Origin of the sequence: Gemmatimonas sp., assembly GCF_044344655.1 — a bacterium.
Lineage (GTDB): Bacteria > Gemmatimonadota > Gemmatimonadetes > Gemmatimonadales > Gemmatimonadaceae > Gemmatimonas.
In genome coordinates this window covers 1-49,904 of the sequence record NZ_JBIJCN010000022.1, presented here as the reverse complement: position 1 = coordinate 49,904, position 49,904 = coordinate 1, and the positions used below count along the sequence as shown (strand labels likewise).

At 67.7% G+C, this 49,904-nt stretch carries 38 protein-coding genes and 2 tRNA genes; 22 read left to right on the top strand and 18 right to left on the bottom strand.

Annotation, left to right across the window (positions count from 1 at the left end):
• The coding region (locus ACIQ51_RS07900) for a TonB-dependent receptor plug domain-containing protein (RefSeq protein ID WP_396204489.1) at positions 1–312 on the top strand (312 nt) is incomplete at its 5' end.
• 17 nt (positions 313–329) lie between these two features.
• On the opposite strand, the gene ACIQ51_RS07895 is transcribed toward ACIQ51_RS07900, so the two are convergent.
• Complete coding sequence (locus ACIQ51_RS07895; RefSeq protein ID WP_396204488.1) at positions 330–1,577, bottom strand: diguanylate cyclase; 1,248 nt, start codon at positions 1,575–1,577, stop codon at positions 330–332.
• Positions 1,574–3,568 (bottom strand): threonine--tRNA ligase, encoded by a 1,995-nt coding sequence (thrS, locus tag ACIQ51_RS07890; protein WP_396204487.1) that lies wholly within the window; start codon positions 3,566–3,568, stop codon positions 1,574–1,576. Before thrS ends, ACIQ51_RS07895 begins: the two co-directional genes overlap by 4 nt.
• A 208-nt stretch (positions 3,569–3,776) precedes the next feature.
• Between thrS and ACIQ51_RS07885 the strand changes: the two genes are divergently transcribed.
• From ACIQ51_RS07885 to purH, 6 genes are all read left to right on the top strand, one after another.
• Entirely contained in the window at positions 3,777–4,337 is a 561-nt protein-coding gene (locus tag ACIQ51_RS07885; protein ID WP_396204486.1) for a hypothetical protein, read from the top strand.
• A 42-nt stretch (positions 4,338–4,379) separates the two neighbouring features.
• A complete protein-coding gene (locus ACIQ51_RS07880; protein WP_396204485.1) occupies positions 4,380–7,136 on the top strand; it encodes a valine--tRNA ligase in 2,757 nt (918 codons plus the stop codon).
• Positions 7,137–7,144: 8 nt separating this feature from the next.
• Positions 7,145–8,599, top strand: coding sequence for an Ig-like domain-containing protein (locus ACIQ51_RS07875; protein ID WP_396204484.1), 1,455 nt, complete (start codon positions 7,145–7,147; stop codon positions 8,597–8,599).
• Entirely contained in the window at positions 8,596–9,171 is a 576-nt protein-coding gene (locus tag ACIQ51_RS07870; protein WP_396204483.1) for a D-glycero-alpha-D-manno-heptose-1,7-bisphosphate 7-phosphatase, read from the top strand. The genes ACIQ51_RS07875 and ACIQ51_RS07870 overlap by 4 nt, the downstream gene beginning before the upstream one ends.
• Positions 9,172–9,204: 33 nt before the next feature.
• The gene (purN, locus tag ACIQ51_RS07865; protein ID WP_396204482.1) at positions 9,205–9,948 is read left to right on the top strand and encodes a phosphoribosylglycinamide formyltransferase; all 744 of its coding nucleotides are present in this window, start codon (positions 9,205–9,207) and stop codon (positions 9,946–9,948) included.
• 66 nt (positions 9,949–10,014) lie between these two features.
• Entirely contained in the window at positions 10,015–11,544 is a 1,530-nt protein-coding gene (gene purH, locus ACIQ51_RS07860) for a bifunctional phosphoribosylaminoimidazolecarboxamide formyltransferase/IMP cyclohydrolase (RefSeq protein ID WP_396204481.1), read from the top strand.
• Between the two features lie 36 nt (positions 11,545–11,580).
• Here purH and ACIQ51_RS07855 read toward each other — a convergent pair whose 3' ends face one another.
• A complete protein-coding gene (locus tag ACIQ51_RS07855) occupies positions 11,581–12,834 on the bottom strand; it encodes an aminotransferase class V-fold PLP-dependent enzyme (protein WP_396204480.1) in 1,254 nt (417 codons plus the stop codon).
• 271 nt (positions 12,835–13,105) lie between these two features.
• Here ACIQ51_RS07855 and ACIQ51_RS07850 point away from each other — a divergent pair, with 271 nt between their 5' ends.
• The 4 genes from ACIQ51_RS07850 (at position 13,106) to ACIQ51_RS07835 (ending at position 20,318) form a co-directional block, all read left to right on the top strand.
• Entirely contained in the window at positions 13,106–15,439 is a 2,334-nt protein-coding gene (locus ACIQ51_RS07850; protein ID WP_396204478.1) for a DUF2723 domain-containing protein, read from the top strand.
• Positions 15,440–15,545: 106 nt separating this feature from the next.
• Positions 15,546–17,849, top strand: coding sequence for a carboxypeptidase-like regulatory domain-containing protein (locus tag ACIQ51_RS07845; RefSeq protein WP_396204477.1), 2,304 nt, complete (start codon positions 15,546–15,548; stop codon positions 17,847–17,849).
• A complete protein-coding gene (locus ACIQ51_RS07840) occupies positions 17,843–19,018 on the top strand; it encodes a DUF4249 family protein (RefSeq protein WP_396204476.1) in 1,176 nt (391 codons plus the stop codon). The genes ACIQ51_RS07845 and ACIQ51_RS07840 overlap by 7 nt, the downstream gene beginning before the upstream one ends.
• A 94-nt stretch (positions 19,019–19,112) precedes the next feature.
• The gene (locus ACIQ51_RS07835; protein WP_396204475.1) at positions 19,113–20,318 is read left to right on the top strand and encodes an amidohydrolase family protein; all 1,206 of its coding nucleotides are present in this window, start codon (positions 19,113–19,115) and stop codon (positions 20,316–20,318) included.
• Positions 20,319–20,390: 72 nt separating this feature from the next.
• On the opposite strand, the gene ACIQ51_RS07830 is transcribed toward ACIQ51_RS07835, so the two are convergent.
• The gene (locus ACIQ51_RS07830) at positions 20,391–21,140 is read right to left on the bottom strand and encodes a Bax inhibitor-1/YccA family protein (protein WP_396204474.1); all 750 of its coding nucleotides are present in this window, start codon (positions 21,138–21,140) and stop codon (positions 20,391–20,393) included.
• 44 nt (positions 21,141–21,184) lie between these two features.
• Positions 21,185–22,201, bottom strand: a complete 1,017-nt coding sequence (locus ACIQ51_RS07825; protein ID WP_396204473.1) for a DUF1611 domain-containing protein — start codon at positions 22,199–22,201, stop codon at positions 21,185–21,187.
• 171 nt (positions 22,202–22,372) lie between these two features.
• Between ACIQ51_RS07825 and ACIQ51_RS07820 the strand changes: the two genes are divergently transcribed.
• From ACIQ51_RS07820 to gltX, 4 genes are all read left to right on the top strand, one after another.
• A tRNA-Ser gene (locus ACIQ51_RS07820) sits at positions 22,373–22,459 on the top strand.
• A gap of 2 nt (positions 22,460–22,461) precedes the next feature.
• The gene (locus ACIQ51_RS07815) at positions 22,462–23,520 is read left to right on the top strand and encodes a WD40/YVTN/BNR-like repeat-containing protein (protein ID WP_396204472.1); all 1,059 of its coding nucleotides are present in this window, start codon (positions 22,462–22,464) and stop codon (positions 23,518–23,520) included.
• Positions 23,521–23,763: 243 nt separating this feature from the next.
• A tRNA-Ser gene (locus tag ACIQ51_RS07810) sits at positions 23,764–23,853 on the top strand.
• Between the two features lie 99 nt (positions 23,854–23,952).
• On the top strand, positions 23,953–25,410 hold the full coding sequence (gene gltX, locus ACIQ51_RS07805) for a glutamate--tRNA ligase (RefSeq protein ID WP_396204471.1): 1,458 nt from the start codon (positions 23,953–23,955) through the stop codon (positions 25,408–25,410).
• A gap of 19 nt (positions 25,411–25,429) precedes the next feature.
• Here gltX and ACIQ51_RS07800 read toward each other — a convergent pair whose 3' ends face one another.
• The 9 genes from ACIQ51_RS07800 to trxA form a co-directional block, all read right to left on the bottom strand.
• On the bottom strand, positions 25,430–26,464 hold the full coding sequence (locus ACIQ51_RS07800) for a hypothetical protein (RefSeq protein ID WP_396204470.1): 1,035 nt from the start codon (positions 26,462–26,464) through the stop codon (positions 25,430–25,432).
• Positions 26,465–26,529: 65 nt separating this feature from the next.
• A complete protein-coding gene (locus tag ACIQ51_RS07795) occupies positions 26,530–27,147 on the bottom strand; it encodes a fumarylacetoacetate hydrolase family protein (protein ID WP_396204469.1) in 618 nt (205 codons plus the stop codon).
• 79 nt (positions 27,148–27,226) lie between these two features.
• Positions 27,227–29,785, bottom strand: coding sequence for a helicase C-terminal domain-containing protein (locus tag ACIQ51_RS07790; protein ID WP_396204468.1), 2,559 nt, complete (start codon positions 29,783–29,785; stop codon positions 27,227–27,229).
• Positions 29,786–29,803: 18 nt separating this feature from the next.
• Complete coding sequence (locus ACIQ51_RS07785; protein WP_396204467.1) at positions 29,804–31,069, bottom strand: asparagine synthetase B; 1,266 nt, start codon at positions 31,067–31,069, stop codon at positions 29,804–29,806.
• A gap of 26 nt (positions 31,070–31,095) precedes the next feature.
• Positions 31,096–32,868 (bottom strand): hypothetical protein, encoded by a 1,773-nt coding sequence (locus ACIQ51_RS07780; RefSeq protein ID WP_396204466.1) that lies wholly within the window; start codon positions 32,866–32,868, stop codon positions 31,096–31,098.
• Positions 32,849–36,541, bottom strand: a complete 3,693-nt coding sequence (locus ACIQ51_RS07775) for a hypothetical protein (RefSeq protein ID WP_396204465.1) — start codon at positions 36,539–36,541, stop codon at positions 32,849–32,851. Before ACIQ51_RS07775 ends, ACIQ51_RS07780 begins: the two co-directional genes overlap by 20 nt.
• A gap of 7 nt (positions 36,542–36,548) precedes the next feature.
• Entirely contained in the window at positions 36,549–37,229 is a 681-nt protein-coding gene (locus ACIQ51_RS07770) for a DUF4159 domain-containing protein (RefSeq protein WP_396204464.1), read from the bottom strand.
• A gap of 59 nt (positions 37,230–37,288) precedes the next feature.
• A complete protein-coding gene (gene rsmI / locus ACIQ51_RS07765) occupies positions 37,289–38,089 on the bottom strand; it encodes a 16S rRNA (cytidine(1402)-2'-O)-methyltransferase (RefSeq protein WP_396204463.1) in 801 nt (266 codons plus the stop codon).
• Between the two features lie 104 nt (positions 38,090–38,193).
• Positions 38,194–38,538: a thioredoxin gene (gene trxA / locus ACIQ51_RS07760; RefSeq protein WP_396204462.1), complete on the bottom strand. Its 345-nt coding sequence runs from the start codon at positions 38,536–38,538 to the stop codon at positions 38,194–38,196.
• An 81-nt stretch (positions 38,539–38,619) separates the two neighbouring features.
• Here trxA and mce point away from each other — a divergent pair, with 81 nt between their 5' ends.
• The gene (gene mce, locus ACIQ51_RS07755) at positions 38,620–39,030 is read left to right on the top strand and encodes a methylmalonyl-CoA epimerase (protein ID WP_396204461.1); all 411 of its coding nucleotides are present in this window, start codon (positions 38,620–38,622) and stop codon (positions 39,028–39,030) included.
• Between the two features lie 52 nt (positions 39,031–39,082).
• Here the strand turns inward: mce and ACIQ51_RS07750 are convergent, their stop codons facing one another.
• A complete protein-coding gene (locus ACIQ51_RS07750) occupies positions 39,083–39,574 on the bottom strand; it encodes a hypothetical protein (protein ID WP_396204460.1) in 492 nt (163 codons plus the stop codon).
• A gap of 139 nt (positions 39,575–39,713) precedes the next feature.
• Here ACIQ51_RS07750 and ACIQ51_RS07745 point away from each other — a divergent pair, with 139 nt between their 5' ends.
• The 4 genes from ACIQ51_RS07745 to ispE all read left to right on the top strand — a co-directional run bounded on the left by ACIQ51_RS07745 (position 39,714) and on the right by ispE (position 43,565).
• Positions 39,714–40,454 (top strand): pyridoxine 5'-phosphate synthase, encoded by a 741-nt coding sequence (locus ACIQ51_RS07745; RefSeq protein WP_396204459.1) that lies wholly within the window; start codon positions 39,714–39,716, stop codon positions 40,452–40,454.
• A gap of 53 nt (positions 40,455–40,507) precedes the next feature.
• On the top strand, positions 40,508–41,533 hold the full coding sequence (locus tag ACIQ51_RS07740; protein ID WP_396204458.1) for a hypothetical protein: 1,026 nt from the start codon (positions 40,508–40,510) through the stop codon (positions 41,531–41,533).
• A gap of 55 nt (positions 41,534–41,588) precedes the next feature.
• Positions 41,589–42,593: a lysylphosphatidylglycerol synthase transmembrane domain-containing protein gene (locus ACIQ51_RS07735; RefSeq protein ID WP_396204457.1), complete on the top strand. Its 1,005-nt coding sequence runs from the start codon at positions 41,589–41,591 to the stop codon at positions 42,591–42,593.
• 66 nt (positions 42,594–42,659) lie between these two features.
• A complete protein-coding gene (gene ispE / locus ACIQ51_RS07730) occupies positions 42,660–43,565 on the top strand; it encodes a 4-(cytidine 5'-diphospho)-2-C-methyl-D-erythritol kinase (protein ID WP_396204456.1) in 906 nt (301 codons plus the stop codon).
• A gap of 46 nt (positions 43,566–43,611) precedes the next feature.
• Here the strand turns inward: ispE and ACIQ51_RS07725 are convergent, their stop codons facing one another.
• From ACIQ51_RS07725 to ACIQ51_RS07715, 3 genes are all read right to left on the bottom strand, one after another.
• Positions 43,612–44,496 carry a cyanophycinase gene (locus tag ACIQ51_RS07725; protein ID WP_396204455.1) on the bottom strand — a complete coding sequence of 295 codons (885 nt, stop codon included), beginning with the start codon at positions 44,494–44,496 and terminating at the stop codon, positions 43,612–43,614.
• Positions 44,497–44,625: 129 nt separating this feature from the next.
• Positions 44,626–45,072 carry an Hsp20/alpha crystallin family protein gene (locus ACIQ51_RS07720; RefSeq protein ID WP_396204454.1) on the bottom strand — a complete coding sequence of 149 codons (447 nt, stop codon included), beginning with the start codon at positions 45,070–45,072 and terminating at the stop codon, positions 44,626–44,628.
• A 166-nt stretch (positions 45,073–45,238) separates the two neighbouring features.
• Positions 45,239–47,449 (bottom strand): DUF5916 domain-containing protein, encoded by a 2,211-nt coding sequence (locus ACIQ51_RS07715; protein WP_396204453.1) that lies wholly within the window; start codon positions 47,447–47,449, stop codon positions 45,239–45,241.
• A gap of 83 nt (positions 47,450–47,532) precedes the next feature.
• On the opposite strand from ACIQ51_RS07715, the gene ACIQ51_RS07710 reads away from it, so the two are divergent.
• Positions 47,533–48,525: a threonine/serine dehydratase gene (locus ACIQ51_RS07710; RefSeq protein ID WP_396204452.1), complete on the top strand. Its 993-nt coding sequence runs from the start codon at positions 47,533–47,535 to the stop codon at positions 48,523–48,525.
• Positions 48,526–48,718: 193 nt separating this feature from the next.
• Positions 48,719–49,904 (top strand): TldD/PmbA family protein (locus ACIQ51_RS07705; protein ID WP_396204451.1); only part of this gene is annotated, 1,186 nt, incomplete at its 3' end.

Below are 49,904 nucleotides of genomic sequence, written 5' to 3'. Positions count from 1 at the left end.
ACCAAGCGCAATCCCATTTTCACGGCGGATTTATTGCGTGGCACACCCGGTGTCACGATTCAGCCAGGGGCCGCGGGCGGCCGTGATCGGGTGCTGATGCGTGGCGCCGCCGGCGGCGGCAGTTGCATCCCGGCCCTCTTCGTGAACGGCATGCTCACGCCAACGCCGGACGGCATTCTCGAAAACATCGTCACCGCCAACGACGTGCGCGCCGTGGAGGTATACTCGCGCATGAGCTCCACGCCGCCAGAGTACCAGAGCCGCAACGGCTGCGGCAGCATCGTGATCTGGACCGGCGCGCGGCGGCGCTAAGCGGCAATGATCGCCGATCAGTCGTCGTAGCCGACGACGAGATTCATTCCCGCCTGCCGGGCGCGTTCCACCGCCTGTTGCGCGGCGTCGAACAGTCCGTCCACCGTCGTGACAGCGTCGCTCACTTCGGCCACACCCACGGAGACCGTGCCGCGCATGCCGGCGACATCGCCGGCGAAGACATGGCGCGCCATGCGCTCGCGAATGCGTTCGGCCAGCACCAGCCCACCGGCACGTTCGGTGCTCGGGAGGAGCACCCCGAACGCCTCACCAGCAATGCGCCCCACCATATCGGTGGTGCGCGACTCCTGTCGGCAGAGCCACGCCGTTGCCCGGAGCCACTCATTGGCGACGGGCTCGCCGTATGCGCTCACCCGTTCGCGGAAGCGATCGGGAGCCACGAGCAGCATGGTGAGCGGCTGGCCGTACCGGCATGCGCGCGCCACCTCGCTCTGCGCCAGCTCGAAGAACGCGCGGTGCGTCGACACGCCCGTGAGGTAGTCGGTAACGCTCGACGCGCCGTCGCGCAGCCGCTCGTCGAGCGTTCGGCGCGCCGACCCGTCGTGCGACACCACCGAGTACCCGGTCGTGCCGCCGCCGCCGTCGCGCAACGCGGTCACGACGGTGGTCGCCCAGAAGGTGGTGCCGTCTCGCCGCTGACGGTATCCCTCCTCCTCGCACCAGCCATTGCGAACAGCCAGGGCCAGCGTGTCAGGCAGAGAGGACGGGCCGCCGTGGTCCGGGGGGAGTAGCCGAGCCATGGGCTGGCCCATGATGGACGCGCTGTCCCACTGATGCACGCGTTCGGCCGCGGCGCTCCAACTGTTCACCAGACCGTCGGCATCGAGCGTGAAGATGGCGTAGTCACGCACCGCACCATCGATGGCGGTATGCCGCTGTTCGAGGTTCGAGAGGAGCGCCCGCGCACTGGCGAGTGCGGAGGCGTCGGTGGCGACCGCCACGACGCGGCCATTCGCCACCTTCACGAGAGAGAGCAACACCCCGTGGTGCTGGCTGGGGGCGAGCACCTCGAGATTGTCCACCACAAGTCCACGCGGCCCGTCGAAGCCACGCACCCGCGCCGGCAAGTCCGGCACGTACGCGCTCAAGCTGTCAAAGAGGTTCTCCAGTGCGCCGGTGCTGGTGAACGGCGCGAGAAGACGGCGCGCTGCGAGGTTTGCCACGTCCACTCGGCCCGACTCGTCAACCTCGACGAGCCCGACCGGCGACAGCAGGAACAGCTCGCGTAGCGCCTCTGGAGTCACGCCTCCGCCTCGACCTCGGCAGCGGCAGCCTTCTCCGGCTGCAGGGTGAGTGCACGCGTGCGGATCTCGTGCTGGAGCCGCTCAACCAGCGCATCCTGCGACAGCACCTCCTGCTTCTTTCCGGCCCCACGTGCCCGGAGCGCCACCGTGGACTCCTCGGCTTCACGGCGGCCGATCACGCACATGTACGGGATCTTCTCCACCTCGCCCTCGCGGACGCGATAGTTGAGCGTTTCGTTGCGCGCATCGAGGGTGGCCCGGATACCGAGCGCCTTCATGCGGTCCACGAGCGCCTGAGCGTGCTCGTTGTAATCGATCGCAATGGGGATCACCCGGACCTGCTCGGGCGCGAGCCAGACCGGGAACGCGCCGCCGAAGTGCTCGATGAGGATCGCGATGAAGCGCTCGAAGGAGCCACTGACGGCGCGATGAATCACCACCGGACGGTGGGGCGCGTTGTCTTCGCCGGTGTAGGTGAGATCGAATCGTTCCGGCGCGTTGTAGTCGAGCTGAATGGTGCCCAGCTGCCAGGCGCGGCCGATGCTGTCCATCACGTCGAAGTCGATCTTGGGGCCATAGAATGCCCCGTCGCCTTCCTTCATCTCATACGGGCGACCGGTGCTCTCGAGCGCCGCGCGCAGGGCGCCCTCGGCGCGGTCCCACAGCTCATCACTGCCAATCCGCTGCTCGGGGCGTGTGGCGAACTTCAGCTTGGCCTGTAACCCGAACGTGTCATAGTAGGAGAGGATGAAGTCCATGAGGAACTTCACCTCGCTCTCGATCTGATCCTCGCGGAGATACACGTGGCAGTCGTCCTGCGAGAACTGCCGCACCCGCGTGAGCCCCGAAAGGGCACCCGAGAGTTCGTTGCGGTGCAGCACATCGAAGGTCACGAAGCGCACGGGCAGTTCGCGGTACGAGTGCTTCTCCGAGGCGTACAGCACATGGTGCGAGGGGCAGTTCATGGGCTTGAGCGACATGTCGTGCTCCCCGGTCTCGTTGTCGAGCACGAGGAACATGTTCTCCTTGTATTTGCCCCAGTGCCCCGACTGCTCCCACAGCTTTTTGTTGTACAGCAGGGGCGTTTTGATTTCCTGGAAGGCCTCCCTCTGTCGCTCACGCACGAAGCCTTCGAGCGTGTTGTAGAGCGTGGTCCCCTTGGGCGTCCAGAACGCTGCGCCGGGGGCCTGCGGGAAGATTTGGAACAGCCCGAGGGATTTGCCCAGCACACGGTGGTCGCGCTTCTTCGCCTCCTCGAGGTTATGCAGATGCGTCTCGAGTTCGTCTTTCTTGAAGAAGGCCGTGGCGTAGATGCGCTGCAGCATCTGGCGCTTCACGTCACCGCGCCAGTAGGCGCCCGCGGTGTGCAGCAGCTTGAAGTGCTTGAGGTGCGACGTATCGGGCACATGCGGCCCGCGGCACAGGTCGATGAAGGGCCCGTCGGTATAGGTGCTGATCACCTCGTCGGTGCCTTCGAAGTCGGCGAGGCGCTCGAGCTTGAGCGGATCGTCCGTGAAGCGGACCTTCGCCTCGTCGAGCGAGACCTCCTCGCGCACGAACGGATACTTCTCCGCCACGACCTTCTTCATTTCCGCCTCGAACGCCGCGAGATCCTCTGGCGTGAAGGGCGTCTCGACCTCGAAATCGTAATAGAAGCCGTCGTCGATGGCGGGGCCGAAGCCGATCTTCGCGTCGGGGCGCAGGCGGCGTACCGCCGTGGCGAGGATGTGCGCGCCCGAGTGGCGCAACACGTCGAGCGCACGCGGGTCCTTGTCGGTGATCACCACGAAGGCGCCAGACTTGCGCAGCGGCGTCACGAGGTCCTGCACCTCGCCGTCCACCGCCACTGCCAACGCGGCCTGCAGCAACCGCGCGCCGATCGAACCGACGACGTCACGAGCCAGGGTCCCCGGCGCGACTTCGCGCGTGTTGCCATCGGGGAGCGTGAGAACGATCGAACCTTCACCAGCGGCGGGCGTACCGGCGATCATCGGACAGGACAGCAAAAGGACGCGAGCGAGATCTGCTCTTCGCGGCACAGCTCGGGCACGCAATGAGCACGAGGATGCACGGCTACGGTCCGTGGCAGTCGACCTCGCTCGACAAGAGTGTGCAAGTTATCCTTGCTAGGAGAGGTACGCCAAGACAGGCGGCCACGAATAGCCGAGGCTGTCACAATGCGGACACCGTGAGGAATGCATGGCACGATCACGTCGTACCAGTCGCGGGATCGGCGAGCAGATCCTGATGGTAGCGTTGGGCGCCGTGGCCGGGCTGGCGATCGGCATGGCCCTCGCCGATCGTGTCGGCGGGCTACGGCGCCGCCAGGACAACCCGCGGCAGCGCCGGCGCCGCGACAACGGCGGGCGCGACGAGGCGGGCCGGTCGCCGTCGTGGGACGAAAACGACGACGAGCCGGAACTGGCCCCCGAGGCGATCTCGCACCTGCACCTCCGCGGACGCTCCCCGACATCGGCACGCCCCGCCGTGCCGCCGCCGGGGGCCGCCCCGGTGGAGGCCATGCCCGGGATCGTACGGCAGGTGGAGCTCGAGGAGCGGGTCCTCGACGTGTTCCGCACTGATCCGCTGATGGCGGACCGCCCCATAGACATTGGTGCGGTCGACGCCCACACCATCGAACTCGCCGGCTGGGTCTACGGGGAGTCCGAGATCGCCTACGCCGTCACCCTCGCCAGCGGGGTCCCGGGGGTGAAGGCGGTCGAAAGTCTGCTGGCCCTGCGGCCGCGCGGGGCGGGCTGACCCGCCACCGCGGCCTCCCGGTCCGGGTTATCTTCTCGGGCTATGACTGCGCCAGACTCTTCGCTGCCCCCGATCTACGACGCCGCCGCCACCGAGGCCGCCTGGTACCCCCGTTGGACCGAACATGGCGTGTTCACGGCCGACCCGGCTCGCGCCACGGGCCCCGGCGGCCGCGAACCGTTCGTGATCGTCATTCCGCCGCCCAACGTGACGGCCGTCCTGCACATGGGCCATGGGCTCAACAACACCGTGCAGGACGTGCTGATCCGGTGGCGCCGCATGGCGGGCGACGAAGCACTCTGGGTGCCTGGCACCGACCACGCCGGTATCGCCACCCAAAACGTGGTGGAGAAGCAGCTCGCGGCCGAGGGCAAGTCGCGCTTCGATCTCGGACGCGAGCCGTTCGTGCAGCGCGTGGCGGAGTTCGTCGACAAGACCGGCGGCGAGATCCTCAATCAGCTGAAATCGATCGGCGCCAGCGCCGACTGGACACGCACCGCGTACACCTTTTCGCCCGAGCTCTCACGCGCGGTGCGCGAAACGTTCGTGCGCCTGTACGAGGACGGCCTCGTCTACCGGGGTCATCGTGTGATCCACTGGTGCCCGCGCTGCGGCACCAGCTTGTCGGATGAAGAGGCGGAATTCACCGATACGAACGGCAAGCTGTATCACCTCCGCTACCCGCTCGCAGACGATCCGTCGCAGGGCATCACCGTCGCCACCACGCGCCCCGAAACGATGCTGGGCGACGTGGCCGTGGCGGTGAACCCCGACGACGAACGCTATCAGGCGATGATCGGCAAGGAGGTGATCCTGCCGCTCAACGGCGTGCGGATCCCGATCGTGGGCGACAGCTACACCGATCCCACCTTCGGCTCCGGCGCCGTAAAGATCACCCCCGCCCACGACGCGAACGACTTCGAGGTGGCCAAGCGCCACTCCCTCGCCATGCCGGTCGTGATCGATGCCGAAGGGATCGTGCGGGAAGCCGACGGCGCTGCCGGCCGCGTGCCCGCGTCGCTCGCGGGGCTCGACCGCTTCGAGGCGCGCAAGGCGATCGTCAACCTGCTCGACGAAGCGGGCGCGCTCGTGAAGGTCGAGCACCACGCCCACAGCGTGCGCCACTGCTACCGGTGCGACACGGTGGTCGAGCCGCGCCTCAGCGATCAGTGGTTCGTGAAGATGCAGCCGCTCGCCGACAAGGCGCTCGCCGTGCTGCGTTCGGGCGAACTGCGCATCCTCCCCGACCGCTGGGAAGCGGTGTACGTGAACTGGCTCGAGGGGATCCGCGACTGGAACATCTCCCGCCAGATCTGGTGGGGGCATCGCGTGCCCGTGTGGTACTGCACTGCGTCCTGCGGCCATGCGCAGATCGTCTCGCGCACCGACGTGACCGCGTGCCCGGGCTGTGGTGGCACGGTGCGGCAGGACAACGACGTCCTTGACACCTGGTTCTCCAGCTGGCTCTGGCCGTTCTCCACGCTCGGCTGGCCCGACAAGACACCGGACCTCAAGGCGTTCTACCCCGGCGACCTCCTCGTCACCGCGCCCGAGATCCTGTTCTTCTGGGTCGCCCGCATGGTAATGAGCGGCTGCTGGTTCCTCGACAAGGCGCCGTTCCACACGGTGTACCTGCACGGGACTGTGCGCGACATGCAGCATCGCAAAATGTCCAAGTCGCTCGGCAACGGGATCGATCCGCTCGACGTCGTGAAGCTCTACGGCGCCGATGCGCTGCGCTGGACGATGGTGGCGGGGCTTGGGCTCGGTGTGGACGTGATGCTCGACCCCACCGATCTGGAGAAGTCGTTCGCCCCGGGGCGCAACTTCTGTACGAAGTTGTGGAACATCGGCCGCTTCCTGCTCTCACGCGTGGGGACCGATCCGGTGGCGCCGCTCTCGCAGCTCGACCGCGATCAGCTCGCACCGGCCGATCGGTGGATTCTCGAACGGCTCGATCAGGCGATCGCCGACTGTGATGCGGCGCTGGGCCCTGCCCGTCCGTCCACCCTCGCGCATTGGAGTGACCTCGAGCGCGGCCGCGGCCTCCGGTTGTCGGAGTACGCGGAGGCGGCGCGCCGCTTCGTATGGAACGAACTGGCCGACTGGTATCTCGAAAGCATCAAGCCGCGCCTCGCGGCCGACGGCACCGCCGATCGCGAAGTGGCGCGCGCCGTGCTGGCGCATGCCTTCGACGGCGCGCTGCGCCTGCTGCATCCAGTCGTGCCGTTCATCACGGAAGAGCTGTGGCAGAAGCTGCCGCAGACGCCGCCCGGTGCGTTCCTGGCGCAGGCGGCGTGGCCGGTGGCTGGCGGCGAGTATGCCGGTGGCGGTGCGGCCTTCGACCTGGTGCGCGAGTCGGTCCAGGCGATCCGACAGGTCCGTGCGGAGTACAACGTGAGTCCGGGCGCGTGGGTGGACGCCGTATTGGTGGCCACGAACGACGCGGAGGCGCTGCTGGGACCGCAGGCCGACACGGTCGGGGCACTTGCGCGTGCCAAGGTCCGCGTGGGTGCGGTCAATCCGGGTGGCGCCGCGGCGCAGGTGTTGCTCTCCGGCGGCGTCGAACTCGTCGTGCCGCTCGCTGGCATGATCGATCTCGACAAGGAGAAGCAGCGCTTGGACACGGAAATCGTGCAGCTCGACAAACAACTCACGGCGCTGCAGGGCCGGCTCTCCAACGACGGCTTCGTGGCCAAAGCACCGGCCGCGGTCGTGGAAACCGAGCGGGCCAAGGCTGCCGACTGGTCGTCGCGCCTTGCGCAATTGCGCGACAAGCGCGCGGCGCTGGGCGCGTGAGCCCGGCGATGCGAGCTGCGGTGCGCCGCGTCGTGGTGTTCGGCGCGGCACTCGTCGCAGGGGCCGCCTGCGCCAATCAGGCGCTGCCGCCTGGCGGTCCCCCTGATAACGCCCCACCACTCGTGCTCTCGGTTACCCCGACATCGCGATCCGTGGTGGGCCGCCCATCGACCGTGGAGATCCGTTTCGACGAGGTGGTCAGCGAGACCCCGAAAGCCGGGGGGCGTGACCTGAAGGATCTCGTGTTCATCAGTCCCCGCAGTGGTGAACCGCGCGTGGCCTGGAACCGTAAGTCGATCCAGATCCGTCCCTCGAAGGGATGGCGACCCAATACGGTGTATACCGTGCAGCTCCGGGCCGGCGTTCAGGACTTGGCCAACAATGGCCTCGATTCCGCCATCCGTGTGGTCTTCTCCACCGGCGGCCCCATCCCCGACACCCGTATCAGCGGTGTGGCATTCGACTGGGCAGCAGCGAAGCCGCAGAACGGTGCGGTCATCGAAGCGGTGTCCTCCGACACGACGCTGGTATTCCAGACGGTCGCCGACAGCGTGGGGCGTTTCGAACTGACGAACATTCCCGTCGGGGCATACTTGCTGCGGGCATACAACGACCGCAACACGAACAAGCAGCTGGAGCCGCTCGAGCAGTGGGACTCCACGCGTATCCAGGTCGCCACGGTAGCACGCGCCGAGTTCTATCTCTTCGCCCGGGACACCGTGGGGTTGCGTATCCAGAGCATCGAACCGGTCGACAGCAACCGCGTGCTGAAGGTGACCTTCGACAAGCCGTACGCGCTCGACCAATTCTTTGTCCCCGAAGGCACGCTGCTGTCACGCTTGCCGGACTCCACGCGTTTTCGCGTGAAGCTTGTGCAGACCGCCGGGCAGAAGGCCCTGCTCGACTCGGCGCTCGCCAAGCGCAAGGCGGACTCGGTTAAGGCGGAAGAAGCCAAGAAGGACACGGTGCTCACGGCAGCCCAACGCGCCCGTCGCGACTCCGTCGCTGAGGTGCGCCGTGCGGACAGTGTCGCCGCCGCCGACCGAGAGCGCCGCGAAGCTGCACGGCAGGCCGCTCGAGCACGCGGTGGCCGAGCGCTGCCGCTCGACACCACCCCTCCGCCCACGATGTCCCGGCCGCGCGTGTACACCGAGGCGTTCGTAACGCTCGACTCGGCGCTCCCGCCCGGAGCGACCTATCGGCTTCAGTTGACCGGCGTGAAGAGCCTCAATGCCATCACCAAGGCTCCGGCGCGCACCTTCACGATCCCTCGGCCCCCGAAGAAGGAGACCGACGCGAAACGCGACACCACCGCGAAACGCGACACCACGGCGAAGCGCGACACTACGGCGAAGCGCGATACCACGGCGAAGCGCGACACCGCACGGGTGCGCTCCGATACGGCGCGAACGGTCCGCCGCACAAGTCTGCTTCCGCTCACCACACGCCGAGGCCGTCGTTGAGCGAGGGATTGCGCCCCGCGCTGTTCATCGACCGCGACGGCACCCTCATCGCCGACGCGCACTATCTGGCCGATGCCTCGCGTGTGGTGCTGCTCCCGGAGGCGGGGCGGGCGGTGGCTTTGGCGAATGCCGCCAACGTGCCCGTCGTGATCGTGACGAACCAGTCGGGGATCGCACGCGGTCTGATCACCCCCGAGCAGTACCACGCCACCCGGGCGCGCACCGAGCAGCTGATTGCCAAGGCGGGAGGTACCGTCCTGGACACCTATCACTGCCCGCATCTGCCGAGTGATGCCTGTCGCTGCCGCAAGCCGGGCACGGCGCTATATGAGCGGGCAGCCACCGAGCATCGGTTGGATCTCGCGACCAGCGCGTACATCGGTGACCGCTGGCGGGATGCACAGCCGGCGCTCGCCACCGGCGGGGTCGGCATGCTTGTCCCGGGGATCGAATCGCCGGCCGACGACGTGGAAATGGCCCGGTCGTCCGCCTCCCCGCGAATCCATGTGGTGGAGTCGCTGATCAGCGCCGTGCAGTTGGCGCTGCAGACCCTTGGCGTAGCGCTGCCCTGACGCCCCCTTCCTGCTCTCCGCCTGTCCGCGCCCATGAGCTCTGATCACTCCGTGCACCGTCGCTCCCGCATCGCCGTCCTCGCCTCCGGTGGCGGTTCCAACCTGCAGGTCCTCATCGACCATTTCGCCGGTCCGGCGCAGTCGATGGGGGAGATCGTGTGGGTGGGATCCGACCGCGCCGACGCCGGCGCGCTCACACGGGCGCAGCAGGCGGGCATCGCCACTGGGGTGATCGACGCTCCGCGCGACAGTGAGGCGCTCGTGGCCACCCTGCGCGCGGCGGGTGCGGACCTGCTGGTGCTGGCTGGCTACCTCAAGCTGGTCCCCGAGGGGGTGGTGCGGGCCTTTCACGGGCGGCTGCTCAACATCCATCCCGCGCTGCTCCCAGCCTTCGGGGGGCCGGGGATGTACGGCCTGCGCATCCACACCGCGGTGCTCGACCATGGCGCCACCATCACGGGTGTCACTGTGCACTTCGTGGATGAGCAGTTCGACCGCGGGCCGATCGTGGCGCAGTGGCCGGTGCCGGTGCTTCCCGGCGACACGCCGGCGCTGCTGGCCGCGCGGGTCCTTCGGGCCGAGCACCGGCTCTTCCCGCTGTGCGTGGCCGCCGTGGCCAGCGGTGCCATCGTCCTTGGCGATGATCGCCGGGTACACGGACATCTCGACATCCTTGTTGACGTGGCGGCTCCGGAATGGCGGTTCGGACTCGAACCGGACACAACCGGCGACCTTCAGGCGTTTGCTCAGGATGCGGCCAGGTTGTTCCCCCGCTAACGCTCATTCCGTGGACGCCCCTGCCGGGGCCCCGCGCCCGCGTTCCTTCGACTTCGCACGACTGCCATGCGCGCCCTTCTCTCCGTTTCCGATAAGTCCGGCCTCGTGCCGTTTGCTCAGGGCCTGGCGGCCAAGGGCGTAGAACTCGTGTCCACCGGCGGGACCGCGCGCGCGCTGCGCGACGCCGGACTGTCCGTGAAGGACATCAGCGACATCACCGGCTTTCCCGAGATGCTCGATGGTCGCGTGAAGACACTGCACCCCGTGGTGCACGGTGGGCTGCTCGCCCGCCGCGACCTGCCCGAGCACATGGCGGCGATCGAGGCCCACCACATCGGCCTCATCGACCTCGTGGTGGTGAACCTCTATCCCTTCCGCGAAACCGCCGCGAAGCCGGGCGTTCATCCGGAAGAGGTGATCGAGAACATTGATATCGGCGGCCCCTCGATGCTGCGCTCCGCCGCCAAGAATTTCGAGAGCGTGTGGGTGATTGTGGACCCGTCGGATTACGCGCGCGTGCTGGAGCACGTGAGCGCCGGGACCGACGACGCCGCCCTGCGCCGCCTGCTCGCCGAAAAAGTCTATGCGCATACGAGTGCCTACGACGCGGCGATCGCGCAGTGGTTTGCGCAGCAGCGTGGGGAGCCCTTCCCGGACCGCTACCCGCTCGCCTTCGAGAAGCAGCAGTCGCTCCGCTACGGCGAGAATCCGCAGCAGCGGGCGGCGTTCTACGTGGAGAAGCCGGGCGCCGGGTTGGGTGCGCTCGTGCAGAAGGGGGGCAAGGAACTCTCGTTCAACAACCTGCTCGACCTCGAAGGGGCACTGCTGGCGATCGAGCCATTCGGCGTGCAGCCGGCGTGTGCGATCATCAAGCACACCACACCATGCGGTCTTGCCACCGGCCACGATGCACTCGACGCCTACCGGAAGGCCCTCGCCTGCGACCCGGTGAGCGCGTTTGGCAGTGTGATCGCCTTTTCGGTGGCGGTGGATGCGGCGGCCGCTGAGGCCATCTCGAGCCTCTTCGTAGAGTGCATCGTGGCCCCCGCGTTCGCCGAAGAAGCCGTCGAGATTCTTGGGCGCAAGAAGAACCTGCGCGTGCTCGAGGGAAGAGCCCTCTGGCCGGCCAACACGATGGATCTCAAGCGGGTACGCGGCGGCCTGCTGGTCCAGGACCGTGCGCCGGCACCGACGGATCCGCAACAGTGGACGGTGGTCTCCAGCCGTCAACCCACCGCCGAGGAACAGCGGGACCTGCTCTTCGCGTGGAAGAGCGTGGCGAGCGTGAAGAGCAATGCGATCGTGCTCGCACGCAACGGGGCCACGATCGGCATCGGCGCCGGTCAGATGAGCCGCGTCGACGCGAGCTTCGTGGCGGTACACAAGGCCACCACGCTCGGTCACGACACCAAGGGCGCGGCCCTTGGCTCGGATGCGTTCTTCCCGTTCCGTGACGGCATCGATCAAGCGGCGGCAGCGGGCGTGACCTGCATCGTGCAGCCCGGTGGTTCTGTACGCGACGAAGAGGTGATCGCTGCGGCCAACGAGCACGGCATCGCCATGGTCTTCACGGGCGAGCGGTTGTTCCGACACTGAGTCATCCGGAAGCATTGGTCCCGGCACGCCGTCAGGTCAGTGCCGGGCCAGCTCCGTGATGGCGCGCACCAGCGCGTCGAGCTCCGCGGTGGTGGTGAACAGCTGCGGCGTCACCCGCACCCCCGTCACGCCCGCGGTATCGATGGCGACGGTGAATATCCGGTAGCGGTCCATGAGCACGGTGGCGAGTTCGCCCGGCGGCATCCCCTCGATGCCCACGTTTGCGATGGCGCCGGTACGCGCCGGATCGCTCGGGGTGAACAGTTGCACGCGCGGCGTGCCGCGTACCTTCGTCGTCCAGTACTGCTGCAACCAGCGCAACCGTTCCTGCTTGCGCCGGATCCCGATCGCCTCGTGAACGGCGATGGCATCCTCGATCGCGAGATCGGTGTGCACCGGGTGGGTGCCGGTGTGATTGAGCTTGCGGATGTCGTCCTTCGCAAACCCCTCGTCACCATAGAGGGGCCACAGCTGCTCCACGCGCCCCGGCTTCACATACAGGATGCCGGCCCCGAGCGGAGTGCCCAGCCATTTGTGCAACGAGGCGCCGTAGAAGTCGCAGTCGAGCTCCGGAATGCGGAAGTCAAGCTGGGCGAAGGCGTGCGCGCCGTCCACCATCACCGGCACGCCGTGCGCATGCGCCATGTCACAGATCTTGCGCACCGGGAGCACCTGCCCGGTGATGTTGATCTGGTGGCACACCATCAGCAGCTTCGTCCGCGGCGTGATCGCGTTCGCGTACACCTGCACGACCTCGTCATCGCTCCTCGGATCGATGGGCACCGTCACACGCCGGTTCAGGATGCCCCACCGGCGCCCCATGAGCGCGAATTGGTCGAGCATGGCGCCATAGTCGTGCACCGACATCACCGCCTCATCCCCAGGCTTCCAGTCGAATCCCGAGATGACCGTATCGAGCGATTCGGTGGTGTTGCGCGTGATGATCAGGTCATTGGAGGTACACCCCGCGAGCGCGGCAAGCCGTGCCTGCACCCGGGCCTTGTTGGGCGCCTGCACGGTGCGCATGTAACGCGAGCTGAGCGCATTCACGGCCCGGATATGGCCCACGTAGCGCTCCAGGACCGGCTGCGACTGCATCGAGTAGTAGCCGTGCTCGAGGTGGATGAACTCGGTAGGCACCACATAGGTGGCGCGGAGTTCGCTCCAGAAGTCTTCGCGGGCCGCCAACTCGGCGGGCGACCAGCGGGACAGGGCCGCGACCTGCCCCGGCGTGAAGAACAGCCCGAGGGAGGCGGTGCCGACGGCTCGCAGGAACTCGCGTTTGTGCATGGGGGAAGGGCTGGGGCTGGATCGGGGGGGCGTTCGCGCCGGGCGCCGGGCGCCGAGCGGTCGGGGGGCAACGCCCGGGCCGTGCAGGCGAAAGTATATGGTGCGCGGGCCGCGCGTGCCCTGGGGTTCGACGGCTCCGGGGCCCCGGGCGGTTGTGCCCTCCGCCGCCCGGGGCGAACTTTCGGGATTCCGGCGTACCCGAATCACTGCGCTCTTCCCGTTGGACTGCCCCGCCCCCTCCGGGCCGGGCCGCACACCCTCCGATCAGTCCATGACCGTCGCAGCAACTGCTTCCGCGACCACGGCCGCCTCCGGTGCCACACGCGCCGCGTCCGCTGACCTCGACTACCGACCGTCCTACCTCGCCGCGGCGATCGCGGCGGTGGTGACCTTCGTGCTGTACGTGGTCACCCTCGCTCCCACGACGTCCATGTGGGACACCAGCGAGTACATCGCGGCCGCGTACGTGCTCGGCATTCCGCACCCGCCAGGCAACCCGTTCTTCGTGCTCATCGGACGGGTCTTCGCCATCCTCCCCATCGCCCCCAGCGTGGCCATGCGCATCAACGTGCTGGCCGCGTTGTCGAGCGCGGTATCGGCGATGTTCTGGTTCCTCGTGACCGAGCGCGTGCTGGTGCAGTGGATGCCGCGTCGCTGGCAGCGCATCGTGGGCGGCTCGCTCGCGGTCCTGATCGGTGCCACCGCCTTCACGGTGTGGAACCAGTCGGTGGTGAACGAGAAGGTCTACACGGTTTCACTCGTGGGGCTCGCCATCATCTGCTGGCTCACGGTGCGCTGGTGCGACGATCCCGAGGGCCCGCTGGCTGACCGCTTGCTCGTGCTGGTCGCCTATTTGCTGGGCCTTGGCTACACGAACCACATGGCCGGCATGCTCGCCGCGCCCGCGGTCGGAATGGCGGTGCTCATTCGCCGCCCGCAGACGCTCCTCCGCTGGAAGCTGCTGGTAGCCTGTGCCGCCGCGCTGGTGTTCGGCCTTACGCCCTTCGCCACGCAGCCCATCCGCGCCGCGCATTTCCCCGCCATCAACGAGGGGGAACCGACTGGCTGCGTGACGGAACTCAAGGCCGATTGCACCTTCAGCCAGCTCACGTACGACCGCTTCATGTACAACTTCAACCGCGGCCAATACGGCAAGCCGGAGCTCAGCGAGCGCCAGGCGCCGTTTACCGCCCAGCTGGGGATGTACTGGCTGTACTTCAAGTGGCAGTGGCTGCGCGACGCGTACAACGAGAACCCGGGGCTCCAGAACGGGCTCGCGGTCTTCTACTTCATCCTCGTCATTCTTGGCGGATGGATGCACTTCAAGAAGGACCGACGAAGTTTCTGGTTCTTCGGCCCACTCGTGTTCACCATGACGTTGGGGCTGATCTTCTACCTCAACTTCAAGTACGGGCACTCGCAGGCGCCCGATCTGGGTGACAGCGTGCCCCGTGAGGTGCGCGACCGAGACTACTTCTACCTCTGGAGCTTCTCGGCGCTGTCGGTCTGGGCCGCGCTCGGGCTGTTCTATCTCTGGGAGACGGTGGCCACGCTGTTCGGCGCCGATGAAGTGAAGCTGGGCAAGGAGACGGTGCTTGAGCCGCGTACGCGCAGCTTCGCCATGGCGTCGCCGCTGCTGGCCGTGGCGTTCATCCCGCTTTTCGGCAACTGGACGCAGGCCTCGCGCGCCGGCCAGACCGACACCACGGATTTCGCCCGCGACCTGCTCAACTCCGTGGAGCCTTACGGCATTCTCATCACCGTGGGCGACAACGACACCTTCCCGCTCTGGTATGCGCAGGAAGTGGAGGGCATTCGCAAGGACGTGGTGATCGCCAACACGTCGCTGCTTAACACCGACTGGTACGTGCGTCAGCTCATTCGCCGTCCGGTGTACGAGTACGACGCGGCAGCGGGCCCCGAGATCTACCGCAGCGGACAGTGGAAGAAGCCGAGTGGCTCGCCGATTCGGATGACCTTCGACGAAGCCGACGCGCTGCCGCTGGCGATTGCCACGCCGGAAAATGCGGCGTTCCAGAAGGACGCGATCGTGGCGCAGCCGCGTCTTCCACAGCTCATGAAGGCCGATCAGCTCGTGTACTTCATGCTGCGCGATGCCTTCCCGGAGCGCGGGATCTTCTTCAGCCGCACGGCCGGCGGCTACCCGTACGAGCTGGGGCTCGAGCGCTACACGGTCACGCACGGCATGACCAAGAAGCTCCTGACGCAGCAGGTGGTGCCGGGCGGCGACATCGCGCTCATTCCGGGCGAGGGCGCGGTGGATGTGCGCCGCTCGTACGAACTCTGGAGCAAGGTGTTCACTGCCACCAAGTCACTCGCGGCACGCGACGGCTGGGTGGACGACGCCTCCGTGGGCATCCCTGACCTCTACGTGATCAGCGGGGTCACGCTCGCCGAAGCGCTGGCCCAGAGTGGCGCCATGGAGCAGTCCAAGGCGGTGTACGAGCAGTCCAAGTCCATTGCGGCGGCCATGCGACGCACGCAGATGTTCGGCTTCGACCGTCAGCCGCAGCTGCCGATCGCCCCGGGCGCCGACACGGCGGCACAGCAGCTCCAGCTGCCGGCGGACACCACCAGGAAATAGGCGCGACCGCTCGTGGGACCACTGGGGGACGGCGTCCGACACGCCGTCCCCTTTTCGTTGTGGCCCATGGGGAACGCGCTCCGTCCGTTCCTCATTCGCTTTGCTGATGCTCACCACCGTTCTTGCGGCGTTGCTGCTCGTGCAGCCGCCTGCCTCCGCTGCTATGTCACCCGCTGATTCGCTGGCCGACGTGCGTGGCCGTGTGATCGATATCGCCACCAGCGCGCCGGTTGCCGCAGCGGCGGTGGTGGTGCGGGGCACGCGCACCGGCGTACTGACCGACGACAACGGGCGCTTTCAGCTGCGGGTACCCAAGGGACGCATGGCGCTCGTGGCGTCGCGGGTGGGGTACGCCCCCGACACACAAACCGTGGACGTACGTAGCGCCACCACGATCGTGATCGACTTCAGACTCCGCCCCAGCAGCACGCAGCTCAGCACCGTGCGGGTCGCCACCGACGCCGCCGAACGGTCCCTCTTCAGGCGCTCGCCGGACGCGGGGGTGATCACCATGCGCGGCGAGGCGGTGAAGCGTGTTCCCGTGATCGGCGAACCTGATGTGCTGCGCGTGGTGCAGCTGCTTCCGGGCGTTGTCGCGACCAACGACTTCACCGCTGGTTACAACGTGCGTGGAGGCGAGAGTGACCAAAATCTGGTCCTGCTCGACGGCTACCCGATCTACAATCCGTTTCACCTCGGTGGCCTGTTCGGCACCTTCATCGACGAGACCGTCGGAGCCTTTGAGCTCATCCCGGGGGCGTTTCCGGCGCGCCACGGGTCGCGTCTCTCGAGTGTGCTGAACGTGACCCCCAAGGAGGAGGAACGTGCCGGCCTCCACGGCGCCACCAGCGTCTCGCTGCTGGCCAGCACGCTATCGCTCGGCGGCACGGTGCGTGGCACTACCAGCTGGAGCGTGGCGGCGCGCCGGACCTACGCCGACCGGTTTGTGGCCCTGTTCACCGACAATCAGCTGCCGTACTGGTTCACCGATATGCAGGCGCACGTGCGGCACCGTTTCGGGCATGGTGGTACGCTGTCGGCCACAGCCTACCGGGGCAGCGACATCATCAAGGCCTCGCTGGCCATCTTCGGGGACTCGTCCTCGGCGGGCGGTGGTGGGCTGGCGTTCGACTGGGGGAATTCGCTCGTCGGTATTGCCTACGAGCAGCCGCTGGGCGCCGCAGGCCGGGGTCTGCTGCGCGCCGATTCGGCGCGCGTGATGCAGCGGGGGTCCTTGACCGGGTTCGGGACCACGCTTGATCTCGGCAACGGCTCGCTGCGGTTCACCAATTCGCTAGGCGACCGTCGCCTGTGGGGCGAGGTATCGAGGTGGCGGGGGCAGCACGAAACCCTCGTGGGATACGAGTGGTCGAGCTACCGGGTGCGATTCGATGCCCAATCGAGCGCCGCCAGCAGTGCCCCACTGCTGGCCGTGGCCGACGGGCCGTCTGCGGGCGCGGTGTACGTGGATCACACGGTACGTGCCTCGCGGCTGCTCACCCGAGTCGGGGTGCGCGGCGAGACGGTCACCGGTACCGGCTGGCAGGGGGTCTCACCCCGCATCTCGATGAAGTGGTTTGCCGGTAAAGATCTGGCATTCACCGCCGGGGTAGCGCGCACCACGCAGTGGACCCCGGCGCTGCGTAACGAGCAAGCGCCCGTGCGGGTCTTCGATTTCTGGCTGGTAGCCAATCGCTCCACCCCGGTGGCGTCGGCATGGCAGGGGACCGTCGGCGCCGAGCGCTGGTTCGACCGAACGCGCTTCGTTCGCGTGGAGACGTGGGCCAAGGATTACGACCGCCTGCCCGTCTCGAACTTCTTCAATGATCCCGGCGTCCTTGGCGACGAGTTCACGGCCACCGAGGGGCGCTCCTACGGGGCGGATGTGCTGGTGCGGCAGCTCGAATCACGAACGCTATCGGGATGGCTGGCCTACTCGTACGCGGTGAACTGGCGCGAAGGACCAGAGGGGCGCTTTGCGCCTATCCAGGATCGTCGGCACAACGTGAACCTCGTGACGTCGTATCGGCCGGGTGGGCGATTCACGTACGGCGCGCGGCTCGGCGTGGGGACGGGCACACCCTTCACCGATGTGACGGGGCAATTGGTGCGGCGCCGCTACGATCCCCTCACCAACACCTTCTCCACGCAGAACCTGCCGGTGCAACGCGAACCGATCGGGGGGCGCCGCAACGGTGCCCGGTTCCCGCTTGTGCAGCGCCTCGACCTGAGCGTGACCTGGAACCGCCCCGGCAAGCGCACGTGGGCGCCGTATCTGTCGCTGATCAATGCGTACAACGCGCGCAACGTGTTCACCTACATCTTCGACTATACCGCCAATCCGCCTACCCGCGCGGCGTTCTCACAATTTCCGCTGCTGCCCACCTTCGGTGTGACGGTTTCATGGTGATGCGCCCGCGGTCTGCGCGCTGGTCTCTCGTTGCGGCGCTCGCCGCCGGGATGTTGGCGGCGACGGGTTGTGAGATCGCCGAGGTCACCGTGGCACCACCGGCGCCTGCGGTCGTGGTCCACGCGGTGCTCAATCCCGACGCCCTCGAGCAGGTCATTCTCGTGGAGGCGTCGCTGACGGGACGCGTGGCGATCAACGACAATCGCGACTTCAATCCGCTCGATCCAATTCGCACGGCCGGCGGCGACCCGATCGCCAATGCCGACGTCCGGCTGCTAACGGGAAGTGATACGGCGGGGGTACGCGCGACCGAGACGCGCATTGGTACGCGTGGAACCGGTCGCTACGTGGTACCGCGCGCGATGCTCGCCGTGCAACCGGGGCAGTCATATCGCCTGCGCATCCGCACCTCGGCCGGGCAGCTCGTGACCGGCGCAACGCGCGTGCCCGGTGCACCGCCCGGGTGGCGTGCCGGCGCCCTCGCCGTGCGCACGTCGACCTTTCTGCGCGACCGCGACACACTGCGCCTCGAATGGCCCGCCGTGGAGGCAGCCCGCACGTACGCCGTGCGTGTGGAGAGCCCGTACGGGCCATGGGCGCTATTCTCCGACAGTACCCGATTCGCCCTCGACGGGCGTCTCCGCAACTTCCTCGCGCCGGGGCTGCCCAGCGTCTTCCTACCGGGGTTCCGGCAAACGGGGAGCATCGTGGCCGTCGATCGCAACTTCTACGACTACAACCGCTCGGGGAACGATCCGTTCGGTGGCACCGGGTTGATCAGCAGTGTGCAAGGCGGGATCGGTCTGTTTGCGAGCGTGCTCGAACTGCAGCGCTTCGAGCTGTCCGTGCTGCAGCAGGACCGTGCCCCGATCGATGCGGGGTGGCGCGGCGTGACCACCACCGGCACCGACGTCCTCTTCGATCTCTGGCTCGAAACTCCCGGGCCCCGCTTCTCGGCGCTCAGCGGCCGCCGCCGCACCCCGGAGCAGTTCATCGTCGGCACGCTTGCCGACGACGGGACCGTACGCCTCGCCACGCTGCGTGGGACCTCGAGCGCCGACACCGCGGGGTTCTTCACAGGCAGGGTGCTCGGTGACTCGATCGTAGGCAGTTGGTCCACCCGCTTCGACCCGACGGGACCGCGCATCTTCCGCCGAACGAGTCGCTGATCGGACGGCACGGCGCCGGAGCATGGTCCCCGGGCACACGGGGCGCGTAGATTTCATGGTCCCGGTTGCATTTCCCACCGACGGAGTTTCCCGCATGTTCGTACGTCGCGTTGCCCATTCGGCGGCTGTCGTGCTCTCGCTCACCCTCCCCGGCGTCACCCTGGCGCAGGGATTCCGTGGCGGTACCCAGATCAAGCCCGGCGAGGAGTGCCCCAAGGGCACCACCGAAATCCGCCCGCGCACCTGCCTCGCGCCGCAGGGCGACGTACCCAGCATCGTGGATTACCGCCCCAAGAGCACGCTCAAGGTGCCGGCCACGATGCGTATGAAGGCCAAGTTTCCGGTGGTGGACTTCCATGGCCATCCGTCGGGGCAGCTTGGCAGCGTGGATGCGATCGAGCGCATGGGCAGACAGCTCGACTCCATCAACGTGCGCCTCATGCTCGTCGCCAACAACGTGAGCGGCGACCAGTTGGTGAAGGGCGTGGAGCTGGTCCGGAGCACGCCCACGATGAAGGACCGCGTGCGCTTCCTGACCGGCATCAACTTCAGCGGCGTCGGCGCGCCGGGGTGGGCCGCCAAGGCGGTGGCGCAGATGGACGCCGACGCCAAGGCAGGTGCCGTGGGCATCGGCGAAGTGGGCAAGGGCTTCGGACTCTCCACCAAGAAGGCCGACGGCACGCGCCTCAAGCTCAACGACCCGGAGCTCAAGCCCGTGTGGGAAGCGGCCGCGCGCCTCAAGCTGCCGGTGTTCATCCACACGGCAGACCCACAGGAATTCTTCCGCGCGGTGGACTACACGAACGAGCGCTGGCTCGAGCAGTCGCTCTTCCCGGAGCGCAGCTATCCGCAGGATCGCTACCCGAGCTTCGAGCAGCTTATGGCCGAACGCGACAGCCTGTTCCGCGCGAACCCCAAGACCACCTTCGTGACCGCGCATCTGGGCTGGCACGCCAACGACCTCGGTCGCCTCGGCAAGATGTTCGACGAGATGCCCAACGTCCTCGGCGAAATGGGGGCGGTACTCTACGACATTGGCCGTCAGCCCCGCGCGGCGCACGACTTCTTCATCAAGTATCAGGACCGCATTCTCTTCGGGAAGGACAGCTACCAGCCCGAGGAGTACCCGTACTACTGGCGCGTGCTCGAAACACGCGACGACTACTTCGACTATTACCGTGACTACCACGCCTTCTGGAAGCTGTACGGCATCGATCTCCCCGATGCGGTACTCAAGAAGGTGTACTACCAGAATGCCCTGCGCATCACCGGCATCCCCATGACGGGCTGGCCAAAGTAAATAGACGCAACGAGGGCCGGTCGCGAATGCGATCGGCCCTCGTTTGCTTTGGCGACAGCAAACCCTACCGCGTCAGTTCCGACGCCCCTGCAGGCGCGAGAGGAGATGCAGCAACTCTAGATACAGCCAAATCAGCGTGACCATCAGGCCGAACGCCGCGAACCACTCCATGGCCTTGGGGGCACCCATGCGCGCGCCTTCCTCGATCCGGTCGAAATCGAGCACGAGGTTGAGCGCGGCCACGCCGGCGATGGCCACGTTGATGCCAATCGCGAGCCAACCGTTCGACGTGAAGTAGCCGATCTGTACGCCGAAGAGCGAAAGCAGGAACGAGCCGAGGTAGAAGAGCCCGATGCCGATCATCGCGCCGACGAGCATGCGCTTGAACCCTTCCGTCGCGCGGAGCACACGCACGCGGTAGAGCACCAGCACACCGGCCGCCACCCCGAAGGTGAGCAGCACCGCCTGCTGCGGCAGCCCCGCGAAGCGGAGGTTGTACAGCGCCGAGAGCGCACCGAGGAAGATCCCTTCCAGCGACGCGTAGATGGGCGCGGTGACAGGCGCCCACTGTGGACGGAAGCTCGTGGCAAGCGCGAACACAAAGCCGCCCAGCCCACCCACGAGCATAGCCGGCATGACCAGGTCCGTACGACCACCTGCCACCTGACTCCAGGTCAGGAACGCCGAAAAGGCGACAACCGCCAGCAGCAGGCTCGCCTTACCGGCGGTTCCAGCCACGGTCATGCCACCCGTTCGCGACACGCCGAACGTCTCGCGTGCGGTGTCGGTGAATTTGGAGAGAACCGGATTATTGGTACGCATGGGAGTTGGTCAGTAGGAGAACGGACCTGCGAAGGTCGCAACAACTACAGGGATTCTACACCAAGCACCTGCGAAACGATCGGATCGAGACCGCCACGCAGAGGATCGCACACCGGAACGCCAAGCTCCACCTGCACCTGTGTCCGGTATTCGGCCCACGCCGCGTCGTCCAGCGATGACGAATTGATCGATACGCCGGCGAGCCGCACGCCGCGATTGGTGATTCGGGCCGCGGCCAGGTACTGCGCCACCGCGTCACGCAGCGGCGGGATGGGGAAGTCGGGGCGATACTCGATCGTGGTGCGTGTGGGATCGTGACAGAGTACGATCCAGTCGGGTTGAGAGCCGTGCAGCAGCCCGAGTGTCACGCCCGCGTAGGCCGGATGGAAGAGTGAGCCCTGCCCTTCGATCACATCATAGTGATCGGGGTCGTTGGCGGGCGACAGCACTTCGGCGGCGCCGGCAATGAAGTCGGCGACAACGGCATCGATGGCGATGCCGCTGCCGGCGATCATGATCCCCGTCTGCCCGGTAGCGCGGAAGGTGGCTTTCGCGCCGTGGGCACGGAGCGCGTTGGTAAGCGCCAGCGCCGTATACTTCTTGCCGAGGGCGCAGTCGGTGCCAACGGTGGCGATGCGCATGCCGCTGCGCTTGGTCCCCTCCCCTGCCGGAAATCTCTGGTCGGTGTGCCGCACGTCCATGAGCCGCACCCCCCGGGTGCGGGCCGCCTCCACCAACACCGGGAAACTGGTGAGGCGTGTATGCATGCCGCTCACGATGTCGAGGCCGTGGGCGATGGCATCGAGCAGGTCGGGGACCCAGCTATCGGGGAGCTTCCCCCCCACCGACGCGATCCCGATCACGAGGCTGCCAGCGCTCTTCGCGGCCGCATCGGCGGGGGAGAGACGCGGCAGCCCCACACTCACGGTCGCCGTTGGGAGGCTCCACTCGCCCACAACATCGGTTGGGCACCAGTCGCGAAGACCACAGGCTGTCTTGGCGTCGGTGGCGTACTGGGCGTCGCCCAGATAGAGGAGGTAGGGTTTGCGCAGTTCAGGCATGCCATGAAGCTGTCGCCGAAGACCGTAACCCGCTACGCCGCTACGCCGATGCGCCGCTGAGTCGTCGCCTCGGCGCCGTCCGCCGCGGCGGCATCCGCCCATGAACTTGGACGTTTCCTACGTCGCCCGTTAACTTGCCGTTGCCCCGCGCAGCTACAGAGCGCGGTGTCAGGGGGGATGGTCGAGTGGTTTAAGGCTCCGGTCTTGAAAACCGGCGTACCGGCAACGGTACCGTGGGTTCGAATCCCACTCCCCCCGCTATGCGTATCCGAGGGAAGAGCTCAGCCGTCGCAATCGCCGCCGTCGTCACGGCGGCGATTGCCGTTTCCGCCGGTGCCCAGAGCGTGCCGCGCATCACCGAGTGGCCGACCGGCGTGACCACGCTCCTGCAGGCGGTGCACGCGGTAAACAGCGAAGTCGTGTGGGCCGCCGGGCACCGCGGCACCGTGCTGCGAAGCCGTGATGGTGGCCGCACCTGGGAGCGCGTGGAAACGCCGGCCGGCGACACCCTCGAATACCGCGACGTGCACGCCGTCAGCGTCGACACCGCCTGGATTCTGAGTGCAGGAGACGGCTCGAAGTCGCGCATTTACCGCACCACCGACGGTGGCGCCACCTGGCGCCTGCAGTTCATCAATCCCGATCCCTCGGCGTTCTACGACTGCCTGTCATTCGGCACGACCCTGCAGGGGGTGGCGTACGGCGACGCCTCGCATCAACGCACGAACCTCCTGCGTACCGACGATGCCGGCGCGACGTGGACGCTGCTCGCGCCGGCCGCCGTCCCCTCCCCGCTGCCCGGAGAGGGCGCCTTCGCCGCGAGTGGGCGCTGTGTGGTGCACGGCAATGCCACCACGGTGTACGTGGCCACCGGCGCCCCCGGGGCCCGTCTCTTTCGCAGCCGCGACGCGGGGCGTACATGGGCCGTGGAAAACACCCCCTTCACCCGCGGCACCGCCGCCGGACTCACGGGCCTCTCGTTCGTCGATGGCACGCGCGGCATCGCCGTCGCCGCCGACATCAACAGGCTCCGCACTGATGTCTCACAAGCGGTGGTGGGGGTGACGACCGATGGCGGCCGCACCTGGCAGTTGCGTACGCGACCGCCATTGCCGGGCGCACTCGCCGGCGTGACCTGGGTGCCCGACGCCGGCCCCGGCGTGGCCGTCGCCGTGGGCTTCGGCGGGGCCTTTTACTCCCTGGACGAAGGACGCAGCTGGACCACCATCACCGATCAGGTCACCACCGGTGTGGACGCATTCGGCCGCGCCGTGTGGATCGGCGGCGCCAACGGCAAGCTCTGGCGCCTCGACTTCTAGGCTGATCCCCCAGTGTCATCGTCGACAGCAACCGCTTCCCTGATGTCGGCGCGAGCGGCGCTATCGGGTTCTCACTGATAGGCCCTGCTGCGATCGCCGATCTTCCGCATTCCGTGCCGTTGCCATTGCTTCCCCGCGCCGCTCCCGACTACATTTCCGCTCCGTCGTGGTTCTCAGGAGCTCTGGCGGCGCGAGACGCGCAACGTGTTCGGCAAGAACGGGTTGGCCGTGTCCGTGAGGTGAGGAGAGATGGCCGAGAGGCTGAAGGCACCGGTTTGCTAAACCGGCATAGGGGGTCAACCCCTATCGCGGGTTCGAATCCCGCTCTCTCCGTCCCGCGGGTCCGCTGGCTTGCCGGCGGGCCCGCGTTTTTTTATCCCGGTGGTTGTCCCTCTGGTTTCGTCGTTTCGACCTTCTCCGGTCTGTGGCACTATGACGGCAGCGTCCCCCGCGAAGCGTCCACGCGTTCGCTTTGCCCCCTCCCCCACGGGTTTCCTGCACGTGGGCGGTGCGCGTACCGCGCTCTTCAACTGGTTGTACGCCAAGAAGTACGACGGCGACTTCCTCCTCCGCATTGAAGACACGGACCGCCAGCGGAGCACCGACGAAAGCACGCGTGCCATCTTCGACGGCATGCAGTGGCTGGGCCTCACGTGGGATGAGGACGTAGTCTATCAGGGCGCCAATGTGGCGCGCCATTATGCCGACGCGCACGCGCTGCTCGACAGCGGTGCGGCGTATCGCGACTTCACGCCGCCCTCGGAGTTGGAGCGCCTGCGCGCGGAAGCCGAGGCGCGCGGCGACGCGTTCAAGTTCGACCGTACCTTGGCCGACCTGAGTGCGAGCGACCTCGCGCAGAAGCTCGCGAACAACGAGCCGTACGCCATTCGTTTCAGGGTCCCCGAGGGGACCACCGAATGGCCCGACCTTGTACATGGGCGCATCGCGTTCCCCAACAAGGACATCGAGGACTTCATCATCCTCCGCTCCGACGGCACGCCTGTGTACAACATGGCCGTGGTGTCTGACGACATCGCCATGGGGATCACGCTCGTGATGCGTGGCGACGACCACATCTCCAACACGCCCAAGCAGATTCTGCTCTATCGTGCGCTCGGCGCCGAGGTGCCGCAGTTCGGGCATGTGCCGATGATCCACGGCACCGACGGCAAGAAGCTCTCGAAGCGCCATGGGGCCACGGCGGTCGGCGACTACCAGCATCAGGGCTTGCTGCCGCAGGCGATGCTCAACTTCCTCGCCCTCCTCGGTTGGTCGTCTGGCGACGATACCGAAGTGATGACGCTCCCGCAGCTGATCGAGCGTTTCAGTGTGCAGGGGCTGCACGCGAAGGCTGCCGTATTCGACACGAAGAAGCTCGAGTGGATGAACGGCCAGCACCTCGCGCACATGCCGATCGACGAGTTGGCCGCAATCGTGGCGCCGATGATTGAGCACGCTGGGCTGTCGACCGTTGCAGAGCTGACAGCCAATCACGCCTGGTTCTGCGGTGTGCTCGAACTGCTGCGCATCCGCGCGCGCCTCACCGACGAGATCGTGGCGCAGGCGCCGCCGTTCTTCACCGACGGCGTGGAGTATGATCCGGAGGCGGTTGCCAAGCAGTGGCGCGATGCCGCCGCAACGGCCGACATTCTCGAAGCCACGCACGATCGGCTGGCATCGCTGGGCGACTGGGAGCCGGCGCCCATGGAAGAAGCGCTGCGGACGTTGGCGGAGGAGCGCGCCATCTCCGGCGGCAAGATCTTCCAGCCGCTACGCGTGGCCCTCACGGGGCTGACCGTGAGCCCGGGGATCTTTGATGTGCTGCTGTACGTGGGGCGTGAACGTTCGCTCACGCGCTTGAGCCGCGCGGTGGCGTTCCTGCGGGGCTGAGCAGCGCGACGAACAGCCGTTACTTGTCGCTGCTCTTGGGCTCGATCGATTTGACCGGAGCCGCGACACTCGCGCTGGGTGCCCGCAGCCGCTCGCGCCGCTCGGCGTCGCGGCGCTTGTCCATCTCTTTGACGATCCGCTTGAACTCGGCCTCACCCATGCCGCGTTCCGACATGCGCTGAATATCGGCGCGGCCGGCCGCGAGCCGCGCCTCTCGGGCCATGGCGGTGGGGTTCGCGGACATGCTGGCAGCGGTTGCCGCGTTGAGCGGCAGCAGCCCGAGCAGGGCGTTGGGGATCATGACCTTGCCGAGGCGGATGCCTTGCTGGTCCCAACCCCACTTGTTGCCGCTCTTGTCGGTCTTGGTCCAATCACCGGGCGCGCGGCCATAGCGCCCGGAGGCACGGGCGAGCGAATCCAGCGAGTCGGCCGCTGCCGTGAGGACGCCGGCCATGATGCTATCGAGCTTGTCGGCGCGATCCCCTGACGCCACGCCGGTCCCGCCGCCGCCACTTCCCACGGGGCCGCGCCACACGCGCTCGTCGTTGTAGTTGGGGCGCACCCCGCGCACGTTGGGGTCGATCGCCCCCACGCCGTTGTTGCCCGACGGCACGCCGCTCCCGGTGTCACGGGGCGTGGCGACCGGCGCCGGCGGCAGTGGCTGCGCCGACAATGGACCAGCCGCCGGTGCCGCCGGTGCGGCCGTCATGGCCGGCGGCACCTCGGCGCGGGAGCGCGGGACGACGGGGGCCGGCGCCTCCGGGGCGACATACGTGAGGCGTTCCTCGACGGCGGCTGCCTGGCCACCGAAATCGAGCCACGCCGGAATGCCGTGGCCGAAGGTCAGCGCCTGAATGAGCACGGCGCCCACCGCCACATGCAGGGCGACCGCCACGGCCATGGCCCGCGTCGAGCGCCTGTCCCCCCGGGGGAGCCCGGAGAGCCTCGTGCTCAAGGCCCGACGCGGCGACGCCCCATGTGAACGCGCGCCCTCCGCTCCGGCAGTGCCGGAGTCGTTGCCGTCCGGCGGCACGAGGGGGGGCGTGGAGGACATACGAGAAATCTACTCGGCTTTCTTGATGGGAGGGGGGACGGGGCGCCTCGGCGCCCCCTCGGGCGTCAGGCGCCAGCCACCACCGGGTTTGACACCCGGCTGAGCCCGACCAGTTCCACCTCGACGACATCACCGGGGTTGATGGGGCTCACACCGGCCGGCGTTCCGGTGGCCACGATATCCCCGGGCTCGAGCGTCAGGTACTGCGAGATGTACTTGAGGAGGAAGGGGATCTTGAACACCATGTCGGCACCGGTGGCATGCTGCACCACCTTGCCGTTCAGCCGGGTGATCAGCTCGACCTTGTCGAAATCGGCCGGCGGCGGCACCGGCACCCCCACCGGGCAAAAGGTGTCGAGGCCCTTGGCCCGCGCCCACTGCCCGTCGTTCTTCTGCAGGTCGCGCGCGGTCACGTCGTTGAGGGCCACGATGCCGCTGATCGCCGCCACGGCCTCGTCTTCGCTCTGCGCCTTGCACAGGCGAGATCCCACCACCACGGCGATCTCCCCCTCGTACTCGATATGCGTCGAGACCGGGTGCAGCACGATCGCGTCTCCCTCGCGGATGATCGACGAGGTCGGCTTGAGGAACAGCAACGGCTCTTTGGGCACGTCGTTGCCCATTTCCTTGGCGTGTGCCACGTAGTTGCGGCCGACGCAGACGATCTTCGAGGGGAGAGACATGGTAGAAGCGGAAGGAGACACGGCGACAGGTGAAACGAGACCGGTAGACTGATAATTGGCACCGATGACCGGCGAAACGCTATCGCCGCCGCCGGTGATAGAACTTGGACACCTCACCACGGATCTCTCCCCAAGGCCCCACGAGGCGCTCGGCGGGGGGAAGTCCGTCAAGGAGTTCGCGTCCATAGCGTTTGGTCACCACGCGGGGATCGCTGAGCACCACGACCCCGGCGTCTGTCCCTGTTCGGATGAGGCGCCCGAATCCCTGTTTAAGGCGTAACGAGGCGTGGGGCAGCATGAACTCGCCGAACGGATTACCGCCGCGCGCCTCAATGGCCTCGCACTGAGCGGCCACCATGGGTTCGGTCGGGACGCGAAAGGGCAGCTTGGCGATCAGCAGGCCACGCAGCGCATCGCCTGGCACATCCACGCCCTCCCAAAAAGTGGCGGTGCCCAGCAGCACGGCCCGCCCACTGTCGCGGAAGCGCTGCAACAGCACGTCGCGCGGCTCCTCACCGTGCACGAGCAGCGGCCACCCTGCCCCCTCACCGGCACCACGCAGCCATTCGGCCATCTCCCGGACATCGCGATGGCTGGTGAAGAGGGCAAACAGGCCGCCGTCGCTCGCCGCCATGAGATCACGCAGATGCCGTGAGACGGCGGCAAAGTGCGCGCGCGCATCCTCGTTGGGCGCGGGCAGATCGGTGGGAACCACGAGCATTGCCTGCGACGGATAGTCGAACGGTGACGGGAACACGGCCGTCCGCTTCGTGCGCTTCGCGTCATCGATGCCGAGCCGCTGCTCGAGGAAGGCAAAGCCACCGTGCGTGGACAGCGTGGCACTGGTAATCACCGCGGTTTCCACGCGCTCGAAGAGATCTTCGCGCAGCACCGGTGCGAGATCGAGCGGCACGCAGTGCACCGCCACGTTGCGATCGGATCCGGTGGGCTTCCCCTGGAACTCCATCCATCGCACCACCGGGGGGCCATCGGCTGGCGTCATCAGCGCCTTGGCCAGTGCATCGCCCGCACTCTGCAACCGTCGCATGACGGCGCGCACTTCATTGAGCAGCGGCGCCATCTCCTCGGCGCGCTTCTCGTCGGTCTCCAGCCGATCCCGTACCGTCTTGAGCCCCACGCCGAGCGCATCGATCTCGGTGAGCAGCTCCTTGAGCGTGCCCTCGATCCCGTTGCGCCACAGGTCGTGCTGCTGAAACTCGGCCGTGAGTCGCATAACCGGCGTGCCCTGCATCTCCAGCACCGCCGTCAGCAACTCGAACAACAGGTGCACACGATCGCGCGCCGTGACGGCACTCGAAAACAGGCGTTCCTTCACCAGGTCGTGACTGGCCACGCTCAGGAGGTCGTTCTTGCCGGCCAACCGGGCCGCGAGTGCCGGCAGCAATCCTTTGCCCCGCCGTTCGAGCCGGCCGAACAGGCGTGACAGGGCGCGGCGCGTGATGGAGCTGCCCAGGTGGGCGGCCGCAGCATCCTCCAGATGATGGCCTTCGTCCACCACGAGCCGCTTGTAGGCGGGCAGCACCGCGGCATCATCCCAGTTCTGTGCTTGACGCCGCACCGCCACGTCGGACATGAGCAGGTGGTGATTCACCACCACCACATCGGCATCGGCCGCCTCACGACGCGCCTTGAACAGGAAGCACTTGTCGTAATACGCGCACTTCAGACGCCCGCACAGGTCGGGCTCGGCCGAGACCTCGTCCCACACGTCGGAGCGGGGCGGCGTAGGCAGATCGGCGAGCGACCCGTCCTGCGTGCGCTGCGACCACTCCACGAGCTGCTCCACTTCCCCCGAGAGATTGTCCTCGAACAGCGCCGCCCCCGCGCCCGACGCCTGTTCAAGCCGCATCAGACAGAGATAGTTGCGCCACCCCTTCAGCAGTGCGAATCGCACGGGCTGGTCGGTGAGGGCGCGCTGAAGGAATGGGAGGTCCTTGGCCACCAGCTGCTCCTGCAGCGTGATGGTATTGGTGCTCACGATGGTCCGCTCCTTGTTGGCCGCGGCCCACCGCAACGCCGGCACGAGATACCCCAGCGACTTGCCGACGCCGGTCCCCGCTTCCAGCAGCGCCACGCCCCCCTCGTTGAAGGCCACGGTGACTTCGCCGGCCATGGCGCGCTGGCTCGGGCGGTCCTCGTAGTCGCGCGCGCCGTGCACCTGGCGCATGGCCTGCGCGATCAAGCCGTACGGGCCAAGGGTGACGTCCACCACATCGACGTCGACGGGCACCAGCTGCTTGCCACGCGGCACCTCGGTCACGAAGTACACGCGCGTGGCATCGTTGTCCACGATGGCGAAGGCCACGCCGTTGCCGTGCAGCCGGTACGCCACCTCCATGTCGGCATCACTCGGGGTGAGTTCGCCGGACGGATGATTGTGCACCAGCACTTCCCCGCGCTCGGCCACGCCTGGCAGCGCGAGCACGCTCTGCACATCACCGGCCGCCACCTTCCGGGCGGTCTGGATCACGCCTTCCTCATCGATCGTGGCCACGAAGCAGACTTCGTTGCCCCCGTGCAGCCGGATCGATGTGCGGATCGCGGCGGCGGCCTTGGGCGCCAGCCGCGCTTCCCCCATCCCCATCATCTCCGTCGCCTTCGCCTTCGACTTCGCCACGTAGCGCGCGCGGTCCGGTTACGTCTTCCGCGGCTTCTTCTTGGCGGCCGGGAAGAGGACGTTGTTGAGAATGAGGCGATAGCCCGGCGAATTGGGGTGCAGAGACAGATCGGTGGGCGCGCTGCCGATGGCGTGCTGCGGATCCTCGGGGTCATGCCCACCGAGGAACGTCCACGACCCGCGACCGTAGTCGCCGTGCAAGTACTTGGACCACGGCGCGCCTTCCTCCTGCGCCAGCACCGTCACGGTGGACTTGACCACGGCCCTGTTGAAGCTGGTGGTCACCCCGTAGAAGTCGGGGATGACGGTGCGATGATTCTGCACGAGCATCGTGGCGACGGGGTCGAGCTTCGCGGAGAAGCCGAAGAGCGAGAAGGTGCCGAGGGGCTGGCGGCGCGACGGCACGTTGACCTGATGGCCATCGATGTCGCTGAGCGCATTCACATACGGCGACGGCTCTACGTGCGCCCCCTGGAAGGCCAGGGCGCGCGTCCAGTCCAAGCGGCTGTCGGCATCGGCCGCGGGCGGCGTGCCATCGGAGAACGGCCCGGCGATGTCCACCAGCAGCGACGCGATCGACAGATCAAGCGACTCCGTGGCTCCGCACATCGCAAAGAGAAATCCGCCCCGGTCCACGAAGCCGCGGATGTTGTCGGCCACGGCCTTCTTGAGGGCGGGTACGTCGCCCTTGCCATACTTCCGCCCGGTGGACAGGTCACGTTCCCGCTGCGCCACGAACCACGGCGCATCTCGATAGGCGAGGTAGAGCTTGTTGTACTGCCCCGTGAAGTCCTCGTGGTGCAGGTGCACCCAATCGTACTTGGCCAAGTCACCCTTGAGGACGTCGTCGTCCCACAGCGACGTGAAGTCGATGCCGGCATACGTCAGCGCGAGGGTGACCGCATCGTCCCAGGGGGGCTCATCGACCGGGCGATAGATCGCGACCTTGGGCGCGCGCTCGAGTACCACGGCATCCATGTTGCCACCGGCGATCTCCGCGCGCGCCGATGCCACGCCGGCATCCGTGAGTGGTTCGACCGTCACCCCGTCGAGCGCCGCACGCTTGCGCAAGTCGGGCACATCGGGGAGCAGGAATGCGCCACCGCGGTAGTTGAGGAACCACTCCGCCTTCTGCCCGCCCTTGAGCGCCTGAAACACCACCCCGTACGCCTTGAGGTGATTGCGCTGGCCGTCGTCCATGGGCAGCAACAGATGCTGCGCGAGCGCAGACTGCGCACCGCATAGCAGGAGGGCACCGATCGTCAGCCACCGTCGAAAACACATGAGTGAAATGTATCCCGATGCACCCTTCAGCAGGGTGGCACCATGCCCTTGAGTCGTTCGAGGTCACGCCGCCCCTGCGGCGTGAGGGCACTGGTGGGATACTCCACCACCAGCTGTTCGAGTTTGGCGATGGCGCCGGCCTTGTCACCGGCGTCACGAAGCGCCCGCGCCCATGTCAGCAGGGCCTCCGGTGCTTCCGGGCTGCGCGGATACTCCGCGAGGATGCGCTCGTAGAGCGGCACCGCCGCACCACGTGACGACAAGCGGGCCGCCTGTGCCAGGAAGGCCGGCGCCGCGGCGCCGACGGAATCGGCGAGGCGCGCAAAGCGCAATGCCGCCGCGACGGAGTCGCGGCGCGCCGTCATGACGAAGGCTTCTCCGAGACCCGGCAGCTGCTCCACGCGAGTGCGTGCGAGAATCCCCAGGGCGTCAATGAGTTCGGGCCGATTGGAGGCCGCGCGGAGCAGATGCTTTCGCGCCGTGCCCAGATCACCGTCGTAGAGCGCCAGCCAGCCGACCATCTCGTCGTCGTCGGCCAGATCGCCGGCCTCCATTATGGCGCGAGCGCGAGGCACGTCGCCGGCACGAAGCCACGCGGCCACCAGTGGGCGCGTGAGCGCCATGCGCGTGTCAGGATCGAGCGTCTTCGCTGCGGCGTCGAGTGTGCGCTGTGCTTCGTCGCCGCGCCCAAGCTCGCCGAGTGCGGCGATCTCCAGACTCAGCAACGCACGCGTGCGAGCGCTGTCGCTCTTGCCGGCACGGGCGCGGCGTACCAGGATCAGCGCACCGGCCGCATCACCGGCACGCAGGGCCGCGTCGGTGGCACGCTGCTGCGATTCCGCGTCGCCCTGCCGTTCGAACACGGCGAGCCACGCGTCGCGAGCCACGAGCCAGCTTTCGTTCAATTCCGCGCGTTCGCCAAAGGCGCGCCACGCCTGCATGGTGGAGTCGTTCACCGTCACGGTGCTGATGGCACTCCACGCCCTGCGCGGCTCCCCCCAAGCGAATTCGAGCGACGCCAGCAGGCGCCGCGGCGGCAAGGTGACCGGCGCGGCCATCAGTACGGTGCGCAGTGAATCCCGCACGGTGGCCGGCGTGCGCTGCAGTCCGAACAGGGCGGCGGTCTCGAGCCACGGCTGCTCGGCGAGCGCGTCGCGAAAGGCCTGCGCGGCGGGGACCCATCGTTGCAGCGCCACGTGCAACTGCGCCGTTTCACCCGAGAGGGCACCGACCACCCCCATGCGCTGGGCGGCTTCGTTGAGGATGGTATCGGCGGCGAGCGCCCGCCCCTGCTGCAGCAGCAGGCGCGCATATTCGCGGTATGGCGTGGCGTCGGTGCCCGCCACCCGCCGCCACATGATGAACGCCTCACGCGCCTCCCCATCACGCGCGGTGGTGACAAAGGTCCGCAGCTGTACGGTGCGCGCCGTGGGGTCGCTGGGGCGCACCTGCAACACACGCGTGAACACCGGCACGAGCGAATCGAGCATGCCGCGCTCAGCCCAGATGCGTTCGAGCCCGAGTAGCGCCATCGCCACGCGGTCGCCGTCGGTGTTGCCCGGCTGCAGCGCGCGCTGCAGCACATCGCGATAGGCCACACTCGCGCGGGCCGCATCGTTTCGATCTTCCGCATCGAGGGCGCGCGCGAGCGGATCGGTGGTATCCGGCGCCGCCGTGGTGGCGGGGCGCACCTGCGCCGCCACGATACGCTCCGGCGAGACGACCGCGCCGAGTACCGCAGCCCCGATCCAGCACATCAGGGCACGACGCCCCCGATGGTTACGGCGGGGTGGTGCCATTGAGCCGTCGGAAGTATTCGATCACGAGGCGGCGTTCCTCGGGGCCCAGCCCGCGCAACTCGTTCCACGTGGGCGGCGCGTACTTGTTGGCCGCCTTGCCGGACTGCGGGCCCTCCACCCGGCCGCCGCTGCCGTTGCCGCCGCCCGCTTTAGCCTCTCGAGGCCCCTGATCGTCGCGTTCCTCCTGCTCGAGGAATCGCCCCGCATCGAGGAGGCGGCGATAGAGCTGCTGCTGGCGCGCGGCCACGGCCGGATCGAGTCCGTTGCGCTCGATCTGCTGCGCGAGCTGCTGCGCCTCTTTGGCGAGGGCGTCAGTGCGCCCGGTTTCGTCGGCGTCGGATACGTCGGTGAGGCTGCGGGCCACTTCGCGCTGCTGGCGCGCCAGCACGCGTGCCTGCTGCTGCGCCTGCGCGCCGTCCTTGCCCCCCGGCATGAGGTTGAGCCCCTGCATCTGGCTGTTGAGCTGCCCCTGCTGCTGCGCGAGCTGCTTGAGCTGGTCCATCATCTCGGTGAAGCCGCTTGCCGACTGTGCGTTGTTCACTCGCTCGCGGTCGCGCACGAGTGAACTCAACGCCTGGTTGAGCGCTTCGCTGGCGTCCTTCATCGCGTTCTGCGCCTGCTCGCTGCCGCCGGGCTGCCCCTGCCCCGCCTGCTGCATCGCTTGCGTGGCCTGCTGCACACGGCGCTGCGCCTCACCCATCGCCTTCTGCGACCGCTGCGAGAGCAACGACGAGGAGCGCCCGGCCTGCTCAAGCCGCTCCGCCGCCTGCTGCACGCCTTGCTGGAGCGCACTCTGCTCGCCCTGCATGCCCTGCGCGCCCTGTTGGCCAGACTGCCGCATGCGCTTCTCGAGCTCCTGCTGCTGTCGCGCCAGTTGCATGGTCTCGTTAATGGACTGGTCGAGCTGATCCGACAGCTCGCCCTTCCACGCATTGACCTGGGCATCGCGCGCGCTGGCCAGCTGGTCGGCCGCGCGCTCCATGGCCTGGGCCGCCTGACGCGCTTGGTCCGCCGGGTTTCCGCCCTGCTGCTGACCGCCCGCCTGCTGCCCGCCGGGCTTGTTGCCGTTGGGGGACTGCTGTTGGCCGCCTTGCGATCCACCAGGCTGCGGGCCCTGCTGCGAATTCCCCGCCTGCCCCTTCGAGCCCTGCTGACTGGGCTGGTTCTGTGCCGTCTGCCCCTGCCCGCCCTGCTGCGACTGTTGTGGCTGCGACTGCTGCTGCTGCTGCTGGCCGGCAGGCTGCTTCCCCTGCGGCGTGCCCTGATCCGTCCCCTGCTGCCGCGCCTGCTCCTCCGCCTGCTGGCGTGCCTGGTCAGCCGCCTGTTGCATGGCATCAGCTGCCTGCTTGGTCAGCGGCTGCGCTTCGCGCGTCTTCGAGGCGCCCGGCCTGGCCCCCGCCTCCTCGAGCCGCTTGGCGAGAGCCTGTACGTCGCGTTCAAGCTGGCGCGAGCGCTCTGCCAGCTCGCGCGGATCGTTGGCGTCCCGATTGCCCTGTGGCCCGCCCGGCGACTGCTGCCCACGCTTCTGCGGGTCGAGGCGGTCCGCCATCTGCTGCTGCGCCTTCGAGAGCTCCTTCGCATCATCGCGCAACGTCTGCATTGCCCCCTCAAGCGCGGCCCGCTTGAGCATCTCGGCGCTCTTCTCGAGCTGCTCCCGCATCTGCTTCTGCGCGTCGGACAACTGCTGCATGCTGCGCTGGGCGTCGGCGCCGCTCAACTTGTCGCCGCTCTTGTTGAGCGCCTCGAGCTGCTTCTGCATCTCGGGGGTCATCGCATCACGCAGCATCTTCTGGATGTCACGCATGCGCGACGCCATGGTGGTGTCGAGTGCGTTGGCGTTCTTGAGGCGCGACTCGAGCTCCTTGGCGTTCATGCGGAGCGAGTCGACCTTGGCCGACAGCTGCTGCTGATCACGCGCGAGCTGTTTGGCCTTCTCCGCCGCCGTGAACGACATCTGGTTCTTCGCCGATTCGTTCTTCGCGCCATTGGGCTGCGACAGATCGCCGCCGCCGTTCTTGAGGTCGCGGCTGCGCGAGGCATCGCTGGTGTTCTGCTGCAACCGCTTCTCCTGCTGCGCCAGCTGCAACGCTCGCGCAGCGAGCGAGTCGGCTAGCGAACGGGCCAGCGCTCGCTGCTCCGAGAGCGATGGCACGCGCAGAAGCACCTCGGCGCTCTGCGACTGCTGCGCCCACGGCGAATCGTCGGTGGCCACCGCCGTCACATGCAACTTGTCGCCGGGCTCGAGCCCACGACCATCCAGCGTGAGGTTGGCGCCCCCTTCGAAGAGCGGTGATGCCGGCGCCGCCACGTCGATCCGCTGACGCACGATGGCCCCCGTACCGCCGGCGGCCTCCTTCCACACCACGAGATGGACGCGCGCCACGCCGTGATCGTCGCCGGCATCGATCCACACGGGCACCAGGCCCGTCGGACCAATCGCGGTGTCGGTGGCCGGGGCCACGATCTGCACCGAGGGCTTGAGATCGGGGATAACCGTAAAGATCAGGGAGTCGGGGAGCTCCGGCGGGAGCACGGCACCATCGGCACGCGGCGTGGCTTCGGCCTGCCAGCGCCAGGCACCGTCGCGATCGACCGTGAACACGCCCTGCGCAGCGACCCCGTCGCCACTCCCGCCGTTGGCCACGTCGAGCGATACCAGCTGAGTGCCATCGGTGAGCGCCGCGTTGCGCGCGCCACCACGCAGCATCACGCGTACCTGAATGCGCGTGCCCCGCGGCACCCGTAGCGGCGGCACCGGCTCGAGCGTTTCGTCTGCGCGGTCGAGGTAGGAGGGATAGAGCGCGCGCAGCGATACGTCGCCGATCCAGCCGCGATCCTCCACCAGCAGTTGCGCGGAAAGCTCGGCCGATCGCCCATCGCTCACGCGCACCATGGTCGGGGCCCGCACCGGCCCCAAGGCGTACCCCACCGAGCCGTTCTCGGGCACCGCGACCACGCTGTCACGCCACGGCTCACCCTCGGCGCGATGCGAGACCGTGATCTGCTGTCGTCCCGTGGCCAGAATGCGGAGCGTGACCGGCATACCGCGCGGCACGCGCGCGGACAGTTCATCGAAGGCAAGCGCCGGGAGCAACGTGCCACGCCACGCACTGACCGGCTGCAGCACCGCGGCCAGTCCATCCGGCACCGTGCGCACGGCCAGCGTCAGTGACGCGGCCCCGATCAGCGCAGCCACACCAGCCACCCCCACCGCAACGGTCAGCTGCCGCACCCTCTGCGGTGCAAGCGTGCCGGGCATCAGACGGCGTGCCACGTCGTCGGCGGCGCGCGCGCCGAGCACTCCGCTGCCCGCCACCTCGAGGGCGCCGCGCAAGGAGCCTTCGCGGAGCTGCTGTTCGCGCTCGATCACACCGGCCAATGCCGCGACGCTCAGCGCCTCCTGCTGGCGCGTCCACCGCCAACGGAAGGTGAGACCGGCCGCCACCACGGTGAGCACGGCCAGCAGCAGCGGGAGCGGAGCCGGCAGCGTAAGCCACCGCCCATCGGCCAGCAGCAGCGCACCACCGGAGAGCCCGGTGGCCAGCACGGCCGCAGCGGCCAGCAGTGCCGAGGTCATGGCGCGGGTGATGAGCCCATGCTGTTCCTGCGAAATGCGGTCGTCGAGCGCGCGGCCTTCGCGCGAGGGAATACCCCGGATGGCGGGTGCCGTCATGCCTGGCTCATGGCTGCACACGGCTCGTCGCCGCATACGTGAAGAGATTCACGCCGAGACGCAGCGCCTGTTCGTGCAGCGCCGGTGGATCGGGATAGGTGCCCACATCTTCCCACCCGTTCCCGAGATCGGTCGAGTACGTGTAGTAAAGCGCCAGGCGGTTGCCGATAAAGATCCCGTAGGCCTTCGCCGGCTTCCCGTCGTGCTCGTGCACCTTGGGCGGTCCGTCTCGGAAGTCGTAGACGAGATGGTAGATCGGATGGGCGTAGGGCACTTCCACAAGCGGGCGGTCCGGAAAGACCCGCGCGATCTCGCGGCGGAAGCTTTCGTCAAGCCCGTAGTTGTCGTCGACGTGCAGGAAGCCGCCGCGCGTGAGATACTCGCGCAGCCGCCGCCCCTCGATCTCGCTCAGCTTCATCTCCCCGTGCCCCGTGGCATGCAGGAACGGAAAGTCGAACAGCGCCGAGTCGGTGAGGGTGACCTTGGCCTCGACCCGCTCGATCGGCAGCGAGGTGCGCTCCGCGATGGCACGGATCAGGTTGGGGAGGCTCGACGGGTTGGCGTACCAGTCACCGCCCCCCTCGTACTGCAATCGGGCGATCGCCAGCCGGCCAGGACCGGCGAGGGCTGTCCCGACGGCAGCCGACGGCAGGGCGCGCGCCGCGACCAGCCCCGTGGGAAGGACCACACACGCAGCAAGCAGGAGAGAACGTGACCAACGCTGCGGGTGCCGCATGCAGGACCGGATCAGGTGTCGTGGGCGAGGCGATAGGCGAGGTTGCGGCTGGCGCCGTGCTCGTCCATGAGCATGCGGACGATGTCGCGGGGGCGGAAGCCCTCGGCGCGCATCGCATCCGCCGTGGCACGCAAGCCGTCTTCCGAGGGTTCCGCGGCCGTGGCGCCAGCGAGCACGATCACGATTTCCCCGCGAGGGGGCGCTTCCTCGTAATACGCGGCGACCGCCTCGAGCGTTCCGCGTCGGATTTCCTCGAAATGCTTGGTCAGTTCACGGGCTACCGCCACCTGACGGCCGGCCCCGGCAATCCCCGCCAGATCGCGTAACGTGTCGACGAGCCGGTTGGGGGACTCGAACAGCACCACGACATGCGGCAGTCTGGCGGCGAGGGCAAGCATGTCCTCGCGCGCTTTCCCCTTCCGGTCGGGAAAGCCCAGCACCGTGAAGGGGTGGGGCGTGAGCCCACAGGCCACGAGGGCGGCAAGGGTGGCCGATGCGCCAGGCACCGGCACCACGCGCAGGCCGGCGGCCACGACGGCGTCGACCAGACGCGCGCCGGGATCCGACACCAGCGGGGTACCGGCATCGCTGATCAGGGCCAACGATTCACCCGCGCGGAGCCGTTCGATGAGGCGGGGGGTCATCGCCGCCTCATTGTGCTCGTGAAGCGCGAGCGTGGGGGTGCCGAGGCCGAAGCGATCGAGCATGGGGCGGCTCTGCCGCGTGTCTTCGCAGCAAATCACCGCGACCTGCTGCAGCACGGCGAGCGCGCGCAGCGTCATGTCACCAAGGTTGCCGATCGGAGTGCTCACGACGTGCAAGGCCCCAGGCGTTGCCGCCTGGGGCCACAAGGCCGACGCCCGACCCGCCATCGCCGACAGCGCGGCAGACGGGTCGGCGCTGGCGAACGCCTCGCTCAGGCGTGCTCCTGGAACTTGCCTTCGAGCGTGGGACGCGGCACGGCACCCACGACCTGATCCACCAGCTTGCCGTCCTTGAAAAACAGGATCGTGGGGATCGAGCGCACGTTGAACTTGGCGGCGGTGTGCTGGTTGTTGTCCACGTCGAGCTTGGCAACTTTCACCTTGCCCGCATAGTCCGACGCGAGCTGCTCGATGATCGGCGCGATCATGCGGCAGGGGGCGCACCACGTTGCCCAGAAATCCACCACCGCCAGCCCCTGATACTCCTCGATCTCGGCGGCGAAGTTGTCGTCCTTCACTTCCACTGCGTTGGCCATCGTGTGCTCCGTTGGGCGCAAGCGCGGCCGGCGGCGGCGCCTACGCCCATGTGCAGGATTAGAATTCGGAAGTTGTCACACCGGAACTGAACCCTACCCGTCATGACTGATTCCGTACGCCGAGGCACGCGCATCGCCCACATCGGGATTGCCGTTCGCGCCATCGACGAGTTGCTGCCCTTCATGCGAGACGTGCTAGACATGCCCGAGGTGCCGCTGGGCAACTCCGACGGCGCGACGATCGTCGGACTGGCGTCCGGCGAATCGCTCGTGGAACTGCTGGAGGCGCAAGCCGAAGAGACACCCATCGGCAAGTACGTCGCCAAACGCGGACCAGGCATTCACCACGTGTGCTTCGCCGTAGACGACCTCGACGGCATGCTGCAGAAGTGCCGCGACGCCGGTCTCCGGCTCATCGACGAAACGCCACGCATCGGCGCCGAGGGGAAACGGATCGCGTTCCTCCACCCGAGCGCGACGGGCGGCGTGCTCGTCGAACTGTCAGAATACTAGTCGCACTGTCCAGCCGGGCCAGTCCAGTCGGGCGGGAGGCCCAGCGCGCCCGTTACTTGCAGAAGTCCCGCAGCTTGGTCACGTCCACGTCCTCGACCAGCCAGCGGCCGCTGGGACCGATGACGGTGATCATGGTGGTGCGGGCAACGGCGGTCCCCTTGGTGAGCTCCACCAGGTGTTCCTGACGCCCCCCGGTCTGGAGGCGTGGGCCGTCTTCCGGGAACCGGAAGCGGTCGTGTTGCATCAAGCATTGCATGATGATCAGCCGCTTCTCGAGCTCCTCACGTTTGAGCTGGTCGCGCGCCAGCCCCTTGCCATTGCCCCAGAGCCCCGACATGGCCTGCAGGTCCTGGGCGGCGACGGCCTTGAGGAAGGATTCGACGGCGCCCCGCCCCGAGGCCGCACCGATGGCTCCCGGCCCGCTGGCAGCGGACGGCACCGCCGCCCCCGGTAACGCCATATCGGTGGAAGCCACCTGACGGGCACACGCGCTCGACAGGAGCAGGCCGGTTCCGATCAGACCGGCCACCGCCTTTCGTCTCATGATTGGCACCACTGCACGCACCTGTCCGAGCACCAAGGCCTCCTTAGCTTCGGTGTGATCATCCGCGAGTGTAAGCTACTACGCAGCTGCACTATCGACGTAACCGCCCCCACAGGGATACTTCAGGGATACCCCAGAGATGTCGCTTCGCTACCAGCGCCTGTATGTGAACATCGACCACGTGGCGACGGTCCGGCAGGCCCGTCGCAGCCAAGAACCGGATCCGGTCGCCGCAGCCACGTTATGCGAGCAGGCCGGAGCCGATGGGATCACAGCGCACCTGCGTGAGGATCGCCGCCACATTCAGGACGATGACATCCACCGCCTCGCGGCGGCCGTCACCACGCTGCTCAATCTCGAGTGCGCCATTACTGACGACATGCTCACCCTCGCCGAAACACTCCGGCCCGCCCAGGTGACGCTCGTCCCTGAGCGCCGCGAGGAGATCACGACGGAAGGTGGGCTGGACGTGATCCGCCACGAAGCGGCCGTCCGCGATGCCGTGACCCGCCTGAAACGTCTGGGGATCCGCACCAGTCTGTTTATTGATCCCGACGCGTCCGCAGTCACGGTGTCACACGCCGTGGGCGCCGAAGCGATCGAACTGCACACAGGGGCGTACGCGCATGCCCCGCGCGATCCGGCCACCCTGCGCGCCTTGCGGGAGGCGGCGGCGCTGGGGGCGTCCCTCGGTCTCGCCGTGCACGCCGGCCATGGACTCTCGGTAAACAATGTGGGACCGGTGGCCGCCATTCCGGAGATCGAAGAGCTCAACATCGGGCACGCGATCGTGGGGCGCGCCATCTTTGTCGGGTTGGATGCGGCCGTGCGGGAAGTGCGCGCCGCGATGGACGAGGCCCGTGAGGCGGATCTGTTCTGAGCCGCCCACGCGTCTCGTGACCCCATGACTTTTTCTCTCAGGGTGCGCACGGCATGACGGCTCCACAGGCGCTCATCGGGCTCCTTCAACAGGAAGCCACCGCGTCCCTCGACGGCCTCGATCAGTCGCTGGCCAACACGGGCATGCCCGATACCGCAACGTTCCTCAGGAGCGCAGGGGCCCTACGCAGGAGCGCGACCATGGCGCGACTGGATGGCCTGACGGAGTTGGCATCCACCCTCGAGCGGATTGCCACCGGCGTGCAGAACGCTGAGCTGCGCTGGGATCAGCGTCTTCACCTCGCGGTACGCCATGCCATCGGCGAGCTGCGCGCGCTCGTGGTGCAGGCACCCATGTGGAGCGAGGCCGCACAGCGTCGCGCTCGCACGCAGTCGGTGTCGCTGGCCGCCGTAGCCTCCGGCTACGTCACGACAGCACCGGTGACGGAGACCGGCTCCCCCGCCGTGCAGGTGACCCCCATCGCCCGCTTCTTCCCGGAGGATGGGTTGCCGGGGATCCTGCACCGGGACCCCATGCCGGCGATCACCGTGGCGAAGCGCTTCCGCCACGACATGGCGACCGCTGCTGACGCCGTGGCGCGCGAGATCGCGGCACTCGGCACCGCGGCCGCGACCCGTGCCACCGGCCCGTCGCACCTGGCCAGCACCGACGGTGTGCGCCGCGCCCTACTCGGGCTCGCGGACCTGTCGGAGAGCTACGGCGCCACGAGTATTGCCACGCTCGCCACCACGATGGCCCGTGCGCCCCTCACGACGCCGTCGGAACGGGCAGCCGTGCAAGAATTCGCCCGGCTGCTCATGAATCGAGAGTGCCCCGACATACAGCTCGCACGAGAGGTCAAGCAGGCCAGCCTCACGTGGAGCGGTGCGCCGGTCATGGAACCGCCGACCGTGCCGATCGAAACGCTGCTCTATCGCGGCCATTCGGCAGTGGTCCGCGCCCGCGACGTGCGCAACCAGCTCAAATTGCACTGGCAGCGCGGATCGCTGGCGCAGCCGGAAGCGCACGCACTCTTCGAGGAGTTGAGCGACCTGCTCGACCTCGCGGTCACCGCCTGACGCCTTCGCGCGTGCTCCACTCCGTCGAACCTCCCGCCTTCACCATCGTGCTGCCGTGACACAGTTCCGGACCGCCGTGGGGTTCGCGCTGAGCGCCGCCTTGCTCTGGTGGACGCTGCGCGGGGTGCCGCTCGAGCAGGTGGTGGGCGTCCTGCGACAGTCCAATGGCCTCCTCTTCGTGATCAGCACCGTGGTCGCGACCGCCATCTTTCCCCTCCGCGCCCGGAAGTGGCGTCCCATTCTCGAGCCGATCGCCGGAACCATCGCCTTCGCCCCGCTCTGGCGCAGCACCGCGGTGGGGATGATGGTCACCAACGTGTTCCCGCTGCGTGCCGGTGAGTTTGCGCGTGCCTTCGCGCTCACGCGTGAGGTGCCGCGAGTGGCGCTCACCAGTGCCCTCGGTTCACTGGCGATCGATCGTCTGTTCGATGCGCTCGTGGTGTTCGCCATGATGTTCGCCGCCATGCTCGACCCGCGCTTCCCCGCCGACGCTACCCTTGCCGGCCGTTCGGTGGCGCAGCTCGCGACCGGCGGCGTATTGCTCATGGGCGGCGTGTTCGTGGCCTGCTATCTGGTGGTATTGCACCCGGAATGGGTCGTGCACCTGGCCGGTGCTGTGGTGCAGCGAATCATTCCGAGGCACCGCGATGTGCTTGTGGGGCTCGTGGAGCTCGCGATCGGTAGCCTCGCCGTACTGCGCGATACCCGCCGGTTCTTCGCCGTGCTGGGATGGACGGTGCTCCATTGGTGTACCAACGCCGTTGCCCTCTGGCTTGGCTTCGTGGCCGTGGGGATCGACGTGCCGGTCAGCGCCGCCTTCTTCCTGCAGGGTGTCCTCGCCGTGGGGGTGGCCGTCCCCAGCTCCCCCGGCTTCTTTGGCGTGTTCGAAGCGGCGGCAACGATCGGCCTCGGGGTGTACGGCCTACCGCGCGATCTTGCCGTAAGCTGGGCACTCGGCTCGCACCTGCTCAGTTTCATCCCCATCACGGTGCTCGGCGCCATCTACTTCGCGCGCCTCGGCGTACGCGTAGACGACGTGCGCGGCACCACATCATCCTGATCCGCTCCCGTCTCCCGCACACGCCGCGATGCGCGTGCTCCGCTTCCCCATCATCAGACCAACGCCGTGAGTACAACCGGGCCGACCCACGCACGCACCGAACGGGCACACGCCAAGATCAACCTCGTCCTGCGCATTCTCGCGCGGGAGGCGGGCGGCTATCACGGCATCGAGACGCTCTTTCAGCGTCTGGCGCTGCACGACGTGGTGCACGTGGCCGTGGGCGATGGCCCGAGACAGCTGACCTGTCACGGGCCTGCGATGCCCAGTGGCGGGCTCGGACCGATGGAACAGAACCTCGCCTGGCGCGCCGCCGAGGCCTATTGCGCCGCCACCGCGTGGCGCACCGCCTGGCAGATCGCGATCGAGAAGCACATTCCCGTGGGCGGCGGCCTCGGTGGCGGGAGCGCCGATGCGGCAGCGGTGCTGCGTGCACTCGAGGGGCTCTGCCCCACGCCGCTCGGCATGCCGCGACTCCTCGAAATGGCCGGAACGCTCGGCGCCGACGTGCCCTTTCTCGTGTCGGGGCAGCACCTGGCGTGGGCGTGGGGCCGCGGCGACCGCCTGCTTCCCCTGCCGGCGCTCCCGTCTATGGCCCTGTCCCTCGTGACGTTCCGCGAGGGCGTGAATACCGCCGCGGCGTATGGCGCGTTCGCCACGGCGCGCGAACAGCGCCGCGAGAGCGTGCGCGCGTTCGCCTACCAGGCCGGCGCCTTCGGCAGTTGGTCCGGTGTGGCCGACTGTGCCGTGAATGACTTCGAACAGGTCGTGAGCGCGATGCACGCCGGAGTAGGCCAGGTACTTCCGCAGGTGCAGCACGCCGCACAGCTGCTCCGTGATCAGGGGCACCCCGCCGTCGGCCTCATGAGCGGCAGCGGTGCTACCTGCTTCGTGCTACACCCGATCGGCACCCGCTGCGCCCTCGACGTGCCCGACGGCGCGCGGGTGGTGGAGACCGTCACGTCGGCGTAGTGCACAACGCTCGGCGCGACCGGCACGGGCGCGAGCCAGGCCGGAATCAGCGCAGGGTGGCGATGCCCGTGCGCGGATCGAACGTGGCGCCGGCCGGAAGGACGTGCATCCGCACACCGGTGGCTCCAAGCACCGGCGCGGCGCCGTTGCTGCGCTGGGCCTCGCGGGCATCATATACGACGGCAGCACTCGCTCCCGCCACGCGCCAGCGCCCGTCCGGCTCCACGATGAGTGCCGTGCCTTCATCGATTCCCACGCCGAGGTGGGGTGCATCGGCGAGTACGAGACTGAGCAACCGGTTGTGACGCTTCCGGCGCAGGAAGTGCTGATCGACGACGGCGTTGGTGAGCAGTGAGAAGCCACTGTCCGTCTGCACGGTACCACGCTGGATGCGGGTCCACGATTCGGTCGTATCGCGGCGCTGCAGTTCGTCGCCGGTGATCATGGGATACGACAGCACCGCCGCCCCTGCCGACGTGCCTCCTACCACCGCGCCAGCACGGAAGCGCGCGTGAATTGCGCGCTCCACCTTGGTTCCACGCAGGATTGCGGCGAGACGATTCTGATCACCGCCGCCGAACCACACGCCGGTCACCTCACGCAGCAGCGCCGCCACGCTGTCCTCGTTGGCCTGTTCGCGGGTGAGCCAGAGCGCCCGCGCCGACGCGCCGAGCTCGCGCAAGTCCGCCGCTTTGGCTTCTCCACTGCGCGCGCCGTCCACGCTGGCCATGGCAAAGACCACGATACGCGCCGCGCCGGCCCCACCCGCACGTGTCACGAACTCCCGCACGAGGGCCGCCGGTTGCGATCCGCCGCCCACGATGAACAGTGTGCCCGCGCGCTCCGGCACTGCCGTCGACTGTGCCGCGAGATCCGCGGGAGCCCATGCGCAGACGGCCGACAGCAGCGACACCGTGACGTGTCGTACCATCGACCGCCCGCTTCTCACCTGCCAACACCGTCTAGTCATGCCGAGTCTCGTGGGAGTGGAGAACCTGCTGCCGCTCCCACGCAATCTACCAGCTGGTGCCGGGCCCGCACGCACCGGTCTCGATACGAATCACCGCGCTTCGATGTCGATGACCTTCCCCTTGGCCTGGGGCAGCTTGGGGAGCGTGACGGTGAGGACGCCTTTTTTGAACGCCGCCTTCACGTGTTCCATGTCCACCGTGCGGGGTAACGTGAAGGAACGTTGGAAGGCGCCGTAGAAGCGCTCCGAGAGGTAGTAGCTCCTCGCCGGCGGTGCATCCGTGCGTTCCTGCTCCTTCTCGCCTTCGATTGTCAGCACATTGTTGTCGATGGTGATCTTGAGCGCCTTCTCCTCAATCCCGGGGAGTTCAGCCGTGAGGACCATCGCCTCGTTCGTCTCCGACACTTCCACTGCGGGGAGCCAAGTCCCGACGCTGGCCGCCGGCAGGAATGGGTTGTCCAGCATCCGGCGCATAAAGCCCGAGAACATGTCATCGGTCGAGAGTGCGCTGGGAGTCCTGCGAACGAGCGTCGACATCACGCCTCCTGCACCGAGAACGGCGCGGCGGTTGGGGTGGTTGCTCGCGGAACGCCCGACTGTACAACGGGCCGCGAGACAGCGCCAACCTCATACAGGGGCGTCCAGCGCGCATCCGGACCGCAGCGGGCATCGCGTCAGACACAAGTCGACACGACCCCAGCCTTCATGCCCGGAAGAAATACACGTACTTGGCGACGAGGCCGCCGCGCGAGGGACGTTCCCACGGAATGGGCCGCTCGAGCCCCGTGGGCCACGAACTATTCCACACCACGTAGAGATCGCTCCCCGGCTTCACCGTCCAGCGCACCCGCGCGTTCGTCGACGCGCGCTGGGACTGATTATCCCACTGCGCAAAGAGCGTGGCGTTGAGCCGCGGATTGAAGGCGTAGTCCGCGCGCAGTCGTGCGGTATTGGCGGTGAAGCGCGCCAGCGGCAACTCCACGGCTGATCGCTGCAGGTCGAGCGTGAGCAGCACGTGCGGCGCCCGGCGGAGACGCAGGCTGCCGGTGAGGTCAGTCGAGCGCCCGTCGTAGAAATCCCCCGTACTTGCCGTGAGCTGCACCTTCACGGCGCGAGCCTCGGCCCCCGCGTACTGCACCTCCGCGCGCGTCCACCAGTATTGCGCCGGCGCCACATTCACGCCCGAAAAGAGCGAGAAGGTTTCGGTGGGGTTGTCGTAGCGGCGGCGTACCCAGGTATCGATGCGGTCGCCGTTTTGGAGTTGCAGCCCGAATGGCTTGACGCCGAAGGCCGCGTTATCGAGCCCACCGGTGATCCCCCACACGAGATCGTAGCTGGCCAGATTGAATTCGTAGCGCCGAATGAGCCGGCTCCGCCTGCGCGGCCGCGGCGTGATTTGGGTGTTGCCGGCGATACGCTGAATGCCGCGCTGCTGCACGAACCCGAGCGCGGGATCATAGGCCGCATCAATCCGATCATACCGCACTACGATATCGGCATTGTCATTCGGGTAGTCCACCATCAGCCGATAATGCCCGCCCACCTCGCCGCCGGCTGAATCGCGGCTCCACGCGGCGTTGCCCAGCACGATCAGGTTCTGTCCGCCCTGTACGATGTACGGCAGGAAGAAATCCACGCCGCCGGCCGTGCTCGCCGGGCGTCCGGTCGTGCCGGAGAAGGTCCCCATGGCGCCGATATAGCCGCGACCGAGCAGGTCCTGTTTGACGCGCAATACGGCGTTGGTGGCGTTCTGATCGCCCGCCGAGCGCGCGGCAAGAAAGCCAACCTGCCGGTCACCGGCGCGCCCCTGCATCCGAAGTCCGAAGGGAATCGTGACCGGGGTGCCATTGGCCCCCAGCCCGATGCGACGCGAGTAGAACATCTGCGCCTCGCGCGGGCGGCCAAAATCGAAGATCGCCGAACCTTCGGTGAAGAACGGACGTTGCTCGGGGAAGAACAGGGGGAACCGCGTCAGATTCACGATCTGCCGGTCCACTTCGGCCTGCGCGAAGTCGGGGTTGATCGTGATATCGGCGGTGACGGTGTTGGTGATGGGCGCTTTGATGTCGAGCCCCACGCTGGCGTCGCTAGCGCCCGGCGCCAGCATGGTGTCACCCGCCACCCGGAAGTAGCGCCGTTCGGCGGTGCGCGACTCGCCGGACACGTAAGGGCGCGCCTCCAGACGGGGGCGGCGCGGGAGCCCATCGAGCCCGCCGATGATCCCCTCCTTCTCGAGGAAGCGAAGCCCCTCGGTGCGGCGCCAGGCGCGCCAGAGATTCTCCTCATTCTTGCGCGGCATGAAGCGGCGGAAGTTCATCCCCATTACGCTGTCGCCCTCGGCGTAGCGCAGCGTGGCCCACGGGATGAACATTTCCACGAAGTAGCCGTCGCCGGTAATGCTCGTGCGCACGTCCCACACGCCATCCCAGCTTTCGTTGCCTGTCTCGATGTCCACGTGTTCACCATCCCACATGGCGCCGTTGGCATTCGAGCGGAAATAGAAGGCGCTGCGTTTGTCGTGCAGGCCGTCGATGCCCATCGACACGTAGTCGTCGCTGCGCAGCTCAGCGTCGCGACGCACCTGCGAGCGCACGATGTTGGCCGCATCGCGGTCGTAGCACGACCACCCAATGGCGAGCCCGGTGGGGGTGGCCAGCAGGCGCACCACCGTGCGTTCGGTGCCTGCGGCACCCTCCACCGGGTCCTTTTGCCGGAAGTCGGTAATGGAGTCGGCCTGCGCCCATTCCGGCTCCGTGAACCGGCCATCGAGGGTGGTCTCGCGCGAGGTGCGGTATACGCGATGATCCACCCCGTTGATCTGCAGCGCACGCTGCGCACCGAGCGCCGGGACGGAGACCAGCGAGGCGCCGACGAGGAGCGCGGCGGCGGCGCAGAATGGGCGGAGAAGGGTCACGTGGGTAAACGTGCGCCGAACCTGAATTGCTGAGATGCGGCCCCCCGCTGGCCTCAGGGGCGCCCGGCGTGGATACTTGTGGCATGTCATCGCCACTGCTCGCTCCTTCGATCGCCGATATCCGCGCCGCGCAGGCGCGCATCGCCCCGCATGCGGCGGTGACGCCGCTCCTGCGCTCCCCTGCTCTCGACGCCGTGGCCGGCGGCCCGGTGCTGCTCAAGGCCGAAGTGCTGCAGCATACGGGCTCGTTCAAGCTGCGCGGCGCCCTCAATCGGCTGCTGCAACTCTCGCCCGGGGAGCGCGATCGCGGTGTGGTGGCCTATTCGTCGGGTAACCACGCCCAGGCGGTGGCCTACAGCGCCACGCTGCTGGGAATGCGCGCGGTGATCGTGATGCCGAAGGATGCGCCGGCACTCAAGATCGAACGCACGCGGGCCTTCGGTGCCGACGTGGTGCTGTACGATCGGTATACGGAAGATCGCGTAGCGATCGGTGGGGCCATTGCCGCGGAACGTGGCTCCACGGTGGTGCCCCCGTTCGAGGATCCGCATATCGTGGCCGGTCAGGGTACGCTCGGGCTCGAGGCACTGGAGCAGGCGCAGGCGCTGGGCATGGCGCCCGATACGTTGCTGGTGTGCTGCGGTGGCGGCGGGCTCACGGCGGGGTGCGCACTGGCGACGGAGGCGGTGAGTCCTGCCACGACCGTGCATCCGTGCGAACCCGCGGAGTTCGACGACACCGCGCGCTCGCTCGAGCTGGGGCACCGCGTGGCCAACGAGCCGGGCAGGCGTTCGATCTGCGATGCGATCGTGACGGAGATTCCCGGCGAATTCACCTTCTCGATCAACCAGCCGCGCGTGGGTCGTGGGCTGCGCGTGACGGACGAGGAGGTGTTGGCGGCCATCGCCTTCGCGGTCCGCGAGCTCAAGCTGGTCGTGGAGCCCGGCGGCGCCGCCGCACTCGCAGCGCTCCTCAGTGGCAAGCTCGAGACGCAGGGAAGGACCACGCTCGTGGTGACGACCGGCGGCAATATCGACCCGGCCATTCTGGCGCGCGCGATCGGCGCGGCGGGCTAACCGCCGCGTCACGATCCGCGCGCCTCGAAGGGGCCCTGTCAGCATCCGCGGTACAGCCGGTCCCGGGCCCCACCCGGCTCTCGCGACTCGCCCCCGGAATCGCGTGATTTCGGGACGAGTTTTCGGTGATGGAGGTCAGGTGGCAGTTCGACGCCCCCTCAACGCTCCCCTGGCTCCGACCATACTATTCAGCATGACTACCCGTCGCGATTTTCTTGCCACCGGCGGCGCGGCGCTTGGCGCCATCGCCGTTGGCCCCCGCCTCCTCGAGGCCGTCCCTGCCCCGCCCCGCCTGCCGGCGCTTTACGCCGACGCCGTCACGCGCGAGCTCATGATGGAAGCGCTCGACGCCGCCAAGCGCGCCGGCGCGTCCTGGGCCGACGTACGCATTTCGCGCAACCGCAACAACAGCGTGCAGACGCGCGAAAAGCAGATCACCGATGTCGTGGAAACCGACACCATGGGGTGCGGCGTACGCGTACTCGTCGATGGCTGCTGGGGCTTTGCCGCCACGCAGGAGCTCAGCAAGGCCGGCGTGGGGAGCACCGCGCAGGAGGCGGTCGCTATTGCCAAGGCCAACCGCGTCGCCCGCGATCGCCGGGTCGAGCTCGCGCCTGCTCCCGCGCAGGTCGACAAGACGTGGCGCAGCTCGTACACCATCGATCCGTTCACGATCGCGATCGAAGAAAAGGCGGACCTGCTGCTGCGTGCCAACGCCGCCGCCCTCACCGTGCCCACGGTGCGGTTCGTGAACAGCGGGTTGTCGTTCGTGAAGGAAGAGCGCAACTACGCCAACACCGAAGGCACCGTGACCACGCAGGACTACGTGCGCAGCTGGGTCACGATGTCCTGCACCGCCGTCTCCGCCGACCGCACCGGTAGCGCCGTGCGCGGCCCCGAAGTCGTGCAGCCCGCCGGTCGCGGTTGGGAGTACGTGCTCGAAGCCGACATCGTGAACAACGCGAAGGTGTGGGCGGGCGAAGCGGCCGAGAAGCTCACCGCCAAGCCGGTGGAACCGGGCCGCTACGATCTCATTCTGCATCCGTCGCAGCTCTTCCTCACGATCCATGAATCGGTGGCCCACGCTACCGAGCTCGATCGGGCAATGGGCTACGAAGCCAACTACGCCGGCACCTCGTTCGTGGCGCCGCCGGAGAAGGTGCTCGGCTCGCTCAAGTTCGGCTCGCCGATCATGCAGATCGTCGGCAATCGCAGCGAACCCGGCGCGCTCGCCACGATCGGCTACGATGACGACGGCGTGGTGCCGGACGAATTCCCCATCATCAAAGACGGCATCCTCGTGGATTACCAGACCAACCGCGAGCAGGCGCCGTGGTTGCGCGAGTACTACGCGAAGACCGGGAAGCCCGTGCGCTCGC

What these genes read in the sequence shown, in the direction of transcription:
- thrS (WP_396204487.1), bottom strand. Translation starts at nt 3,568, where the DNA reads ATGATCGCCGGTACGCCCGCCGCTGGTGAAGGTTCGATCGTTCTCACG.
- ACIQ51_RS07885 (WP_396204486.1), top strand. Translation starts at nt 3,777, where the DNA reads ATGGCACGATCACGTCGTACCAGTCGCGGGATCGGCGAGCAGATCCTG.
- ACIQ51_RS07880 (WP_396204485.1), top strand. Translation starts at nt 4,380, where the DNA reads ATGACTGCGCCAGACTCTTCGCTGCCCCCGATCTACGACGCCGCCGCC.
- ACIQ51_RS07875 (WP_396204484.1), top strand. Translation starts at nt 7,145, where the DNA reads ATGCGAGCTGCGGTGCGCCGCGTCGTGGTGTTCGGCGCGGCACTCGTC.
- purN (WP_396204482.1), top strand. Translation starts at nt 9,205, where the DNA reads ATGAGCTCTGATCACTCCGTGCACCGTCGCTCCCGCATCGCCGTCCTC.
- purH (WP_396204481.1), top strand. Translation starts at nt 10,015, where the DNA reads ATGCGCGCCCTTCTCTCCGTTTCCGATAAGTCCGGCCTCGTGCCGTTT.
- ACIQ51_RS07855 (WP_396204480.1), bottom strand. Translation starts at nt 12,834, where the DNA reads ATGCACAAACGCGAGTTCCTGCGAGCCGTCGGCACCGCCTCCCTCGGG.
- ACIQ51_RS07850 (WP_396204478.1), top strand. Translation starts at nt 13,106, where the DNA reads ATGACCGTCGCAGCAACTGCTTCCGCGACCACGGCCGCCTCCGGTGCC.
- ACIQ51_RS07845 (WP_396204477.1), top strand. Translation starts at nt 15,546, where the DNA reads ATGCTCACCACCGTTCTTGCGGCGTTGCTGCTCGTGCAGCCGCCTGCC.
- ACIQ51_RS07840 (WP_396204476.1), top strand. Translation starts at nt 17,843, where the DNA reads ATGGTGATGCGCCCGCGGTCTGCGCGCTGGTCTCTCGTTGCGGCGCTC.
- ACIQ51_RS07835 (WP_396204475.1), top strand. Translation starts at nt 19,113, where the DNA reads ATGTTCGTACGTCGCGTTGCCCATTCGGCGGCTGTCGTGCTCTCGCTC.
- ACIQ51_RS07830 (WP_396204474.1), bottom strand. Translation starts at nt 21,140, where the DNA reads ATGCGTACCAATAATCCGGTTCTCTCCAAATTCACCGACACCGCACGC.
- ACIQ51_RS07825 (WP_396204473.1), bottom strand. Translation starts at nt 22,201, where the DNA reads ATGCCTGAACTGCGCAAACCCTACCTCCTCTATCTGGGCGACGCCCAG.
- ACIQ51_RS07815 (WP_396204472.1), top strand. Translation starts at nt 22,462, where the DNA reads ATGCGTATCCGAGGGAAGAGCTCAGCCGTCGCAATCGCCGCCGTCGTC.
- gltX (WP_396204471.1), top strand. Translation starts at nt 23,953, where the DNA reads ATGACGGCAGCGTCCCCCGCGAAGCGTCCACGCGTTCGCTTTGCCCCC.
- ACIQ51_RS07800 (WP_396204470.1), bottom strand. Translation starts at nt 26,464, where the DNA reads ATGTCCTCCACGCCCCCCCTCGTGCCGCCGGACGGCAACGACTCCGGC.
- ACIQ51_RS07795 (WP_396204469.1), bottom strand. Translation starts at nt 27,147, where the DNA reads ATGTCTCTCCCCTCGAAGATCGTCTGCGTCGGCCGCAACTACGTGGCA.
- ACIQ51_RS07785 (WP_396204467.1), bottom strand. Translation starts at nt 31,069, where the DNA reads ATGTGTTTTCGACGGTGGCTGACGATCGGTGCCCTCCTGCTATGCGGT.
- ACIQ51_RS07780 (WP_396204466.1), bottom strand. Translation starts at nt 32,868, where the DNA reads ATGGCACCACCCCGCCGTAACCATCGGGGGCGTCGTGCCCTGATGTGC.
- ACIQ51_RS07775 (WP_396204465.1), bottom strand. Translation starts at nt 36,541, where the DNA reads ATGACGGCACCCGCCATCCGGGGTATTCCCTCGCGCGAAGGCCGCGCG.
- mce (WP_396204461.1), top strand. Translation starts at nt 38,620, where the DNA reads ATGACTGATTCCGTACGCCGAGGCACGCGCATCGCCCACATCGGGATT.
- ACIQ51_RS07750 (WP_396204460.1), bottom strand. Translation starts at nt 39,574, where the DNA reads ATGAGACGAAAGGCGGTGGCCGGTCTGATCGGAACCGGCCTGCTCCTG.
- ACIQ51_RS07745 (WP_396204459.1), top strand. Translation starts at nt 39,714, where the DNA reads ATGTCGCTTCGCTACCAGCGCCTGTATGTGAACATCGACCACGTGGCG.
- ACIQ51_RS07740 (WP_396204458.1), top strand. Translation starts at nt 40,508, where the DNA reads ATGACGGCTCCACAGGCGCTCATCGGGCTCCTTCAACAGGAAGCCACC.
- ACIQ51_RS07725 (WP_396204455.1), bottom strand. Translation starts at nt 44,496, where the DNA reads ATGGTACGACACGTCACGGTGTCGCTGCTGTCGGCCGTCTGCGCATGG.
- ACIQ51_RS07720 (WP_396204454.1), bottom strand. Translation starts at nt 45,072, where the DNA reads ATGTCGACGCTCGTTCGCAGGACTCCCAGCGCACTCTCGACCGATGAC.
- ACIQ51_RS07710 (WP_396204452.1), top strand. Translation starts at nt 47,533, where the DNA reads ATGTCATCGCCACTGCTCGCTCCTTCGATCGCCGATATCCGCGCCGCG.